Genomic DNA, 40,868 nt, shown 5'->3' on the forward strand with positions numbered 1-40,868 from the left:
TCAGCTAAAAGCAGAAACAAGCTTTAATAAAGGCATGCCCGCAAAACAGAAAAAAGCTATGCGCAGTACAGATTACCTTGAAAAGGTATTGAAATCATAGACTTTTTTCATGCTCTTGCCCTGGGTAATTTACTTAAAATGCGTAGCTGATACCGGCATTAACCGAGCGACCTTGTCCTGCTAATTGGCTGAAGCCTTGGCTCATATCTGTTTTAAAATCAGCAATACTGACTCCGCCTAACGGCTGTTGATAATACTGATCAAGTAAATTAGTAATTGCTAACTTAACTGTTAGCTTATCCCATCTCGCCTTGGTTGCTAAATTCACTAAGCTATAGTTGGCTGATAGATTTTCAATACGACGCGGATCTACACGCGTTTTACTATCTACCCACTGCCAGCTTAATGAGTTTTGCCATTTACCGAGTTGTTGCTCAAGGGCTATTTTGCTGTGCAGTGGCATTATTTGATATAACGGCTCATCACTGTCATCACGCTCGCCATGGGTGCTAGTAAGCGCGGCGGTTAAATCCCATGTGCCTGCATTTTTACTATCAACAACACGGATAATACCTTCAAGCTTAGTGCCATAAAGTGTGGCGTCTAAATTGGTAAATTGCAGGGTATTACGCTCAGTTAATACCTTATCTGTGCGGTTAGTACTGCCAACAACAGTAACATCAATATAATCATTTACTTGGGTATACCAAGCGTTAGCTGTTATTTGCCACTGTCCATCTTTTGCCGATTTAGTGTAACTGGTGCTGATGGTATGCGCGGTTTCGGCTACTAAGTCTGGGTTACCAATATAACCATTACCATCACCAAACCAACCAATCATACTGGTCGACATTGTGCTGACACCCCAGCTATAACGTTCATATAAATTAGGCGCACGATTTTTACGTGCTAAGCCAAATTGTAGTTCATCTTCATTAGTAATTTGGTAGCGTAATAATAGGCTGGCATCCACAAGCGTGTCACTACGCGCGCGATCCATGGCATTAAACTCTTTTGCAGCATCTTTATTTGGATCTGCCATATTCATTGCTGGCATACTTCCCATACCTGACATTCCATTCATGCCATCACCCATGTCTGAATATGGCTGCACTTCACCGGTATCCGTTTGCACATATTCAATACGCGTACCAGCAGAGACCCACCACTTGTTATTTAGCTGCTTTTGCAGCTCAGCAAAACCGGTGTAGCGGTCGCGTTCACCGTCATTAATATTTACATAGTCGTTAGGCCCCATCATCATTGAGCCTTCAATCGCAGGCCACCAATCATCAATACGGTAACCATAGTATTCTTGGCCGAGCAGTAATACAGTGTCAGCATCAAAGTCTAAACGCCAATTAAGTTGATAACTGATATCTTGCGCGTCGGTATTCATCGGCATCATGCCGGTTTTTTCAGCGCTGAAAAAACCCATTTCGTGCTTTATATCATTAAAGTTTATTTGCGCTCGAAACTCACCACTTTCAAGCTGGCGTTTATACTGAGTGACTATGCCATAACTGGTGTTATCCGTCATATCCATATATTGATTAGCAAAGCCCTGAAAGGGTATTTTTTGATGCGTTAATTTAACCACTAGCTGTTGTTTTTCATCTCGCAGCGCTGCAGTTAATACATGATTTTGCACACGATATAGAGTATCTAATACTAAATCACCATTACCATCGTCATAACTATCAGCGTCTTCAAAGGCACCTTGATAATTTAAACTCAAGCTGCCACTGGCAAGTCGTGCGCCAACACCTACCGCTTGCGCATTATTTACACTGCGATACTGCGCCGACACATAACCTGAATGCCACGCTAACGTATCACTCTCACCATATTGCGCAGCAATGGTGTTTACTACAATAACGCCGGCAATGTTATCGCCACCAGCGCTTACTGGCGAAATACCTGCAATCACTTGATAAGACGATAGCTGATTAGCCGAAATATAAGATAATGGTGGGTTCATCTGATTGCCACAGGCCGCAGTAATATCTGCGCCATCGACCAGTACTTTAACTCTATCGCCCATCATGCCATTTAATATAGGTAAACTAGAAACGCCACCTGCCGCAGAGAAATCCACCCCCAACTCAGTTAAAAGCTGTTCTGCAGAACCTAAATTTGCATGGCTGTTAACGTTTTGGCCTTGTACCTCAATCACTTCAATTGAATCATCAGCAAGAACGTAAGGAGAAACTAAACTCGCTATGCAAAGTGCTAACGGAGAAAGTGCATAACGTGAATTGATAAGTGGATTGTGGTTGCTCATTTTATTCTTTAATTACAGCAGGTTTAAGATAAGCAAAGTATATAACTTGACGACAACACTGAACACGCGACAAATTGTCGCACCCCAAGCTCTGACTCGATGTTTATTGTTCTTATTTTAAACACGCTAATAACTTTTAAAAGGCTGTTAGAACACTAAAAACATAAAATAGCCACAACCACTGAAAATTTATTTTTCATCAGCATGCCGCTTAATAACCAAGGTGAATATATCAAGTCATTGAAAATTAGAACGTTCCTATTCAGCCAAAAACACTGCAATCTAAAATCGTATTTTCTGCTCTAAATACACTGTTTTTAGTGCAGACGCTGACTTATTTTTATCATACAATCGCGGTTTAATTGGTTCTTCAAAATTGCAGTTTCCTGCTTTTTATTAAATAAATCATTCATATTTTGTCGTCAGTCTTTTTACAAGGGTTATCTATGTCACCTGAACCTAGCGTCGTGAACAATACGCTAAGCACTACCGCTATTTTGTTAGTACTTGCACTGGGTACTTTTATTTTAGGATTATCGGAATTTTCGATGATGCCAATGCTGCCATTGTTCAGCGAAACATTTGCCTCAACACCAGCACAAAGCGGTTATACCATTAGCGCCTATGCGATTGGCGTAGTGATCGGTGCACCGTTTTTTATGATCACCACAGCAAATATGCGCAAGCGTAATGCCTTGCTATTATTTGTGTCGATGATGTTTATATTTAACGGCTTAAGCGCATTTGCTAATTCGTTAGAGCAGCTTATATTATTTCGCTTTTTAAGTGGTTTACCCCACGGAGCTTATTTTGCTGTTGCCATTTTATTAGCCGCAGATATAGCACCTGCCAATAAACGCGCCAGCTTTATGTCTAAAGTATTTATGGGCCTTACCATAGCAACGATTGTTGGCGTGCCTATGGTTACTTTAGTCGGTCAAAATTTTAGTTGGCGTTATTGTTTAGCGGGCACCGCAGTGCTGGCACTTGTTGCGTTAATTCTAATTGTAAAGTTCATACCAAACACAAAAAATTCAGCCCCTTCGTCGTTATTAAGCGAGTTGAGCGTACTGAAAAATAAGCTGGTTTGGTCAATTTTAGGGATCATTATTGTTGGCTTTGGCGGGGTGTTTTGCATTTATACTTATATTGCCGATACAATTTTAGTGGTCACCCACACACCAGCCTACACTATATCAATTGCGATGGTTATGTTCGGTATTGGTTGTACGCTGGGCAACTATATTTTAGGTAAGGCAGCGGATCATTCGCCCCTTAAAACCACCGGTATAGCACTTGTTGGCGCAATCATTTTTGCTACAACTTATGTAATGGCAAGCCATAACATTTGGTTACTTTATGCGGTTATATTTTTTATTGGTTTTAGTGTCGGACTTGGCACAGTTATTCAAACTATGTTGATGGATGTATCTCCGCATGGGCACGCAATGATTGGCGCACTTGTACAATGCGCATTCAATACTGCAAATGCAATTGGTCCTTGGGTTGGCGGCTTAGCAATTGCACAAGGCGCGCAACCTAATCAAACCGGCTATGTCGCCGCAGTGTTATTTGCTGGTGGATTTATTATGTGGTTACTGAGTGCATTGCAAATGGGTAAACAAAAACCGCAACTAGTTGCCCCATAAACAGCACTGCACTCTGCGTACTTTAAGCACGCAGAGTGTAGAATTTATACCTCTTCATCTTGAAAGATATCTTCAATTTTTAATTTAAATAAACGAGCTGCTTTAAACGCTAATGGTAAACTAGGATCGAACTTGCCTTTTTCGATAGCATTCACCGTTTGCCTTGATACATCAAGTAGCTCTGCTAATTTTGCCTGAGTAAGGTCATGCTCCGCGCGCAATACTTTAAGGCGGTTTTTCATTCTTCGTCCTCAGCGCCAAGTTGTTTATTCATCACTACGACAGACACTAAATAAGTTATCCCCATAAACATCACTAAATGGGAAATCCCTTGTCGAAACGAAATTACCCCGCTCGTTTGTAATACCGAGTATGCTAAACCAAATACTAAACTCCCTCCTAAGGTAATCGCCATCGCATTTAAATGTAACCGTTGCTGCAATTCATCTAAACCAGCTAAATGGCGTTTATTTGCCATAATCATCATAATACCTGCGAAAACATTGACCATAATTGCCACTATACTAAGTAGCGTGTTCTGCTCGCCCCACAGCAACAATGGCCCGAATGACGCAAGCGCCAAAGTTAAAACCCACGCCAGAGTCCACTTTGCTAAATAAACTGTGTTTAGTTTGTTACGTTGTTTGAATGTTAATCCTGTTTGTTGTTTCATGTTCTCACCTTTTTAGTCAAGTAAACTTGACTAAGTATTATTGAAGAATACATTTAAGTCAAGCAAGCTTTACATAAAGTAATGTAGATTAGACATAACCTGTACTATAACTGTTTAATTAAGATTCTTAACGTTTGACTCAGAATATTGTATTAACTTATTGCTTGCAGTAGGATAAAAAAACCTGTTGAAGTAACCTCAATTTTAACAATAACAATGATGAGCCCTGCATGAGTAAATCCGTTTTCTTTGTCGGCGAATGGCAAGTAACAGCTACCACCAATAGTTTAATACGAGGCGCGCAAATCAAACAACTTGAGCCCAAAGCGATGGATGTTTTATTGTTATTATGCGAAAAACAAGGAGAGTTAGTTAGCAGTGAAGAGATCCTTAACCACTGTTGGCGCACAGTTGCAGTGGGCGATAATCCCCTGCATAAAGTCATCACGCAATTGCGTAAAGCATTTGACGATAAAGCCAGTGATCCGCAATACATAGAGACAATCCGCAAGCGCGGCTATCGCGTTATCGCCAAAATAGAGCTCCCTCTTGATGATGAGCAAAAAGCCAGCCATAGTAAGTGGCAAGGTGATTCGCCATTTGTTGGGTTAAGCGCGTTCACCCCCAATGAAGCCGCGGTGTTTTTTGGCCGCAGCAAGCAAATAAACACACTATTACAGCGGGTATCTGCGCAAATTAATTATGGCCGCGCATTTTGCTTATTGCTCGGCTCAAGTGGCTCAGGTAAGTCATCACTGGTCAATGCAGGTGTATTACCAGCACTAATGAGTGAAGCAGGCTTTGATGGCTTTCGAATTGAGTCATACTGCTTGCTCGACTTTGCAGACGTAAGTAAAGGTCGGCTATTTCTCGATCTAGCCTCTACTTTACTTGATTTAGAAATCAACGATGCGCCAGTTTTAACAAATATCAGTGCCGACTCCCTCAGTGAGTTATTACTCTCAACGCCTGAGCAAGTTATTGAGCGTTGCCAAATGGCTTTAAAGCAAGGGCAAACAACCCATATAAAACCGTATTTATTTTTATTTATCGACCGCCTTGAAGTATTGCTGTCGTCGCCAGTATTTAGCGAGCAAGAGCGCAGCCAGTTTTTAACAATTATAGAGTTACTGGCCACCAGTAACTGCATGATTATATTTAGCGCCTGTCGAAATGACTTTTACCCCCAAGTGGTTAATCAACCCAGTTTAATGGCTGGTAAAGCCAATGGCGCGCATTTTGACTTGCTACCGCCAACGCGTTCTGAATTAAAACAGATGATCCGCCTGCCAGCTTTAGCCGCAGGGCTTAGTTGGCAGCTTGACCCTGAGCACCAAACACCACTGGATGAAATGCTCTGTAACGACACCGCCAATAACCCCGACGCCCTGCCAATGCTGCAATACACTTTGCAACAACTGTACTTACAGCGCAGCGAAAACGATGAGCTATTAGTCTCTGAATACCAAGCATTGGGCGGTATTGAAGGCGCGATTGGCCAAAAAGCTGAGCACGTTTTTACACAACTGCCCAAGCAACAACAAGCCCAGCTGAGCTTGGTATTATCAAAACTAATTACCCTGCACGCTGATGGCGAAACCCTCACCAGCCGCGCAGCCCGTTGGGATGAACTCACCACCCCTGCACAAACACAACTTGCACAAGCGATGGTCGATAGCCGCTTATTTGTGTCGCACCTTAAAAACGAGCAAGCCTGTTTTAGTTTGGCACACGAAGCACTACTACGTCAGTGGCAACGCGCCATAGACTGGATAAACCAACACCAACAAAGCTTAGCCATTAAAAGTCGCTTACAAATCGCCACCGAGCGTTGGTTAAACGAGCAAAAACATGCCGACTTTTTATTAGCGCAGGGCAAGCCGTTACAAGAAGCACAAAGCCTTATAAATAACCCGATGTTTAGCCTCAGTGTTGCTGAACTGAGTTTAATTAAAGCATCAAACCGCAGGGCAAAACGTAAAAAAAGAGTGTTACAAGCCACCGCGGTTGCACTTATTTTACTCAGTTTTATAGCCACCTTTATGAGCGTACGCAGCTACCACGCCGAGCAAATCGCGCAGCAAAAACGCTTAGAAGCCGAAAGCCTACTTGGTTTTATGGTGGGTGAATTTGCCGATAAACTGCGTAGCGTTAAACGTATGGATTTGCTCGATGGTATTAGCAATAAAGCGCTGGAGTATTTTACTAATCAAGCTGATGAGGACAACTCTCTCTTTCGCTTTACAGACCAAAAAACCGAATTTAACAACCGCTTTCAATATGCACAAACCCTTGAGGCAATGGGAGAAGTGGCCTATTCTCGCGGCAAAACCAATGAGGCCTATACCGCGTTTGAAAACGCCCGCACTCGCCTTGAGGCACTTTTAAAAATACAGCCAAACAATTTAGAGCTGCTAACGCTTGCAGGCGCCAATGCCTTTTGGTTAGGCCAGCTAAGTTATGATAAAAATGATTACGCTTCCACTGAGCCAATGTTTAAAAAATACCAAGCCTATAGTGAAACAATGTACTCACTAGCACCTAATGATTTTAATGCGATTATGGAGCTGTCATATTCTCATAACTCATTGGGTTCTTTGTATTTAAAACAATTTAACTACACTGCTGCAAAGCAAAACTTTACACAGTCGCTTGCTTTAAAAAACAAAGCCCTTGAGCTGAAACCCAACAACAAAAACTTATTGCGTGATAAAGCAGATACAATTAGCTGGCTCGCCAGTACTGAAGAGAAATTAGGTAACTTTAATGAAGCATTGGCTATGCTTAATAGCGCCGCTAACGAGCTAGGCACTCTATTGTTACAGTACCCAGGTGATGCCAGTTTGCACAGTGCTCTTGCCTATCAATATATACAGCAAAGCTATTTATTACGTTACTTTACTGATAAAAGCGCAGCATATGCTAAAGCAAAGCTTGCGACTGATTCCATCAACCAAGCTCGTATACAAGACCCTGATAACAACGAATTTCAACGGTATTACTATCGGTTTTTAGCTTTGCAGTTAATGCTATCTGATGATAAAAAAGTCAATAGTCAAGTGAACGACATCATAAAATTTGTTAACCAAGAGAGTTTTAGTAATACGCAAATAATTAATACCCAAATCAATTTGGTTGAGTATTTTTCACAAGGAGGCTTTGAGATAAAAGCTCAAGCACTTTTAACAGAGCTTGAGCAAAGTGACGATTATAAAAAACAAATAAATCGACTTAATGAAAATAATTCTGGGTCAATTTTCGCAACATTAAATTTAATTCATGCAAAACTAACCTCAAATAAAGAAGAAAGAAAAATATATTGTAAAAACGCACTCAGTGCTTTGGAAGATAAAAAAACTAAAAGTATATATCATACCTTCCCTCTTATTCAAGCGCATATTTGCTTAAATAAAGAAGCCGAGATTACAGAATTAAAAAACAGCCTAATTAATTTGGGCATCAGTAACTTTGAACTATAACAATCGAAAAGGAAAAAACATGCTTCCAACCTTAACGCCATTTATATTTAACGTAGACATTACTATAAACGACAATAACGAAGCGATAATAACTTACTATGAAAATGACAAGGTAGTTAGCGGTGGTGGCAGCGTTGTAGATGCCAACTCAATTGGCCTTTATATCATTAGAGACAACAAGGCCAATGATGGCATCACATTTGTTGATGTTGAGTTCTCTGAAGTTGAAGGCTCTGAAGAGCCTTGCGCTAAAGAAGACTTTGCCGGCGCGCTAATAAAAGGCGGTAAAGCGATTTGTGTATTTGATTCAAACCAAAATACCGGCCTTACTTGCATGCGTTTTGTGGTAGAACGCGATGGTAAAACTTACAAGAGCCCAGACCCGCAGATTGAAAATAAAAATAAACCTGATTGAAACTGGTAATAATGCTTGCACAGGTTAGTTAAAACCTGTGCAAATTAAAAACAAAACAATAAAAATCAACACCTTAAAACCAGAAGATTACCAGAAGGTTTATTTGCACTTTTTTAAGTAAATTTATAGACACCAAAAACGTATAGCAAAGCGTAGGGATCAAACGTGTCTAAGCAAACAAATACTAACAACCATACACTTAATGCAAATAAGCAATCAGCTGCTATTGGCAAAACCCTTTCTGCCTGTCTTTCTCACTTACAGTTTGGTGCCTTGATTGAACTGTTTAATGGTACCAGTGAAGGCATTTTTGTTATCGATGAACAAGGCACGTTTGAGTTTGTTAACCCGATGGCGGCACAACTTTTAGGTGACTCTCAGCAGTCATTGATTGGGCAAAGCTTGCTACAATTTTTACACGAAACAGATCGTGACAAATACATGTATACGCTATTAAACTGGCTTGATATAAAAGACACTCGCCTTAACTTTGGCCCAAATGAAGTTAAAATAAATAAACTCGATGGCAGTATAATCGAAGCTGATTTATCTATTTCTAACATGCCACAAAGCATTGCCTGTGCACAAAAGCTATACGTTTGTATATTACATGATTTAAGCGCGCATAAAGCGATATTTAATCGATTAAAAATACAAGCCTCGACTGATCACTTAACCGGCCTTGCTAACCGTTTTACGCTTGATGAGTCATTAAATAAATTTTGGGCAGAGAGTATTCAAAGCCATCAGCCTTTAAGCACAATACTGATTGATGTTGATTATTTTAAAAAGTTTAATGACAACTACGGCCATATAAAAGGCGATAAATGTTTGCAAAAAATTGCCAAAGTGATTTTGCAATGTATACCGTCAAGAGATTGTTTAGCCGCTCGTTATGGCGGTGAAGAATTTGCGGTTGTATTACCGCGTTGTAACCGCGATAGTGCCACTGTTGTTGCCAGACATATACAACAACAGATTAATGCGATGTCATTTACTGACATTGGCCTACCGCCAGAAGTTAAAGTAAGTGTGAGCCAAGGGATTGCCTGCGAATTTGATAACCAATACCGCACCTGCGAAGCGCTAATATGTGCCGCTGATACGGCTTTATATAGAGCAAAATCTGACGGCAGAAATAAAATTAGTATTAGTGCTTAATACGCTATAACGGTAAATAATTTGTCTATCAGTTACAGCTCGCTATTACTTTTTGCAGATAGAACCGCAAACTGCAACTTGTAAATAAAACACACTAACAGTTACATAAGACGCAAAATATTAACAATTAAGGTACATTGCTACTATGGTATTCTGATCTATTCTTTGTTGAGTAAACATTTTATTAGTAAAATGTTGTTGGTTAAAATCAACATACTCAAGGGATTACTATATGGCTAACTTAAAAAAACTGCCCCTACATTTAGCAATATGCAGTACATTTGCTTTTCAAGTAAGTGCCATTGCAGCAGAGCAACCAACTAGCGAAAACGAAGTAAAAGATATTGAAGTTATTTCGGTTACCGGCACACGTCGTAGTTTACGCAGCCTGTCGGAAAGTACAGTTCCTGTAGACTTGCTAACCAGTCGTGATCTGGCAACCACAGGCCAGCTTGAAATAAGCCAAGTGCTTGCTGCGCAACTACCCAGCTTTAACTACCCAAGTGCAACCCTCGCTGATGGTACAGACCATGCAAAACCAGCAGTATTACGAGGCCTAGCTCCTGATCACACCTTAGTACTTGTCAATGGTAAACGCCGTCACTCTGGTGCTTTATTAAATTTAGGTGGCACAGTTGGCCGTGGCTCTACGGCTGTTGATTTAAATAATATTCCAACCTCTGCGATTAAACGCGTTGAAGTACTGCGTGATGGTGCAGCTGCGCAATATGGCTCAGATGCCATCGCCGGTGTGATCAATATTGTGCTCAAAGATGCCGATGAAGGCGGTAGTGTAAGCTACACTTATGGTCAATATGATTCGCAAATGGCAGGCTCTGCACAGTTAAAAGAAACAATCATCGACTCGCAAGGTAAGCTTGGTTTTGTTAAAGGTGATGACCGCCGCGTTAACGATGGTATTACCCGAACTGCAAGTGCCAATGCGGGCTTTTCGCTTACCGAGAATGGCTTTATCAATATCTCAATTGAAACCCGTAACAACGAGCCAACTAACCGCTCAGGTATTGATGAGCGAGAACAATATAATCGTGATGAAAACGGCGCGCTTGATCCAAAAGAGCTGACGTTTGACCGTTATAACCACCGCTTTGGTAAAGCCGATGTTGAAGATATCGCGCTATTTTATAATCTTGGCTACGACTTTAGTGATGACTTATCACTTTACTCTTTTGCCAGCTATTCAAATCGTAAAGGTAACTCAGGCGGTTTCTATCGCCGTGCCAAAGACAACCGTAATGTGCCAAGCGTTTATCCTGATGGGTTTTTACCAAACATTGACACTGATGTTGACGACTATTCGTTTGCTATCGGTTTAAATGGGGTTAGTAATGATTGGACATGGGATATCAGCACTAATTATGGTCGCAATGATTTTGCATTAGGTGTTAGCAATAGTATCAATACCTCTATGGGTGCTAACAGTCCGACAGAGTTTGATAATGGCGCATTAGTGTATGAACAATTCCTTGTTAACATGGATGCCAGCAATAGCTTTGACTTAGGCTTGCCTGATGACGTGTTTGTTACCATTGGTACTGAATATCGCCATGAAAACTACCAAATCAAAGCCGGTGAACAAGCTTCGTATTTAACGGTACTTGATGCACAAGGCGTACCTGTTGCCGCCGGTGGTGCACAAGTTTTATCAGGTTTTTCACCCGATAGTGCAACTGATAAAAGCCGCCATAACATTGCCCTATTTGCTGAATTTGATACCTACCTCACTGAAAATTGGAATGCTGTGCTAGCAGGTCGATTTGAAGACTATAGTGATTTTGGCAGTACTTTTACAGCGAAACTTGCCAGCCGCTATAGCATTACTCCTTCATTATCGTTACGTGGTGCTATCAGTAGTGGTTTTAGAGCACCGTCTCTTGCACAAACATCTTATAAATCAGTCAGCACTGTATTTGAAAATGGCGTACCTAGAGAAGTCGGATTATTTCCAAGTAGTGAGGCTGCTGCCAAAGCGCTTGGCGCAAAAGATTTAGACGCTGAAGAGTCTGTCAATATGACCGCTGGTTTTATCTTCACAGAAGGTAATTTTAGCTTCACGCTTGATGCTTATCGTATCGATATTGATGATCGCATTGTGCTTTCTGAAAACTTAGAAGGCCCTGCTGTTGAAGCTATTTTACAACAAGCCGCTGAGCTTAATACCCAAAGTGTGCGCTACTTTACCAACGCTATCGATTCGCGTACTCAAGGGGTTGATATTGTTGCCACCTATTTACTCGGTTTAGCTGATTATGGTGACTTACGCTTAAGTGCCGCTGTAAACTTTAACGATACAGAAGTTACTCATGTGAAAGACAATCCACCAGAACTCGAAGCGTTAGGTGATGGATATCAATACTTTGCACGACGTGAAATTTCTCGATTCGAAAAAGGCACACCAGCAGATAAATGGAACCTGTCTGCAACATGGGATTATGAAAATATACAGGCCACGCTTCGTGCAACTCGCTATGGTGAAGTAGTTGATACCTCAAGTAGTGCTGAGGGCGATGAGCTTCTTAAGGCGAAATGGCTCACTGATATTGAAGTGGCGTATCGCCCAACCGAGCAATGGAAACTTGCTTTAGGTGCTAACAATCTATTTGATCAGTACCCGCAAGATACGGTAAGTAATATTGGTTATAGTGATTTCAACCAAATTTTCACTTACAGCGGGTTCACGCCATATAGTTTAGATGGCCGCTTTGTTTATGCGAATGTAACGTTTAACTTTTAATTAAACAAGTAACTACGGCCCATATAAATATGGGCCGTCTTATCGGGGATGTATAGTTACAATCGCTACAAAGTTAAGGCTGTAGCTAATTGCTTATAGACTATTTTATGGTTACGATTTAAATCACTCTCTTTAACTGTTTTAAACCACTTAGTAGCCTGCTGATTATCTTTTGCTTGCCAGCATATTTCTGCCAACCTTAATGTATGCGCAGCTTTTGCAATATCATCACTACCTTCTACCATATAACTCAACGAATCTACATAGTACTTAATAGCAAGGTCATACTGTCCGAGCAATTGATATGTGCGCGCTAAATTCCCCTGTGCCACAATAATTTTGCCTTGATGCTGGGTTGGTAGTATCCAATCAAGCGCTTTTTTTCTGCTCTCTCTGGCATTTTCTAAATCGCCATAAGCGTGATAAATATTTGCTTTATTAGACTGTAACTCAAAATTAAAAATTGGATCTTTACTCTTGCCAAACTTTCGTTCGGTTTTGAGCAGCATCTGAAAAGCGGATTCCTTATTACCAAAAACATACTGCAAATTAGCTAACTCGAGCATTCGCATTGGATCTGCAAACGCATCGTACATCAACTTTATATCTGTAAATGCCTTATTTGCATAGATTTTTGCACGCTCATCATCGTGATAAAAATGCAAAGCTTTGGCATAGTAAAAATAAGCTTGGACTTTAAATACTTCAGGTAAATCATCTCGTTCTGCGAATGGTTCAACAATGATTTTTAAGGTTTCATAATCATTTTTATCGTAGTAATAATCAAATAAGTAAGACTTGGCTTTATACCACCGAGTTGAATGTAGCTCTGATTGCTCTATACGTTCATTAATATAAACTAAGCAGTCTTTCTCTGGCTGTTGTAAGCAGAATTGTTCGTGATCACTAAAGTGTTCAGACGCATTAGTTAGCGTAGAAAAAATACAGATAAAAATAGCGATTATTAAGTGATTTTTTATCATAAAGTTTAAGCAAACGCTTAATGCTGTAAAGTATATACATAGATTAAAACATATTTGCATAAAATTATTAACAAATATTGTGCGCTAGCAGATCATGGCGTGCTAGGAGTGGAGGTAAAAAACTGGCTTGGCAATTACAAAAGTATTTTATAATTGCCTAAGCATTTGAAAAGTATAATTATAACCTTTACTGATAGTGCAGAATAACTGATCACACAGCAATATTTTCGTATGCTAAATTAAGCTGCTTTTTTCAGCGCTTTTTTAAGCTTACCTATTTTGGATTTTTGTTTTGCGACTTTATCTTTACGAGCGCTGATTTCTTTTTTAATCGATTTTACTTCTTTACTGATTGCTTTAGCTGGTTTCTTTGACATTGAGTATTTCCTTTTTAATTATGTAACTCGCTATTGCGAGAGCTGTACTTTATGATAAAAAAGAACCAGATGATACGCGCCAACCAGTTCTTCACTAAAAGTTCATACAACAGAAATAAAACTGAAATTAATAAAATACCTGTAAAAGCTATCATACTTCCTAAACTAAAATACTAAAGTAGTAATAAACTACCTAACCCTAAGAAAGTGACAAAGCCAACGATATCGGTCACTGTTGTCAAGATTACTGAACCTGACAGTGCGGGATCGATTTTCATTTTATCTAAAATAGAAGGGATCACCACGCCAGACAAAGAGGCTGCAATTAAATTAAGCAAAATAGCCACTGTAATGGTAATACTGAGCATTACATCACTAAACCAAAAATAGGTGAGCACACCAATTACCATAGCCCACACACAGCCATTTACGGCACCTACCCTAAGCTCTTTTTTAAGTAGCGCCTTACGGTTTGAGTCAGTCACCTGACCAAGCGCTAAACCGCGCACGATTACGGTTAACGTTTGGCTCCCTGCTATACCGCCCATTGACGCAACTACCGGCATTAATACTGCCAATGCAACCACTTGCTCAATGGTTGCGCCAAATAAGCCAATAAACCAGGATGCTAAAAATGCGGTTGCTAAATTAATGCCTAACCAAATACCACGGTTCTTCGCACTTTTTCGTACGCTGGCAAATAGATCTTCGTCTTCACGTAAACCACCCGCTTTTGCCGCTGCTTCATCGGTGACCTCTTGGCGTAATTCGTAAGCTGAGGTAACTTTTAATCGCCCCAGTAACTTATTATCGACATTGACAACGGGCATTGCCATTTTTTCACTGTGGATCACCACTTCAGCTGCTTCGTATAAATCATCGTCGGCATGCAGTGAAGTTATATCGTGATCAGCAAAACTTAATAAGGTGTCTGAGTCCTTAGCTTTAAATAACGTGTTAACCGATACCTCACCAATTAGCGTGCCTTTGCGGCTCACTAAATAAATAACCTCGGTATATTGCGGTAAGCCTTTTTGCAGGATTTTTCGTGCGCCACCGACCGTTAGTTTGTCTGAAACCTTAAGTGAATCAAAATCAAGCCAGTGACCAAGTTGCTCTGGCAGATACTGCTGCGCTAATTCATATTGCTTGGTTTGTACTTCATCAAGTTGACGGCGAGCGTATTCAACAAAGCGCTCAGGGATCACTTCTTCAAGTTCAAGTAACTCAGCAACGCTTACTTCATCAAGTAATTTAAAACCGTCATCTTCATCGAGTGTTTGTAATAACCAACGACAGCTATCGGCGCCTAAATTAATGAATATTTCATGCTGAGTGTCTTCATCTAATAACTGCCAAATATCTATACGCTGATCTTTTGGTAAGGCTTCAAATAATAACGATAAATGTTCTGTCGAAAGTATTTCTTTGGCGTCAGCTAACAGCTTATTTTTACGCTCTGTGGTATCACATTGTAAAAGCTCATCAATAAGCTGTGGGAGTTGATCAATCGGGTATTCAATCATGTTGAAGCCTTTGAATTTAACTACTTTGTGTTTAGTTTACCTCAGCTTGAAAAAATAGTTTGAGAAATTTTCGTAACAATACCCACAGCTCAAAAAGCTGCGGGTATTTATTATTTACTTAAACCAGCTTTGTGCTCGCTCCATCAGCAAGTAATTAACTGGTACTAGCAACAAGGTAATAAAGGTCGCAAAAATAATCCCAAAGCCTAAACTTACAGCCATTGGGATTAAAAATTGCGCTTGAGTGGCTTTTTCAAACAACAACGGCATTAAGCCTATAAAGGTGGTTAAACTGGTTAACATTACAGGGCGAAAACGTGACGCGCCAGCCAGTTTTACCGCTTCCAGTAATTCGCCGCCTTCACTGCGTTTTTTATTTATAAAATCAACTAATACTAGCGAGTCATTAACCACTACACCGATCAGAGCCAACATCCCAAGTAGGCTCATAATGGTTAATTCCATTCCCATAATCCAGTGTCCTACCACGGCGCCTATCATACCAAACGGGATCACACTCATGACGATCAGCGGCTGTAAGTAAGATTTAAACGGAATAGCTAATAACGCATAGATAATGAAAAATACAAATACCAACGCCCAAGCAAGCGAGCCGAACGATTCACGTTGTTCTTTCGCCTCACCTTCAAGAGAGTGACTAACGCCAGGATATTGCTGCACCAACTCATCAAGGTAAATTTTTAAATCGGCTTGCAGCACTGTCATATTGGTGTTTTCTTTTTCGATATCTGCCGTAACATTCAGAGTCCGATAGCGGTCGATACGATTAATCGTTGAAGGACTTTGCCCAGGCACTAGTTTAGCTACATGTGATAACGGTACTGTGCCACCGGTTGGGGTGTTAATAAGGATATCTTTTAAGTCAGCCACCGAGCGACGTTCATCAAGAGGTAAACGCACCATAACTCTGACGTCATCACGACCACGTTGAATACGCTGTGCTTGAGCACCAAAAAACGAGTTACGTACTTGCTGTGATACATCAACCCGATTTAAACCCAGTGCTAAGCCTTGCTCTGTTAGCTCAATTTGCAGCTCTTCTTTACCATCAGACATGCTATCAGCAATATCAAATACTGTTGGGTAAGTCGCCAAACGCGCTTTGACCTGCTCAGCCACTTCTTGCAAGGTTGATAGCGAGGTTGCTGTAAGCTGGACATCAATTGGATCTGAACTGCGACCGATTTCAGCCCTAAAAGTTAAGCTTTCAGCGCCAGGGATCACACCTATTAAATCGCGCCATTCACTTGCAAGCTCCCGCGAGCCTATATTAGAGTCACGTTTTTCAGCAGGGGTGATTTCAAAGCGTACACTCCCTGAGTTTGATGCACCACCACGACCACCCGTGGTGGCTAAAATGTTTAAAATAACACTTTCGCCTGTATTTTCATCACGGTACTTATCTTGTAATTGACGTGCTTTATCCGACATATCAATCACGTATTTATTAGTCACTTCAAATGGAGTACCTGTCGGTAATGTTAAGCTAACACGCACCGTTTCGCTCGGAATACGAGGGAAGAAAATAAACTTAGTCCACCCACTAGTAACCATAGTTAAAATAATTAAAAAGATCCCCACAAACAAGCTTACCGTGGCTAGCTTATGGCGTAAGGCCAAGTTTAATAACGGTTGATAATACTTTAAAATTGCATGCTCAAAACCATCAGCAAAACGCTGTTGAAATTTATCAAACTTAGATGGTTCGCCTTTTTGATGGCGTAACTTTATATATTTTAGGTGCGCAGGTAATACAAATTTAGATTCAATCAGTGAGAATAATAATACCGGGATCACAACTACAGGGATCTGTGCAAACAGAGCGCCACGACTACCTTCTATAAATGCTAACGGTAAAAATGCCGCAACCGTGGTTAAAACACCAAAAGTCACAGGGGTAGCAACTTCTTGGGTGCCACGAATAGCTGCCTGCTCGCCAGATTCAGCGGTTTTTAAATGGGTATAAACGTTCTCACCGGTAACGATTGCATCATCAACCACAATCCCTAGCACTAAGATGAAGCCAAACAAGCTCATAATATTTAGCGTTACCCCAAACAATGGCATGGCTAAAAATGCGCCCATAAATGATACTGGAATACCAATAAATACCCAAAAAGCGATGGCGGGACGTAAAAATAGCGTCAATAACGCCAGTACCAAAATACCACCTTGTAAAGCATTGGTGGTGAGTGTGGCAATACGACTTTTAACCAGCTCTGAATCATCATCCCAGTAACTTAAATCAAACCCTTGTGGTAATTTACTTTGCTGGCCTTCAATATATTCTTTTACTTCATCGGCTACTGTTATGGCACTTTGTGGACCAATACGATATACATCGATAAAGGCCGCTTGCTTACCATTAAACCGAGTCCGCACTGGGGTTTCTTCAAAGTCATCGCGGATAGTAGCAATATCACCTAGACGAATAATAGTACCATCTCTTTGATTTTTAACTGCAATGCGAGCAAACTCGTCTTTGCGATATGCTTGCCCTTTAGAGCGAATAAGTACATCTCCCCCTTGGGTTTTTAAATTCCCCGCTGAAATATCAGTACTTGAGTTTGATATCGCCCGTGAAATATCACTTAAGCTCAAACTGTATTGACGCAATGTATCTTGGCTTACTTCAATTGCTAATTCGTAATCACGCACACCACTGAGTTCAACTTGAGTAACACTGGGTAAGCGCAGTAATTGGTCGCGCACTTGCTCTGCATATTCACGGGTTTCTTTTTCACCGTAGTCACTGGCAACGGTAACCGCAATAACCTCACGTTTACGCTCAGCTAAGGCAACAACTGGCTTTTCAGCATCTGCTGGGAAGGTATTAATTGCATCGACTCGGCTTTTTATATCGGCCAATAACTCTCGAGGATCGTAACCGCTGTCGACCTCAATACTCACTGACGCTGACCCCTCAGATGAGCGACTCGATATTTGTTTGATGCCTTCTAAATCTTGTACTGCCTCTTCAATGCGAATGGTCACCCCTTGCTCTACATCTTCAGGAGTTGAGCCTCGCAAGGAAACACTGACGCTAATACGATCGGTTTCAAAAGACGGGAAAACTTCTAAAGGAATTTGCGTGGTAAGGCTAAATAAACCCGCAAAAACAATGCTGATCAGCAATAAATTAGCTGCAACATGGTTTTTAGTAAACCAAGCTATCATGGCTTATCTCCTTGCGAGCGAGCAGCTTTACGCTTTTGCATCAGCTCTTCAACAGTGATCCCTTGTTTTTTAGCCATCGCTGCTAACTGTTCACGTGACGGTCTTTTGCCAGTAGGCTGACTGCCCTCTTTATCAGCTTCACCAATAACTTTAACAGCAGTACCTGAACTAACTTGACCAAGTGGTGTAAGCACTAACTTATCACCCATGTTCAAACCATCGGCAATAATTGCTTGCGTGGCATTTTGCCACGCTAAGCGGATATTTTTACGCTGTAATACACCTTGATCAACAATATATACATAAGTACCTTGGTAAATAGCACTGTTTGGAATAACCAAGACATCAGCGACTAATTTGCCACTGATCTGCGCTTTAATATATTGACCAATCTTAATCGGGTATTGGTTTTGAGCAGTTGCTTTGTAAGGATCATTGATTTGGGCAACAACATAAAGCTGCTGAGCATTTTCATCGATGGCCCCTTCAGTTCTGGCAACTTGTCCTTGCCACTTTTGCATACCAACTAGGTCAGAGCTAAATTCGACAGTTGAGCCATTGGCATTTTTCATACCATCTCGAAATTGCTCTGGCAAATCAATAAAAGGTAAGTCTTTGTTTTTAATTGGCAACCGTATTTCAACACTATCTATGGCGTAAATAGTTGCCAATTGTGTATTGTTACTCACCACTTGACCAAGATCCACACTGCGACTTAATACTCGCCCTGCATAAGGGGCTGTTATCTTTGTGCGCTCTAAGTTTAAATTCGCTTTTTCAAGTTTTGCTTGTGCTGAAAGTACTTGCGCTTGAGCTGCGGCTAGTTGCGGTTCTCGCAGTACTAAATTACTTGCCTGCTCACCATTACCTAAACGCTGCCAATCGATAATAGCCTGACGACTACGTGCTTGTTCTTCTTGAAAGCCTTGCTGCGCAGTGAGTAAATTAGCTTGCGCTTCTTTCACTTCAGCGCGGTGATCTCTGTCATCAAGCTGTAAGAGTACATCGCCTTTTTCAAAAAAGCCCCCCTCTCTAAATTGCTCACTGCTGGCGATGATCTGTCCTGAAGCTTGAGCGACCAAGATACTTTGAGTGCGCGGCTTTACAGTACCAAAACTGTCAACCATCACTTGATACGGCTGTAGCTGTAAAGTTTGCACCGCCACACTTATTTGCGCTTTAGGTGGTGAGCCAAAACGCTTTGCTTCTGGTGGGTTTGAGCTAATAAACATTACTAACAAGGCAGTAGCTGCGATTATAGCCGCAGGGATAATAATTTTGGTTTGTTTAATATTCATAATTATTGCTCAGTTGACTCGTTGGTTGGCTGTGAAAAATCGCCACCAAGGGCAATATGGAGATTAATTCGGTTAATAATTAATTGGTTCTTAATTTCAATGACAGAGCTTTGTGCGTCAAAGGACCTATCTTGCGCATCGAGTACCGTAGTGTAAGTTACTAAGCCACTTTGATATTGCTCAAAAGAAAGTTGCTCTGCTGCAATGGCATTTTCTTGTGCCTTAAGTGTAGCTAAGTAGCGAATTTGCAAAGATTGCTCTTGCGAAATAGCTGTTTCCACCTCATTAAATGCATCATATAGACTGGCTAAATATACTTGCTCCTGACGTAACACAGCTAAACGGGCAGCTTCTTCATCAGCACTTAGCCTACCAGCATCAAAAAGTGGCGAAGAAATACTACCCACTAATGACCATGCTAAGTTTGATGGTGAAAATAAATCACTGACACGATCAGCACTGTCACCTAACGTAGCGCTCAGATTTAAACTTGGAAAACGCTGCTTGTGAGCATAAGCTAAATTAGCATCAGTACTTAATAATTGATACCAGCTCGCCATTAAACTTGGTTTACGTGTGATAAGCTCTGACGGTAAACCTAAAGGGATAGATTTATTTAATAGAGGTAAGTCAGCCTCAACACTTAAAGCACCGCGCGGGTAGTCGCCAGTTAAACGCTCTAAAGCGCGAATTGCTTGACTGAGAGTGGCTTTTTGACCAGCAATACGTGAACGCTCATTGTTTAACTCATTACGCGTTAAATAAACATCTAAGGCATCATTTATACCTTGACGATAACCCGACTCAATAATTGCTAGGTTCTGCTCTGCGTTTTTTTCTCGTTGCTGGTACAGCGCCAATAATTTTTGCGCCGTTATTACATTAAACCAACCACTGACCACATCACCTACTAAGCGTTGTTTTGCTTGTTGAAAATTTGCCTGCTGCGCTAGAAAATCAAGGTTTGCCTGGCGCTGCGCATCAGAAAGCTTGCCCCATAAATCAACTTCATAATTAAGTGTTAAATTTGCTGAACTGACATTGCTATAACTAACTGGACGATTGTTTTTACTGCGATTAGTTCGCGCAGATAAATCTAAACTCGGCCAAAGAGCCGCGCCCGACGCAATTAATTGCTGCTGTTTAATTGCAACATCATACCCAGATTGTAAAATCTCTTGGTTACTTGCTAATGCTTGGTCAACCAATGCAAATACCTGTGGGTTTTCTAATTGTTGAAGCCAATTATCTTCAACCTTAAATGCTGACGCCTTTGCTTGTTGCCATTGCTCAGGAGCATTTGCTGTATGTTGCACTCGTTCAGTTGGATTTAGCTGATTGCTGCATGCACTGAGCAGCAAGGCACTGACTACCACTAAACTCGGCTTAAGTTGCCAAATCATATAAAAACCTGAATTACTTATATTTATGAGTGTAATTCAAGCACCAGTTCACAGATAGCTCAACTGACTTTACATAACATTACAAATATCACAATAAAGAGTCGTTTTTGAGGGTTGAGTTTGCCAATTTATATTTACTAGTGGGAAATGCAAGCCGGTGTTTACGTTTAGAAAGTCAAGCTTGCCTTAATACCAATCGTTTTAAGTTACTGACCATTTGATAACAAGGCATAAATTTTGACATCTAGTTGTTCTGCATGAAAAATTTATAACACAGTTAGCGCTTTGTTTAGCTCGCTAGAATAGTTAAATATTTAAGTCGATTGGTATAAATTATAAGATCGCTAGTTTGCACGTTATTTATAAAAGGCGCGAGTTTTTGAGATTAAAGATTACAAATTAAAGAATGGTATTGTACAAGAGTCAGAATTGACGCTGTTTTTCTTCGTAAACTGCTAGCTTAGTTTATTTCAGATACAAAAAAGCCCTGCAAATGCAGGGCTTTGATATAAATGGTGCCTCGACCCGGAATCGAACCAGGGACACGAGGATTTTCAATCCTCTGCTCTACCAACTGAGCTATCGAGGCACATAAACTGTGCAGATTAATTGTTAAATTAAACACTTAATCTAAATAAATGGTGCCGACTAACCGAGTCGAACTGATAACCTGAACGAATTACTGATTACAAGTCAGTTGCTCTTTCAAATTATCTAAATAAATGGTGCCGACTAACCGAGTCGAACGGTTGACCTACTGATTACAAGTCAGTTGCTCTACCAGCTGAGCTAAGTCGGCACACTAAACTGTGTGCTAAGGCACGTTTCAATTTTAAAGATTGATAACTTTTAATAAATGGTGCCTCGACCCGGAATCGAACCAGGGACACGAGGATTTTCAATCCTCTGCTCTACCAACTGAGCTATCGAGGCACATTAACTGTGCAGATTAGTTGTTAAATTAAACACTTAATCTAAATAAATGGTGCCGACTAACCGAGTCGAACGGTTGACCTACTGATTACAAGTCAGTTGCTCTACCAGCTGAGCTAAGTCGGCACACTAAACTGTGTGCTAAGGCACGCGTAATAATGTTTTAATCATTTGATTTAAACACCACTACTTAAATAATGGTGCCCAGAGGCGGAATCGAACCACCGACACGAGGATTTTCAATCCTCTGCTCTACCGACTGAGCTATCTGGGCAATTTCAGTATTAATAAAAAATCACAAAGGATTTTCAATGCAATTCCCACTTAGCTCTACTGACTTAGCTATCTGGGCGATTTCAGTTTTAATAAAAAATCACAAAGGATTTTCAATACAATTCCCACTTAGCTCTACTGACTGAGCTATTTGGGCAATTTCAGTTTTAATAAAAAATTATAAAGTGTTTTTATACACTTTCCGCTTAGCTCTACTGACTGAGCTATCTGCGTGTGCGGCGTATTAAACTGGTTTTGCCCTTTCAAGTCAACTTTTTTTTTATTCTTTATAACTGTTTGCACGGTTTTTCAACAAACTGTTTAATAAACGTAAAAAACGCTGTTTATTACAACAGCTGTTTGTAGTTTAACGTAACTGTCTATTAATTTAGGCTCCTTGTAAACAACAGCACTAAAAACGTAGTGAATTATTTCTGGTAAATGGTAGGATTGATTTCCAGTACACAAGCGACTGTTTAGATTGCGGTTGATAATAGATTAAGTTGGATAATAAATGCAGAGTAAATTTTCTTCTCCTGTAAAAGGGCTGTTACCTCTTTTTATACTAATAAACTTAGCCGTAACAGCACTCGCTGTGGTTGCTTATTCTTTTTACCCTAGTAACACTGAAGACTCAAAAGCACCACCAAGTTCACTAAGCTTAATAACGTTAGCTGAGCAATTAGACACACCTTTGGTTAATGCATTGACTCGAACAGGACAAGATAATGCCACTCAACTACTAAATTTAAGCGCTTCGCTAAATAATCAATTTGATTACTACTTATATAGATATACACCTACGGCTCAAACACAATTGGTTTTTGCCAGTAATAAACCAGCAATTGCACCGCTAAAACTTGATCAACATTTAGCTGAGCAAGGTATTATCCATCATCAATTAAATTTAAATGATCAACCCGTTGGTGAATTAATCATTAAACAAAAAATCACTGCCCCCCCTCTACTGCCAAATTATTCCATCGTGCTTGCATTGGCTATTGCAGGAGTTGCTGGAGTAAGTTTATTTTTACTAGCGCTGTTTTTTAACGTTTATCTTAATACGCGGATCCGCAAAAGTAGTGACACTCTTGCACATGAATTAGAGAGCATCACTAAATCTGGCAGTTACAATACACATATCGACGAACAATTAGATATCGGCCTTGGCGTTGTAGCTAAAAATATCAATCAACTATTACAGCAAGTACAAGATGCTATCAATAGTAATGACGTAGCCCAAAAAGATTTGCAAAAACTGCAAAGCAGTCTGGAAACTGAAGTGCAAAACCGCACTTTAGCGCTTGAAAAAGCGAGCCATAGAGCTGAGCAAGCTAGCGAAGCCAAAACCACGTTTTTAGCAACTATGAGCCATGAAATACGCACCCCAATGAATGGCGTTATTGGCACCATTGATTTACTGAGACAAACAGATCTCAATGGCGCTCAGCATCGCCTAAGTACAATTATTCGTGAATCAGCCTTTTCACTATTGGGGATTCTGGATGATATTTTAGATTTTTCAAAGATTGAAGCGGGTAAACTAAATATCGACCCAACTCCTTTTTCGGTCTCGGATACTATTGAGGAAGTTGCCAGAGTATTATCATCGGTTGCAAAAAAACGTCAGCTTGATTTAGAGCTAGCTATAGCACCTGATATACCAGTTAATTTAATTGGTGATACTGTTCGCGTTCGCCAAGTACTTTATAACTTATGTAGTAATGCAATTAAATTTACTAGCACCGATGAAAATCGTCTAGGTCAGGTACGCATTGCTGTAGAAGTGGCACAAAATACTGCAGACCATTTTACTCTGCGTTTTAGCGTCAGCGACAATGGTAAAGGTATGAGCCAAGCTCAACTGCGTGAAATATTCAATCCATTTATTCAAGCTGAAGGATCAATTACCCGTGAGTACGGTGGCACAGGCCTAGGTTTATCTATTTGTAAAAGTTTAACCGAGTTAATGTTAGGGTCCATTAGTGTTACCAGCGATATAGGTATTGGTAGTGACTTTGTGGTGGAATTGCCATTTAGTACTGAAAACACCATAAAGTATGCCCATAAAGGTGCGTTGAAAGATCATTCTGTAATACTCATCACTGAGCATCAAAGCAGAAAACAAACGCTTTCTCGTTATTTATCATTTATGGGGGCAAACACAATTACGGCGCAAACGGTGCAAGAAATTGAACAATCTCAAGATAACCCTGGCGTTATCTGGGTGCTTGATGGGATCGATTCAATGGATAGCATTAATTACTTATTACGCCGTTTACTGTACACCCTTGAAGATAATAACCAACAGGTGATCGTACTTAGTAAATTAGATGAAGCCGCAATAAATCATAAAAACATCTTCTATCTCAATGCGTCACCATTGTGTAAGTCAAACTTTATGATGTCGTTATTGGTTGCTGCGGGGCTGCATACACCAAAACAAGTTAAACCTGTTAAAACCCTTAATAATTATTTAAATATTGAACAAGCACGTGAAGAAAACAAACTCGTGCTACTTGTTGAAGACAATGTTTTGAATCAACAAGTACTTACCGATCAACTACATTTACTTGGGTTTGGCGTTGAAGTTGCTGATAACGGCGAGCAAGGTTTAAAAATGTGGCAAAGCGGCCGTTACCCGTTAATTTTAACTGATTTACATATGCCTAAAATGTCAGGTTACGACATGGTTGAAAAAATTCGCGACGAAGCTGCACAACTTGAAGACATCAACGCTCAGCCTTATGTTATTGCAATAACAGCAAATGCCTTAAAGGGTGAAAAAGAACGCTGTTTAAATGCTGGTATTAACGATTTCATTACTAAACCAGTTGAATTAAATACGCTAGAGGCAACTCTTAATAGTTGGAGTGAAAGCAAGCAAGGACCGATTACGGCTTCTCCTAATAAGCCGTCAGCACCAATTAACTTTGAAATGCTCGCTAAATACATAAACAATGATGAAGCAAAGCAGTTACGATTCTTTAAAATGTACTTAGAGCAAAGCCATACGTTAGCTAAAGACATTAACACAGGGGTAATGACCAGTGATAAAGAAATAATAATTGCAGCTTGCCACCAACTTAAATCTATATCAAAAACAATTGGCGCAGAAAAAGTAGCTGAGCTAGCTGCTGACTTTGAAGATAACTGTAAAGAACAAGACTTAACCAGTGATCAACTAATTGAACTGCGTGACAACTTAGAGATTGAGTACTCCCGTGTTGCGCAGTTTTTAAAAGAGCAAGTTAGTAATGCCCAAGAGCAAGATGATCTGATTTAATTCAAGCAGTAAAAAAGGGCTTATTGCCCTTTTTATTCGCATGTGAAAATTATTTTTCTGGCGGACGGTAGCCTTCGATTTCTACATCTTTATCTTCGAACAAAAAGCCAACCATTTGCTCTTCTAGAAAAGTACGATGCTCTGGATCCATCATATTTAAATGCTTTTCATTGATCAGCATTGTTTGCTTGTGCTGCCACTGTGCAAATGCTTCTTTAGAAATATTATTAAAAATCCTTTCACCCAACTCACCAGGGTAAAGTTGGAAACCAAGCCCTTCGGCTTCTTTTTGTAACTTTTGACAAAATACAGTGCGTGCCATGATTGCTCTCTTGTGCTCTTAGAAACGATATCAGTTAGTGTAAACTATTGTAGCAATTTGTTTAACTAGCTTTTTAGTTGGGGCGGCTAAACCAACCTCTATTGACTGGTCCAACGGGTACCAAACTAGTTGTCGCTCATTCACCACATCAGGCACTTTATGCAAAGTGACTACATGCGGATTAATAGTTAATTCAAAGTGCGAAAATATATGCGTAAAAGGCTCAATTGGCACAGTTGTAACAGCAAGCCCTTGCTGCGCTAAAAAAGTATCTAACTGAGATTTTTGCTCAAATTCAAAAAAACTAAATAAACCGCCCCATATTCCTGAGTTAGGCCTTTTTTCCATCAATACTTGATCATTACATTGAATAATTAATTGATGGCACACTTTCTTTGGCACTGCTTTTTTAGGTTTTGAATGAGGGAACTGTTTTACCTGCTCAGTCTTATACGCTCCACAACGCGAACGCAACGGGCAAGGTTGGCAGTCAAACTTGCTACGTGAGCAAAGGCTTGCTCCTAAATCCATCATTGCTTGGTTAAACTCAGTCACTTGTTTTGCTGGAGTTAACTGCTCTGATAGTTGCCATAATTGGTTTTCAACTTTTTTGACTCCGTACCAACCTTCAATCATAAAAAATCTGGCAAGCACACGTTTTACATTACCATCTAATATAGGATGATGTTGGCCAAGAGAAAGCGATAAAACAGCTCCTGCAGTCGATCGCCCAATTCCTGGCAAAGCGACAACCTCGTCTAACGTTGTTGGAAACTCACCTTTGTATTGATCTCGAATTATCTTTGCGGTTTTATGTAAATTGCGAGCTCGAGCATAATAGCCCAATCCGGTCCAGTTATGCAGCACGTGATCTTCATCTGCATTTGCTAAAGCGATAATATCTGGAAAACTTTGCATAAACTTTTCAAAGTAAGGAATAACTGTGACTACCTGAGTTTGTTGCAACATCACCTCAGACACCCACACCTTGTAAGGTGTTTTATTTAATTGCCAAGGTAAGGTTTTACGCCCATGTAATTCATACCAATCGACTACTTGCTGAGAAAACCAGCTTGCTTCACTGTTGTTTAACTTCAAAATAATTACTTTTTAAACCCGACTCTTAATGGCGCTCAGTCTATTGCAGTGAGTTAAAATATCAAGTTATAAACATACACAAAAGATAAGGCCTTGTGATCAACGCCGTGGTCAGGGATAATACGCCACCATTTTAAGACATGTTGTTTTCATCAGGCCAAAATATATGAGTGATTCAAGTAACGATAACCTTGAGCAAGCGATGCAAGAAGGTAAATATATTCGTACCATTCGCAGTTTTGTTAAGCGCGAAGGTCGTTTAACCAAAGGACAAGCTGCGGCAATTGAAAAATGCTGGCCAACCATGGGGCTTGAACATCAACAAGGCATGCTTGATCTAGCCCAAGTATTTGGTAATGACAACGACGTTGTTTTAGAAATTGGTTTTGGCATGGGTAAATCATTGGTCGAAATGGCCAAGAGCGCACCACACCTTAACTTTATTGGTATTGAAGTACACCGCCCAGGTGTTGGCGCATGTTTAATGGATGCTGATGAAGCAGGCATTACAAACTTACGTATTTTTGAGCATGACGCTGTTGAAGTATTTGCTGATTGTATTGCAGAGGGCAGCATTACTACGGTGCAACTATTCTTCCCTGACCCATGGCATAAAAAACGCCACCATAAGCGTCGTATTGTGCAACCTGCATTTGTAGAGAGCTTGCGTAGCAAATTAAAAATTGGCGGTGTATTCCATATGGCAACAGATTGGGAAAACTACGCTGAACATATGCTTGAAGTAATGCAAGCAGCGGAGCATTTTAAAAACCAATCTGAGACTAACGATTATGTACCACGTCCTGATTTACGTCCCTTGACGAAATTTGAGCAACGCGGCCATCGTTTAGGTCATGGCGTTTGGGATTTAATGTTCGAGCGTATTAGCTAAATTAATCAAAACAACTTTAAGGCAAAGCCATTTATGAGCGCATTAACTAATCCAAGTTCACTTTTACTACGCAATAGTGCAAACCTAATGGCGGACTCTATTTTAGTAGTTAATTTTGTGCAAGATGGCTTTTTGTCACAACTGCGCCAGTTAAATCCAAACAGCAAGATCAGCGCTTTTAGTTACAACCATGCTAATGGTGAGTTTGCTAAAAATATCAACAGTATTGATGTTTGTGTTAGCCATGAGATAGCCGGTCAACACTTTGACCTCGTTATTTATTATTACCCAAAAGCAAAACCTGAAGCATTGATGACGTTGGACAATATTCGCGCGGTTATCAACCCAGACGCTGAGTTACTGGTGGTTGGTGAAAATAAAAGTGGTGTGAAATCGATTGAAAAGCAATTTAGTAGCCACTGTGAATACAGCAATAAAATCGATAGTGCCCGCCATTGTGCTTTGTATTTATTCACCGAGATAAAAACCTTAGCTGAGTTTGTTATTACTCGTTACCATAAGCAATTTAATGTTGATGTTGCTGGCGTTAGTTTTAATGCCATCAGCGTACCTGGTGTATTTAATCACGGTGAACTTGATGGCGGTACTAAAATACTGTTAGAGAATGCACCTGTAATTAAATCTGGCAATGTACTGGATTTTGGCTGTGGCGCGGGTCTTATTGCGACCTTCTTAGGTTTAAAAAATCCAGCTTTGAATTTTACCTGTACGGATGTTAGTGCTCTTGCAGCTTATGCAACCACGCAAACATTGGCACTTAACGGTGTTAACGGTAGCGCTTTACTGAGTGATGGGTTAGCAAATGTAACTGGAAAATTTGAGCTTATTATTTCAAATCCACCATTTCATACCGGTATTGCCACTGATTATACTGTTGCTGAACAGTTTTTAAGTGGTGCTAAACAGCACTTGACTAAGCAAGGCAAGTTAACCATTGTTGCAAACTGCTTCTTGAAATACCCGCCAATTCTAGAAGCTCAGTTCGGTAGTTATCAAGTAGTACACAAAACCAATAAGTTTTCAGTGTATAGCAGTTAATTGCTGCTATAACCTCACAAACGCTGCCAAATAATATAAATGGCAGCTTTTCAACAAAGTTATTATATTTTTTAGTCACTTTGATAGGTCTTTGCTAGACTTACAGCAACTAGATAAAAATTAAATAACTTGGCCTTCATTACAATAATGTCTAAATCAACATCGCCAACAAGTATTCGCAAAGCACTGATAAGCGCAGTCATGCTTGTTACTGCCTTGTGTTTATCGTTATCTATTTCTATTTCAACCTACCTAGATGTCAAAGAGCAAAAGCAATTAATCGTCAACAAGCTCAATATTCTCGCTGAAATAATCGCTTTTAATGCACAAGTAAGTGTACTGTTTGATGATAGGAAAACCGAAGAGCAACGCCTTAAATCTTTCGAAAAAATTCCACTCATTAAAAACATACATATTTATGCAATCGACGAAATATCAAATAAAGCAGTATTTTTTACCAGTTTCAATGCACGAAAAACCCCACCAGTGCCACTTCGAGTTGATAGTATTGAGCAACTTCAAGAACCTAGAATCACTGAAGACTACATAGAGCTAATCAAACCAATTACTTACGAAGGTGATATTAAGGGTTATGTGTATATTCGTGGTGGCTTAGAGCGCCTTAACGCCTATATTAACCAAAAAATTCTTATTGATATCCTTTTAACGCTATTCGTTTTAATACTGGTTTATTTTGTCGCAAAACGAATTCAAAAGCGTATTGCCGACCCCATTGACCAATTAAGTACGTTGCTGCAAGATGTTTCGAAAAATCATAATTATAGCGCCCGAGCTCCGAAAACTAATATTACCGAAGTCAATATGCTTTCGAATAGTTTAAATATCATGCTAACTCGCACACAAAATCAAATAGAGCGTCATAAGAATGATAAGCAAGAAATTAAACAGTTAAACCAAAGCCTAGAAGAAAAAGTAAATCAACGTACAATCGCACTCCGAGAGGCAAATCAAGAGTTGCTAACAACCCTTGAGCGAATGCATCAATACCAAAACCAAATTGTTGAAAGTGAAAAAATGGCCTCTTTAGGGCAGATGGTTGCAGGTGTTGCACATGAAGTAAATACACCGATTGGTTTAGGGATCACTGGTTCTACCCTGCTTCGCGATAAACTGGCAGAAATAAGTCTAGGGTTTGAGCAAAAAACCTTAACCTCAAACCAATTGAAGCGCTTTATCGACAATGGCATAGAAAACTTAGACCTTATCTATCGAAATTTAAATCGTGCTGCGGAACTGGTATCCAGCTTTAAAAAAGTAGCAGTAAACCAAGATGGTGAGCTTAATTCGCTGATCAATATGCATGATCTTATAACTAACGTAATGCTTTCTATGCGTACTGAACTAGAGATCAAGGCTCCTAAAATCGTTATTCATTGTTCTGAACAATTGATGATCGAAAGTAAAGCGGGTCCCCTACAACAGGTATTACAGCAATTATTAAGTAACTCGATAATCCACGGCTTTAAAGATAATAAAAATAACGAAATAGAAGTCACAGTGGAACGTAACGAAAGTAGCTTGATCATCAACTATTACGATAATGGTATCGGAGTTGATAAAAGCGTTAAAAAACGCATTTTTGATCCCTTTGTTACCACTAAGCGCGGCGAAGGTGGCAGTGGTTTAGGTATGCATTTAGTTTACAATTTAGTCACACAAGCATTAGGAGGCAGTGTTTACTTTGATGATCAAAATATAGAAGGTACGCGCTTTATAATTACCTTGCCATTAACAGAGGCAAGTAAAGTATGAGATTAACAGGTTTATTACTGGCTCTGATGCTGCTGTTTCCTACCTTTTTACAGGCCAAATCCCCTGAACAAGTCAAATCGGCGTTCCTATTTCAGATTGCAAAATTCGTCGAGTTCCCTAAAGTTAACAATAAACAGGCTGTGACTTTTTGTTTTTATGACGTTGAACATGGGATTGGTGAGCTATTAAAGGATAATTCGAATCTTAAAATTAACGATATACCGATTGAAACCGTATTAATTAATAAAAAACAGCAAATTTCTGAACTTTCTCGCTTTTGTGATATCACATACATTGATGAAACAATGGAAGATGATATAATTCCACTTTGGATCGATACCATTTCATTAAGTACCTTAACAGTTGGTGAGAGTATCAGTTTTTTAGAAAAAGGAGGCGTTGTCTCTTTGGTCCAAGAAGGGAATAAAATCCGACTGTATATCAATAAGCAGCAGTTGTTGCGCAGCAGTTTTAAAGTGCAATCTCGGTTATTAGCTGTTTCTAAATTTCATCCGAATTGATTTTACTTGTTAACAATTGGATATACTCCTATAATCACTAGTATTCGGTTTTATAATACAATACCGAATTAATTGTAAATAAAATATTCCGAAAAAGGTTAATTAATAATGCAAACGCCAGTCATTCTGATTGTAGAGGATGAAGACGTAACTCGACTAAACCTCGTTAGTTTATTTGAAGCTGAAGGTTACAAAGTTATTGAAGCCATTGATGGCGATGACATGCATGACAAGCTTACAAATAATGATGATGTGAACCTTGTAGTTATGGACATCAACCTGCCAGGCAAAAACGGGCTAATACTAGCGCGTGAATTACGTCAAAAGCGTAACGTTGGACTTATTTTCCTAACCGGTCGTGATAATGATGTAGACCGTATTTTAGGCCTAGAAATTGGCGCGGACGACTATATTACTAAGCCGTTCAATCCTCGTGAATTAACTATTCGTGCTCGTAACTTGCTTTCTCGTACTGCCCTTGGTGGTGAAGAATCAAGCCTTGAAACAAATGGTGTGATCACATTCAATGGCTGGGAACTTGACGAAAATAGTCGCTGTTTAACATCGCCAAATGGTGATGCCAAACGTTTACCTAAAGGTGAATACAGAGCACTGCGTCTAATGCTTGACTCTCCGGGCCGTATTTTCAGTCGTGAGCAACTAATCAAGCATATGACTGGTCGTGAGTTACGTGCGAATGACCGTACCGTTGATGTAACGATCCGTCGTATCAGAAAGCATTTTGAAAGTGATAACAGCACATCTGAGCTTATCAGCACCATCCATGGTGAAGGTTATCGTTTCATTGGTAAAATTGATAGTTAATATCTGTTTTACCAAGTAATGACAGCATTAACGTTCTAATTGCTGTAAGAATAAATGAAGGGCATGTTGCCCTTCATTTATTTTATCTGCCAATATTACTAACCAAGTCTTTAATACTTCATCACTTTCTTCAATAGAACCATGTTCCATGGTCTTAGCGTGTAACTGTACATCATTTAAACCAACTGAACCTGCAGCACCTTTAAGCTTATGTGCTACAGACTTATACTCTTCACGGTCACCAGCTGCTAATGACGTTGCTAACTCTTGCTGATACTGTGGATTTAGCTTTTCAAATAAACTGCTGCTGCGCTTAAATGTTACTATGCCCATCGAATTAACAAAATCTTCAATGGTTTCAACATCAAGTAACTCTACATTGATATTTTCACTGGCTTCTTTGCTAACCGTCAGGCGTGTTTCATCAGACTGTTGTAGATGTTTAATATCAAATAGTTCAGCCAGCATTTTATCAAGCTTCGTGGTATTGATAGGTTTAGCTAATGCGCCTTGAATTGAGATCCCTTGTAACTCTTCTTCGGCGCTACGCACATTAGCCGTAAGCGCGACAATAGGTAACTTATCAAAATGGCTATCGGCACGGATCTGTCTTGCTACTTCATCGCCATTAATATCTGGCAGTTGCATATCTAGCAGTACTAAATCCAGATCATCCTCAGTTTCAACAAACGACAATGCATCTTCACCGGTTTCAGCCCAGATAACTTCATGACCACGTTGCTCAAGTAAGTTAGTGGCGATTTCAGCATTAAGCGGCACATCTTCAACTAGCAAGATATTCAAACTACGGCCAACATAACTTTGTTCAGCCGGAGCGATACAAAGCGCCAGCGGTATTTCAACCACAAAACAGCTGCCCTCTCCTTCGGTACTGCTTACATGTAATTGTCCTTTCATTGCTGTAACCAAAGCCTTGGTGACCGCTAAACCAATACCTGATCCTATCGCATTAGTACCATTTAAATCCGGCGCTTTATAATACATATCAAAAATACGATGTAATTGCTCTTGTGGAATACCTTGCCCGGTATCTGTTACTTTCATGACTAACCACGCGCCATCCGCACGATTTTCCCGAGCACACGCTAATTGAACTTTACCTTTTTGGGTAAATTTAACCGCATTATTTATTAAGTTCCATACCACTTGGCGTAATCGGGTCGGATCTAGCTGCGCATAAATATCCAGCATACCTTTGCGCTTAATTTCAAACTCTAAGTCTTTTTGCTCAGCGATCAATCCTGCAAAGTTAACCACATCATTAATAAAATCAGAGACGTTTATTGAGTCGGTAACAATATCGAGTTGTTCGCGATCTATCTTATCTAAATCTATAATATCATTAAAAATATTTCCTAATGTTTCAGCACTAGAAAATACGGTGTTACACCAACTACGTTGCTGCTTATCCAAGTCGGTGTCTAGTAACATACGGGTTAAACCCACAATACCATTGAGTGGAGTTCGTAATTCATGACTTAGGGTGGCAATAAATTTCCCTTTGTCTTTATAAGCGGTTTCAAGTGCTTGAGCTGCTTCTTTGCGGCTGGTGATATCACGCCCAAATGCTAATAAGCCAATGTAATCACCGTCATCATTAATAAATGGGAGCTTGCGCATTTCAAACCAACGGTTTTCATTGCCTACAGGGTATTCAACATCAAGCGTTAAAGCGGCGTGCGTTTTTTCGACTTTGTTATCAGTTAGTAATACTTCCGGTAAGAATTGCGTTGGGTAAATCTCCTCTGCAGTTTTACCTATTAACTCGTCACTTGATTTCCCCATAACCTCTTCAAACATTTTATTACAGCCGGCAAAAACACCATTGTTATCACGGTAATAAAATAAATCAGGGGATGAATCAACAATAGAGCGCAGTAACATGCCTTGTTGAGCAAGCTCTTGCTGGGTTTTTTTACGTTCAACTATTTCTCGCCTGAGTTCTTCGATTGCACGGTGCTTGGCATGAAATGCCATTTTACGTTCATCTATCTCTACATTTAAGCGATTGATATTATCTTTTAAAGTTTGATTTAATAATTTTTCTTGCTTAGTGGCACTATCTAAATACGCATAGGAAGCATCTAACTGGCGGATTGAATTGATCAACACACTGATAATAATGGGCGACACTACTGCAGTAAAAAATATCACGGCAAGCACATCGACAAGCATCACCTCGCCTACTGCAACATAATAAAACATACACGATAATATTAATGCCAGTACTAATAGTAAGACATAACAAATAGTTGCGGTTTTGAATTCACCAAATCGAGTAATTAAACTAGAAAGTATTCGAGCCCATGGACTCAAAGAGGAATCGATCATATATAAATCTGTCTCTTAGCTATACATATAAGTATATAAAAAATCAGCTGACTACACAGCTATAAAAAAACGACTAGTGTTAGGATTTTAGCACTTTTGCATTAACTATTTTCATGTTCCGCGACGAAAACAGAAAATTTTCATCTACCACGTATTTTTTATTTATTTCGTGTAAAATATTGCGCTTTACAATTGCCAATAACGAGATTTTCCATGCAAAGCAACATGCCCGATATAGCAGATACGGCTCCCGCCTTACAAACAGGTAAATTAGACTGGGTTGGTATGGCTGATATTGAACTGCCTTTTTTATTTGAATCTCGTGATCTTGCGCCTATTAATGTCAACGCTAAAGCTCGTGCTTTTGTTAATCTTCACAAAGAAGACGCAAAAGGTATTCATATGTCGCGGTTATTTTTAGCGCTCGATACCCTGTCAACTGAGCAACACGTTAACCCGCAAACTATTGCACAAGCGCTCGATAGCTTTATCTCTAGTCACACTGGATTAAGCGACCAAGCTAAAATTGAATTTAAGTTTGAACTACCGCTGCGCAGAAAATCACTCCTTAGCGGCAAAGCGGGTTGGAAAAGCTACCCGTTGACCATAGTGGCAAAAATTGACCGCGGTGTACTTAGTTTTGAATTAAGCCTTGATGTAACTTACTCATCAACTTGCCCATGCTCAGCGGCATTAGCTCGCCAACTTATTCAACAAGCCTTTGTTGAAAAGTTTCAGCAGCATACTCTTAGCCATGAAGAAGTGGTCAACTGGCTTGGCAGTACCGATGGCATAATCGCCACACCGCATTCTCAACGCTCTATTGCCAATGTAAAAGTCAAACTAGATAGTAGCATCCGTGAGTTTGATATTTTGAGCTTGATCAATACTCTTGAAGATGAGCTTAAAACCCCTGTACAAGCGGCAGTTAAGCGTGAAGATGAGCAAGAATTCGCCCGTTTAAATGGTCAAAATCTGATGTTTTGTGAAGATGCTGCGCGTAAAATCAAAGCCGTGTTAGAAGATGCACAATACGCCGATTACTGGTTACAAATAAACCATTATGAATCTCTGCATGCCCATGATGCTGTAGCGATTGCAGTAAAAGGAATTGCTGGCGGATACCAGCCATAACTTAGCTGTTATAAAGTGTAACTTCATTACAACTGGGCACGTAAATTGCTAAGTAATTTATAGTGTCAATTTGTTGTTGTGGAGTTACCGTATGGAATTCGCTTTATTATCAATTTTAGTATTAGTCGTAGGGGCATCTGTTGTTGCGTCAAAGTTTACCGATGATGGCGGAAACCCTTACCCATTCACGCGTAAAACCAGTGTATTTACGCAAGTTGAAAGCTCATTCTTAAACCTTTTAGAACGTGCTGTAGGCGATCAATATAAAATTGTTAGCCGTGTAAAATTAATCGATATCATTGATTGTAAAAAAGGTTTATCTGCTAAAGCTAAACGTGCTGCAATCGCTAAAGCAAAAAACAAACAACTGGATTATGTGCTGATTGATAAAGAAAAGATGACGATTGTGGCAGCGGTTGACTTAGTAAACAACGCCAATAAAGATGGTCATAAAGCACAACGAGACTGGTTTGTTAATGGTGCACTTGAAGCTGCTGGCATTCCACATATCCGTATGAAAGTTAAATCTGGCTATCGGCCATCAGAAGTACGCGAAGCAATTATGTTTAAGCTTGGCAAGCCGACAGCACAAAGTAGTCGCCCGACACGCAACCGTGTTACTAAGCCGGCGGTACTATCTCCTTCGCAAGCTAAAGCCCATTCCACAGCTTTAGCTGAAATATAAGTTTTCTTAAACGATAAAATGCGAGCTTTTAAGCTCGCATTTTTGTTTTTTATCGCTAACTTCACGTATAATCTAAACATCTAATTAGAGGAATTTAAAATTATGAATGTCGGTATTATTGGCGCGATGGAGCCAGAAGTTAAAATTTTGCGTGAAGCAATGCAAAATCCACAAATTCTAACTAAAGCAGGTTTCACTTTTTATACAGGTGAATTAGCTGGTAACACTGTGACTTTAGTGCAATCAGGTATTGGTAAAGTCGCCTCTAGTATTGCAACAACGTTATTGATTGATAATTTTCAACCAGACTGTGTGATCAACACAGGCTCTGCCGGTGGTTTTGATCCATCTCTGAGTGTTGGCGACGTGGTAATTTCATCTGAGGTACGTCATCATGATGTTGATGTAACCGCTTTTGGTTATGAAATTGGCCAAGTACCACAGATGCCTGCTGGTTTTGCCGCTCACCCTAAATTAATAGAGGCTGCACAACAAAGTGTTGAAAGCATCAGTGACGTGAAGACCCTGATCGGCTTAATTTGTACTGGCGATTCATTTATGTGTGATCCGGTGCGTATTGATAAAGCCCGCGCGGACTTCCCTACTATGTTAGCTGTAGAAATGGAAGGCGCTGCCATTGCACAAGTATGCTTTTCTTTAGCTACACCGTTTGTAGTGATCCGTTCAATGTCTGATATTGCAGGTAAAGAGTCACCACAGTCATTTGAAGAATACCTAGAAACTGCTTCAATAAACTCATCAAAAATGGTGGTCGCATTACTAGAAAAGCTGACTACGGTAACGCTCTAACGTGTTACTCAATTTAGTTCAGCAACATTTGGACTTTATTGTATTTATATTAGCGCTCCTTGCTGAGCGCTTTTTACCTTTGGTAAGCTGGTATCACCCAAATATATTTTTAACTGCGGTATTTAGAGCTCTTGGGAAACGCGTTTTTAGAAAGAGTGAACCTGCAAGTTACCAATATTTGTCATCCTCGTTATGTTTCACCTTAGTCATTTTAGTGATCATGACCTTGGTAGTCTTACTGCTTGAATTCGCCTATTACCCTGAACTATTAGCTGGGTTAATTTTATACCTCTGCCTAGAGTGGCGAAGTGTAGAAAGTAAAGCACTGCGCATTGCACGACTCGTTAAACAAAATCAAAAGTCTACAGCCCGAGAGTTATTAAAACCGCTACTTGCTCGTCAGGTAGATAAATTATCAGGCCCAGGTCTTTGCAAAGCCATCATGGAAACGCTGATCTTAAGAGTTGCTCGTCATTACTTTAGCGTTATTTTCTTTTATCTACTATTTGGCCCTATAGCTGCACTGGCTTATCGCTTACTGACTTTGATCCACCAAGCTTGGCGCAAAGATATTATGCCTAATAGCCCATTTTTAAAATCACTTAGTTGGCTATTATATATTCTTGAGTGGTTACCTACGCGGATATTGGCGCTGACTATTGCAGCAAGTAAAGCCAGTAAATTGAGCATTCATTATATCAAGCATTATGGACGACATTTTTATCAAATAAATAGTGGCTGGTTATTAAGTTGTTGTTCGGCCTCTGTTGGTGTGCAACTCGGTGGCCCTGCCATATACCAAGATACTCGATTTGATAAAATGCGTATTGGTACTGAACGTTTACCGCAGGCTGATGATATTACTGTATTGATCAATCGGCTAAATCAAGCGCGTGGCTTTTGGTTACTGGTTATATTTGGCATCGAAATCATTAAAACAATGTTGTAGATCACAAAGAGTAAAAAACCAGCCGAAGCTGGTTTTTAAAACTGAATCTTCATTCTTTACCTATTAAGCACAGGTAATATTTGCAAACTTACGCTTACCAACTTGATAAATAGCTGTGCTGCCTTTTGCAATTTCAAGCTTAGTATCAGTGACCTTTTCTTCGCCATTGATTTTAACTGCACCTTGTTTGATCATTCGCATAGCTTCTGATGTACTCGCAACTAAGCCTGCTTCTTTAAGCAAGTTAGTAATAAATACGGTATCTTCATCAATCGTTACAGTCATATCTGGGATATCATCCGGTAACGCATTTTTTTGAAAACGTTTAATAAAATCTTCATGCGCACCAACAGCTGCCGCATCGCTGTGAAAACGAGCAATCATTTCTTTTGCTAAATCGATTTTAATATCACGCGGATTAGTACCTTGTGCAACCTTTTCTTTAAGCGCAGCAATTTCGTCAATTGATAAGCTACTTAGCAAATCATAATAACGCCACATCAGCTCATCACTAATAGACATGATCTTACCAAACATATCGTTAGGAGCATCAGTAATACCAATGTAGTTACCTAATGACTTAGACATTTTTTGCACACCGTCGGTGCCCTCAAGTAAAGGCATCATTAATACGGTTTGTGGCTTTTGGCCTTCGTCTTTTTGTAGCTCTCGACCCATTAATAGATTAAAGCGTTGATCAGTACCACCGAGCTCAACATCAGCTTCAAGCGCAACTGAATCCCAACCTTGCACTAATGGATACAAAAACTCATGAATCGCAATTGATTGTCCGCCAGCATAACGCTTTTTAAAATCATCACGTTCTAGCATACGAGCAACCGTTTGACGTGCTGCTAGCTTGATCATACCTGCAGCGCCTAAATTCTCCATCCAAGTTGAATTAAAAGCAACCGTGGTTTTAGCCGGATCAAGAATTTTAAATACTTGTTCTTTATATGTTTCAGCATTTGCCAATACATCTTCACGGGTTAGTGGCTTACGAGTTACATTTTTACCCGTTGGGTCACCAATCATACCGGTGAAATCACCAATTAAGAAAATCACTTCATGACCTAAGTCTTGGAAGGTTTTCATTTTATTAATTAGCACAGTGTGACCTAAGTGTAAGTCAGGTGCAGTTGGATCAAAACCAGCTTTGATCTTTAGCTTTTTACCAGACTTTAGCTTTTCGACTAACTCGTCTTCAATTAATATTTCTTCAGCACCGCGTTTTATCTCTGCTAGAGCGGTTTGTAAGTCCACTATGTATTACTCCAAAAAATTCAGTCAATCTGGTGATTCTAGCGTAAATCCGCGCCAGTTTAAATCTACAAAACACTGGTATTAACGCTTTATTAAGTATATCCTGCAATATTAGTGATTAATTATCTTGACAGCAGGAAAAGGCACGTTATGGTTCGCGTTGTGCACACTCTCCCAAAAAAACACAAATTGCTTATTTTAGGCTTGGTTTCTGCTATTGCTGCTTTAACACTCATTCCTTCAGAAAAAGCCACCGCCTCTAAAGACAATAGCGCTGATGCGTTAGAAATTGGCAAGCGCTACGAATTACAAATTAAAGTTGATGACGTTGAGCAATTAACTGAATTAAATTCGCAAGAAGATGCAGCAAAACTCCCAGAATACGATCTTATCGATTTCGAAGTTAAAAACGGTGACAATTTAGCACTTATTTTCAAACGCGCCGGATTCTCGGCGCAAACCGTTCATAAACTGCTTAATACCAATGCAGAAACACGTAAACTTAGTAAAATTCACCCTGGTGAAACATTAAGCTTTGCTACCGCCGAAGATGGTTCTTTGGCACAGTTACGTTATGTGATTTCAAAAACAGATACCCTGTTCGTTACATTAAATGAAGAAGGTAACTACGATACGTCTATTGATAGTAAAGAAATTGAAACATTAACTAAATCAACAGGCGGAGAAATTACTAACAGCTTTTGGACCTCAGGTATTGCTGCTGGTTTAAGTGAACGGCAAATAATGAACTTTGCTGATATATTCGGTTGGGATGTGGATTTTGCCAATGATATCCGTAAAGGCGATCAATTTGGTTTAATCTATGAATCGCATTATGTTGATGGCGAGTTTATTGGCACAGGTAAAATTATTGCCGCTGAGTTTATTAACCAAGGTCAACGTTACGCGGCTATCCGTCACAGCGATGGTACTTTTTACACGCCTGAAGGGCGTAGTATGAAAAAAGCATTTTTACGTGCACCAGTTAACTTTAAATATATTAGCTCAAGCTTTAATCCGCGTCGCTTACACCCTGTAACAGGACAAGTAAGAGCACACCGTGGGATTGACTACGCAGCTCGTACTGGAACGCCAGTAGTTGCCTCTGGTAATGGTAAAGTAATTAAAGCTGGTTACAGTAAGTATAATGGTAACTATATATTTATTAGTCACGGCACACAGTACGTCACTAAATACCTACACCTTAACAAGAAACTAGTTAAAACTGGTCAAAAAGTTAAGCAAGGTCAAAAAATTGGTACTGTCGGCTCCACCGGTCGTGTAACAGGCGCGCACTTACACTACGAGTTTTTAGTTAACGGCGTTCACCGTAACCCTAAAACGGTTAAGTTACCGAAGTCAGAGCCTCTGCCTCGCGACGAGCTTGCTAAGTTTAAACCAATAGCAGATAACTTCTTAGCGCAGCTAGAGCGCAACCGAGAGCTACAGTTAGCGCTTAAGTAAAGCGGCCCGGCCAGAAAATATAAAACCG

The 40,868-nt window shown here is 39.9% G+C and carries 29 protein-coding genes and 5 tRNA genes; 16 read left to right on the forward strand and 18 right to left on the reverse strand.

Translation table 11 applies throughout. From position 1 onward, the window contains the following. Positions 1 to 133 precede the first annotated feature (133 nt). The gene (locus H5183_RS18895) at positions 134 to 2,284 is read right to left on the reverse strand and encodes a TonB-dependent receptor (protein WP_182732432.1); all 2,151 of its coding nucleotides are present in this window, start codon (positions 2,282 to 2,284) and stop codon (positions 134 to 136) included. A gap of 446 nt (positions 2,285 to 2,730) precedes the next feature. On the opposite strand from H5183_RS18895, the gene H5183_RS18900 reads away from it, so the two are divergent. After that, the gene (locus H5183_RS18900) at positions 2,731 to 3,933 is read left to right on the forward strand and encodes an MFS transporter (protein WP_145237506.1); all 1,203 of its coding nucleotides are present in this window, start codon (positions 2,731 to 2,733) and stop codon (positions 3,931 to 3,933) included. A 44-nt stretch (positions 3,934 to 3,977) separates the two neighbouring features. On the opposite strand, the gene H5183_RS18905 is transcribed toward H5183_RS18900, so the two are convergent. Then, positions 3,978 to 4,175, reverse strand: a complete 198-nt coding sequence (locus H5183_RS18905; RefSeq protein WP_145237509.1) for a helix-turn-helix transcriptional regulator — start codon at positions 4,173 to 4,175, stop codon at positions 3,978 to 3,980. Further along, a complete protein-coding gene (locus tag H5183_RS18910; protein ID WP_145237512.1) occupies positions 4,172 to 4,606 on the reverse strand; it encodes a hypothetical protein in 435 nt (144 codons plus the stop codon). Before H5183_RS18910 ends, H5183_RS18905 begins: the two co-directional genes overlap by 4 nt. 230 nt (positions 4,607 to 4,836) lie before the next feature. Here H5183_RS18910 and H5183_RS18915 point away from each other — a divergent pair, with 230 nt between their 5' ends. The 4 genes from H5183_RS18915 (at position 4,837) to H5183_RS18930 (ending at position 12,416) form a co-directional block, all read left to right on the forward strand. Next, complete coding sequence (locus tag H5183_RS18915) at positions 4,837 to 8,085, forward strand: transcriptional regulator (protein WP_182732433.1); 3,249 nt, start codon at positions 4,837 to 4,839, stop codon at positions 8,083 to 8,085. A 19-nt stretch (positions 8,086 to 8,104) separates the two neighbouring features. After that, positions 8,105 to 8,500 (forward strand): DP-EP family protein, encoded by a 396-nt coding sequence (locus H5183_RS18920; protein WP_182732434.1) that lies wholly within the window; start codon positions 8,105 to 8,107, stop codon positions 8,498 to 8,500. Positions 8,501 to 8,725: 225 nt separating this feature from the next. Next, complete coding sequence (locus H5183_RS18925; RefSeq protein WP_310736590.1) at positions 8,726 to 9,661, forward strand: sensor domain-containing diguanylate cyclase; 936 nt, start codon at positions 8,726 to 8,728, stop codon at positions 9,659 to 9,661. Positions 9,662 to 9,893: 232 nt separating this feature from the next. Next, positions 9,894 to 12,416 (forward strand): TonB-dependent siderophore receptor, encoded by a 2,523-nt coding sequence (locus H5183_RS18930; RefSeq protein ID WP_182732436.1) that lies wholly within the window; start codon positions 9,894 to 9,896, stop codon positions 12,414 to 12,416. Between the two features lie 65 nt (positions 12,417 to 12,481). Here H5183_RS18930 and H5183_RS18935 read toward each other — a convergent pair whose 3' ends face one another. The 11 genes from H5183_RS18935 to H5183_RS18985 form a co-directional block, all read right to left on the reverse strand. Further along, entirely contained in the window at positions 12,482 to 13,399 is a 918-nt protein-coding gene (locus H5183_RS18935; protein WP_182732437.1) for a tetratricopeptide repeat protein, read from the reverse strand. A 239-nt stretch (positions 13,400 to 13,638) separates the two neighbouring features. After that, positions 13,639 to 13,776: a hypothetical protein gene (locus H5183_RS18940; protein ID WP_182732438.1), complete on the reverse strand. Its 138-nt coding sequence runs from the start codon at positions 13,774 to 13,776 to the stop codon at positions 13,639 to 13,641. Between the two features lie 173 nt (positions 13,777 to 13,949). After that, a complete protein-coding gene (locus H5183_RS18945) occupies positions 13,950 to 15,302 on the reverse strand; it encodes a magnesium transporter (RefSeq protein ID WP_182732439.1) in 1,353 nt (450 codons plus the stop codon). A gap of 114 nt (positions 15,303 to 15,416) precedes the next feature. After that, positions 15,417 to 18,500: an efflux RND transporter permease subunit gene (locus H5183_RS18950; protein WP_182732440.1), complete on the reverse strand. Its 3,084-nt coding sequence runs from the start codon at positions 18,498 to 18,500 to the stop codon at positions 15,417 to 15,419. Further along, on the reverse strand, positions 18,497 to 19,798 hold the full coding sequence (locus H5183_RS18955) for an efflux RND transporter periplasmic adaptor subunit (RefSeq protein WP_145237533.1): 1,302 nt from the start codon (positions 19,796 to 19,798) through the stop codon (positions 18,497 to 18,499). The genes H5183_RS18950 and H5183_RS18955 overlap by 4 nt, the downstream gene beginning before the upstream one ends. A 2-nt stretch (positions 19,799 to 19,800) precedes the next feature. Then, entirely contained in the window at positions 19,801 to 21,201 is a 1,401-nt protein-coding gene (locus H5183_RS18960) for an efflux transporter outer membrane subunit (RefSeq protein WP_182732441.1), read from the reverse strand. Positions 21,202 to 21,714: 513 nt separating this feature from the next. Beyond that, positions 21,715 to 21,790: transfer RNA gene (locus tag H5183_RS18965), tRNA-Phe, on the reverse strand. Positions 21,791 to 21,924: 134 nt separating this feature from the next. Beyond that, positions 21,925 to 22,000: transfer RNA gene (locus H5183_RS18970), tRNA-Thr, on the reverse strand. Positions 22,001 to 22,058: 58 nt separating this feature from the next. After that, positions 22,059 to 22,134: transfer RNA gene (locus tag H5183_RS18975), tRNA-Phe, on the reverse strand. A gap of 50 nt (positions 22,135 to 22,184) precedes the next feature. Then, positions 22,185 to 22,260, reverse strand: a tRNA-Thr gene (locus H5183_RS18980). Positions 22,261 to 22,332: 72 nt separating this feature from the next. After that, positions 22,333 to 22,408: transfer RNA gene (locus H5183_RS18985), tRNA-Phe, on the reverse strand. 513 nt (positions 22,409 to 22,921) lie between these two features. On the opposite strand from H5183_RS18985, the gene H5183_RS18990 reads away from it, so the two are divergent. Next, positions 22,922 to 25,693, forward strand: a complete 2,772-nt coding sequence (locus tag H5183_RS18990) for a hybrid sensor histidine kinase/response regulator (protein ID WP_145237540.1) — start codon at positions 22,922 to 22,924, stop codon at positions 25,691 to 25,693. A 49-nt stretch (positions 25,694 to 25,742) separates the two neighbouring features. On the opposite strand, the gene H5183_RS18995 is transcribed toward H5183_RS18990, so the two are convergent. Next, positions 25,743 to 26,015, reverse strand: coding sequence for an oxidative damage protection protein (locus H5183_RS18995; RefSeq protein WP_145237543.1), 273 nt, complete (start codon positions 26,013 to 26,015; stop codon positions 25,743 to 25,745). Positions 26,016 to 26,045: 30 nt separating this feature from the next. Beyond that, the gene (gene mutY, locus H5183_RS19000; protein ID WP_220496349.1) at positions 26,046 to 27,113 is read right to left on the reverse strand and encodes an A/G-specific adenine glycosylase; all 1,068 of its coding nucleotides are present in this window, start codon (positions 27,111 to 27,113) and stop codon (positions 26,046 to 26,048) included. 166 nt (positions 27,114 to 27,279) lie between these two features. Between mutY and trmB the strand changes: the two genes are divergently transcribed. From trmB to arcA, 5 genes are all read left to right on the forward strand, one after another. Further along, complete coding sequence (trmB, locus tag H5183_RS19005; RefSeq protein WP_145237549.1) at positions 27,280 to 28,005, forward strand: tRNA (guanosine(46)-N7)-methyltransferase TrmB; 726 nt, start codon at positions 27,280 to 27,282, stop codon at positions 28,003 to 28,005. 33 nt (positions 28,006 to 28,038) lie between these two features. Beyond that, the gene (gene rsmC / locus H5183_RS19010; protein ID WP_145237552.1) at positions 28,039 to 29,064 is read left to right on the forward strand and encodes a 16S rRNA (guanine(1207)-N(2))-methyltransferase RsmC; all 1,026 of its coding nucleotides are present in this window, start codon (positions 28,039 to 28,041) and stop codon (positions 29,062 to 29,064) included. 147 nt (positions 29,065 to 29,211) lie between these two features. Continuing rightward, a complete protein-coding gene (locus H5183_RS19015; RefSeq protein WP_145237555.1) occupies positions 29,212 to 30,837 on the forward strand; it encodes a sensor histidine kinase in 1,626 nt (541 codons plus the stop codon). Beyond that, positions 30,834 to 31,358, forward strand: coding sequence for a YfiR family protein (locus H5183_RS19020; protein WP_145237558.1), 525 nt, complete (start codon positions 30,834 to 30,836; stop codon positions 31,356 to 31,358). Before H5183_RS19015 ends, H5183_RS19020 begins: the two co-directional genes overlap by 4 nt. A 108-nt stretch (positions 31,359 to 31,466) precedes the next feature. Next, on the forward strand, positions 31,467 to 32,183 hold the full coding sequence (gene arcA, locus H5183_RS19025; RefSeq protein WP_016709833.1) for a two-component system response regulator ArcA: 717 nt from the start codon (positions 31,467 to 31,469) through the stop codon (positions 32,181 to 32,183). 27 nt (positions 32,184 to 32,210) lie between these two features. On the opposite strand, the gene arcB is transcribed toward arcA, so the two are convergent. Beyond that, positions 32,211 to 34,535, reverse strand: a complete 2,325-nt coding sequence (gene arcB, locus H5183_RS19030) for an aerobic respiration two-component sensor histidine kinase ArcB (RefSeq protein ID WP_145237561.1) — start codon at positions 34,533 to 34,535, stop codon at positions 32,211 to 32,213. A gap of 213 nt (positions 34,536 to 34,748) precedes the next feature. Between arcB and folE2 the strand changes: the two genes are divergently transcribed. From folE2 to H5183_RS19050, 4 genes are all read left to right on the forward strand, one after another. Further along, positions 34,749 to 35,669: a GTP cyclohydrolase FolE2 gene (gene folE2, locus H5183_RS19035; RefSeq protein WP_182732442.1), complete on the forward strand. Its 921-nt coding sequence runs from the start codon at positions 34,749 to 34,751 to the stop codon at positions 35,667 to 35,669. 91 nt (positions 35,670 to 35,760) lie between these two features. Further along, positions 35,761 to 36,354 carry a DUF2726 domain-containing protein gene (locus H5183_RS19040; protein WP_145237569.1) on the forward strand — a complete coding sequence of 198 codons (594 nt, stop codon included), beginning with the start codon at positions 35,761 to 35,763 and terminating at the stop codon, positions 36,352 to 36,354. A 102-nt stretch (positions 36,355 to 36,456) separates the two neighbouring features. Further along, positions 36,457 to 37,164 carry a 5'-methylthioadenosine/S-adenosylhomocysteine nucleosidase gene (mtnN, locus tag H5183_RS19045; RefSeq protein ID WP_182717012.1) on the forward strand — a complete coding sequence of 236 codons (708 nt, stop codon included), beginning with the start codon at positions 36,457 to 36,459 and terminating at the stop codon, positions 37,162 to 37,164. Between the two features lies 1 nt (position 37,165). After that, entirely contained in the window at positions 37,166 to 38,113 is a 948-nt protein-coding gene (locus H5183_RS19050; protein WP_182732443.1) for a cobalamin biosynthesis protein, read from the forward strand. 63 nt (positions 38,114 to 38,176) lie between these two features. On the opposite strand, the gene tyrS is transcribed toward H5183_RS19050, so the two are convergent. Further along, entirely contained in the window at positions 38,177 to 39,376 is a 1,200-nt protein-coding gene (gene tyrS / locus H5183_RS19055) for a tyrosine--tRNA ligase (protein ID WP_145237578.1), read from the reverse strand. A 150-nt stretch (positions 39,377 to 39,526) separates the two neighbouring features. Here tyrS and H5183_RS19060 point away from each other — a divergent pair, with 150 nt between their 5' ends. Continuing rightward, on the forward strand, positions 39,527 to 40,840 hold the full coding sequence (locus H5183_RS19060) for a peptidoglycan DD-metalloendopeptidase family protein (RefSeq protein WP_145237580.1): 1,314 nt from the start codon (positions 39,527 to 39,529) through the stop codon (positions 40,838 to 40,840). The last annotated feature ends 28 nt before the right edge of the window (positions 40,841 to 40,868 follow it).

It is taken from the genome of Pseudoalteromonas sp. SR44-8, assembly GCF_014163635.1.
Classification (GTDB): Bacteria; Pseudomonadota; Gammaproteobacteria; order Enterobacterales; family Alteromonadaceae; genus Pseudoalteromonas; species Pseudoalteromonas rhizosphaerae.

Excerpts from the sequence above, each read along its gene's own strand:
- H5183_RS18895 (WP_182732432.1), bottom strand. The coding sequence starts at position 2,284 with ATGAGCAACCACAATCCACTTATCAATTCACGTTATGCACTTTCTCCG.
- H5183_RS18900 (WP_145237506.1), top strand. The coding sequence starts at position 2,731 with ATGTCACCTGAACCTAGCGTCGTGAACAATACGCTAAGCACTACCGCT.
- H5183_RS18905 (WP_145237509.1), bottom strand. The coding sequence starts at position 4,175 with ATGAAAAACCGCCTTAAAGTATTGCGCGCGGAGCATGACCTTACTCAG.
- H5183_RS18910 (WP_145237512.1), bottom strand. The coding sequence starts at position 4,606 with ATGAAACAACAAACAGGATTAACATTCAAACAACGTAACAAACTAAAC.
- H5183_RS18915 (WP_182732433.1), top strand. The coding sequence starts at position 4,837 with ATGAGTAAATCCGTTTTCTTTGTCGGCGAATGGCAAGTAACAGCTACC.
- H5183_RS18920 (WP_182732434.1), top strand. The coding sequence starts at position 8,105 with ATGCTTCCAACCTTAACGCCATTTATATTTAACGTAGACATTACTATA.
- H5183_RS18930 (WP_182732436.1), top strand. The coding sequence starts at position 9,894 with ATGGCTAACTTAAAAAAACTGCCCCTACATTTAGCAATATGCAGTACA.
- H5183_RS18935 (WP_182732437.1), bottom strand. The coding sequence starts at position 13,399 with ATGATAAAAAATCACTTAATAATCGCTATTTTTATCTGTATTTTTTCT.
- H5183_RS18940 (WP_182732438.1), bottom strand. The coding sequence starts at position 13,776 with ATGTCAAAGAAACCAGCTAAAGCAATCAGTAAAGAAGTAAAATCGATT.
- H5183_RS18945 (WP_182732439.1), bottom strand. The coding sequence starts at position 15,302 with ATGATTGAATACCCGATTGATCAACTCCCACAGCTTATTGATGAGCTT.
- H5183_RS18950 (WP_182732440.1), bottom strand. The coding sequence starts at position 18,500 with ATGATAGCTTGGTTTACTAAAAACCATGTTGCAGCTAATTTATTGCTG.
- H5183_RS18955 (WP_145237533.1), bottom strand. The coding sequence starts at position 19,798 with ATGAATATTAAACAAACCAAAATTATTATCCCTGCGGCTATAATCGCA.
- H5183_RS18960 (WP_182732441.1), bottom strand. The coding sequence starts at position 21,201 with ATGATTTGGCAACTTAAGCCGAGTTTAGTGGTAGTCAGTGCCTTGCTG.
- H5183_RS18990 (WP_145237540.1), top strand. The coding sequence starts at position 22,922 with ATGCAGAGTAAATTTTCTTCTCCTGTAAAAGGGCTGTTACCTCTTTTT.
- H5183_RS18995 (WP_145237543.1), bottom strand. The coding sequence starts at position 26,015 with ATGGCACGCACTGTATTTTGTCAAAAGTTACAAAAAGAAGCCGAAGGG.
- trmB (WP_145237549.1), top strand. The coding sequence starts at position 27,280 with ATGAGTGATTCAAGTAACGATAACCTTGAGCAAGCGATGCAAGAAGGT.
- rsmC (WP_145237552.1), top strand. The coding sequence starts at position 28,039 with ATGAGCGCATTAACTAATCCAAGTTCACTTTTACTACGCAATAGTGCA.
- H5183_RS19015 (WP_145237555.1), top strand. The coding sequence starts at position 29,212 with ATGTCTAAATCAACATCGCCAACAAGTATTCGCAAAGCACTGATAAGC.
- H5183_RS19020 (WP_145237558.1), top strand. The coding sequence starts at position 30,834 with ATGAGATTAACAGGTTTATTACTGGCTCTGATGCTGCTGTTTCCTACC.
- arcA (WP_016709833.1), top strand. The coding sequence starts at position 31,467 with ATGCAAACGCCAGTCATTCTGATTGTAGAGGATGAAGACGTAACTCGA.
- arcB (WP_145237561.1), bottom strand. The coding sequence starts at position 34,535 with ATGATCGATTCCTCTTTGAGTCCATGGGCTCGAATACTTTCTAGTTTA.
- folE2 (WP_182732442.1), top strand. The coding sequence starts at position 34,749 with ATGCAAAGCAACATGCCCGATATAGCAGATACGGCTCCCGCCTTACAA.
- H5183_RS19040 (WP_145237569.1), top strand. The coding sequence starts at position 35,761 with ATGGAATTCGCTTTATTATCAATTTTAGTATTAGTCGTAGGGGCATCT.
- mtnN (WP_182717012.1), top strand. The coding sequence starts at position 36,457 with ATGAATGTCGGTATTATTGGCGCGATGGAGCCAGAAGTTAAAATTTTG.
- H5183_RS19060 (WP_145237580.1), top strand. The coding sequence starts at position 39,527 with ATGGTTCGCGTTGTGCACACTCTCCCAAAAAAACACAAATTGCTTATT.